Origin of the sequence: Blautia acetigignens, assembly GCF_025566865.1 — a bacterium.
Taxonomy (GTDB): domain Bacteria; phylum Bacillota; class Clostridia; order Lachnospirales; family Lachnospiraceae; genus Blautia_A; species Blautia_A acetigignens.
Map to the genome: position 1 here is coordinate 220,480 of NZ_JAOQJM010000003.1, position 57,671 is coordinate 278,150.

The window sequence follows — 57,671 nt, forward strand, 5'->3', positions numbered from 1 at the left end:
GCCGGTGGTGTGAGCATTACCTATCAGGCAAAAGACAGCGACCCAAGCAGTGAGGACATGAAGGATACTGTCTACAAGCTGCAGAAACGTGTTGAACAGTACAGCACAGAAGCACAGGTATACCAGGAAGGCTCCGACCGTATCAATGTTGAAATTCCGGGTGTAACAGATGCAAATGCCATTCTGGAAGAACTTGGCCAGCCAGGCTCCCTTTGCTTTATCACACAGCAGGATGAGGACGGAAACGCAAACTTCCAGACTGATGCTAACAGCGAGACCGGATACTCCCTGGCAAGAAGCCTGGATGAAATCCGTGAGGCAGGCTGTGTAGTACTGGAAGGTACTGACGTGGCAGATGCTACAGGCGGTGCGATCCAGCAGCAGAACTCCAGCAGCAGGGAATATGTAGTCGACCTGACTCTTACAGATGAAGGAAAGACCAAATTTGCAGAAGCTACCCAGAACAATGTAGGCAAACAGATCGCCATCATTTATGATAACGGCGTATTAAGCGCTCCAAGAGTAAATGAAGCCATCACAGGCGGTAAGGCACAGATCAGCGGTATGGAAAGCGTTGAGAGAGCGCAGGAGCTTGCTTCCTATATTCGTATCGGTTCTCTTAGCCTTGAGCTTACAGAGCTTCGTTCCAGTGTTGTAGCAGCACAGCTTGGTGAGGAAGCAATTTCCACCAGCCTTATTGCAGGTATGATCGGTCTGATCATCGTCATTTTGTTCATGATCATTGCTTACCGTGTACCTGGTGCGGTTGCAGGCTTATCCCTGATTTTCTATACAGCAACTATTCTGCTTACCTTAAATGCATTTGACATTACCCTTACGCTTCCGGGTATTGCAGGTATCATCCTGGGCATTGGTATGGCAGTAGATGCCAACGTTATTATTTATGCACGTATCCGTGAGGAAATCGGCGCAGGCTCTACCGTGCGCGCCGCAATCAAAGCCGGATTTTCCAAAGCATTTTCTGCAATCTTTGACGGAAACATCACAACTCTGATCGCAGCATTCGTGCTGATGTGGCTGGGTACCGGTTCTGTTAAGGGCTTTGCTTACACTCTGGCACTTGGTATTGTGGTTTCCATGTTCACAGCACTGGTATTCTCCAGACTTGTGATTAATGCATTATATGCAGTCGGAGTACGTGATGAGAAATTTTACGGAAAGACAGAAGAGAAGAAGGTTATCAACTTTGTCGGAAAGAGAAAATTCTGCTTTACTCTTTCTATTATCCTGATTCTTGCAGGACCGGCAGTCATGCTGATCCACAGTACAACAGGCGGAAAAGCCCTGAACTACAGCCTTGAGTTTTCAGGCGGTACTTCTACCAATGTTACCTTTAATGAGGATCTGGACATTAAGACCATTGATTCTGAGGTTACACCTGTTGTAGAAGAAGTAACAGGAGATAAGAATGTACAGCCTACCAAGGTTGTTGGAACCAAGCAGGTTATCATTAAGACCCGCGCATTGACTCTGGACGAGCGTGAAGCTCTGAACAAGGCACTTGTGGATAAGTTTGATGTAGATGAGTCCCTGATTCAGGCAGAGAGCATTTCCGCTACTGTCAGCAATGAGATGAGAAGAGATGCAGTAGTTGCCGTTATCGTTGCTACTATCTTCATGCTTCTTTACATCTGGTTCCGCTTCAAGGATATCCGCTTTGCAGGCAGTGCAGTACTTGCACTTCTCCATGACGTTCTGGTTGTCCTTACCTTCTATGCGATTTCCAGAATTTCCGTAGGAAATACCTTTATCGCATGTATGCTGACCATCGTTGGTTATTCTATCAATGCTACAATCGTTATCTTCGACCGTATCCGTGAGAACCTTCACGGAAGCAAACGTCTGGATGAGATTGAGGAAGTGGTCAACAGAAGTATTACACAGACACTTACCAGAAGTATTTATACTTCCCTTACTACCTTTATCATGGTAGCAGTTCTTTATATCATGGGTGTTTCTTCTATCCGTGAGTTTGCTGCACCATTGATGGTTGGTATTATCTGCGGTGCATATTCTTCTGTATGTATTACAGGTGCACTGTGGCTGGTAATGAAAAAGAAAATCGGCGCAGGACAGGATACTGTGAAAGCTGCAGCGGCTGCAGCACCTGCTAAGAAGACAGCACAGAGTGCAAATACACAGAGTGCTCCGGCTTCCAACGCACAGGCTCAGCCGAAGAAGAAAAACCGCAAGAGAGTTCAGGAGCGTCTTGCAGCACAGGAAGCTGCAAAGAATGCCGAGAACAGTTCTTCCGAAGAAAATAAATAAAAGAGATGTTAAGCCGGGACAGGCGTGAAAACCTGTCCCGGCTTGCTTTTTATCCGGATTCATATTAAAATTGCGTAAGACCATATGATACGAGGAGAAAAAGAATGGAAAAATGGGTAGTAACCGCGAAAAAGGCTGATTTCCAGGGAATTGGCAGGAAATATGGGATTGATCCGGTAATTGCAAGGATCATCCGCAACAGAGACATAACAGGTGATGAGGCTATAGAAGAATATCTGAATGGAACCCTGGCAGATATCCCCTCCTGGAAACTTCTGAAGGACATTGACAAGGCCGTGGAAATCATTTCCGGGAAAATAGATGCAGGAACCAAAATGCGGATTATCGGGGATTACGATATTGACGGAGTGACAGCTACCTACATTCTTTTGAAAGGCTTTAAGCGCCTTGGAGCAAATGTGGACACTTACATTCCAGATCGTGTGGCAGACGGCTATGGAATTCACGACCATCTGATCAAAAAAGCTATGGAGGACGGCATCGACACCATTGTGACTTGTGACAATGGCATTTCCGCATCAAGCCAGATCACCTATGCAAAAGAACTGGGGATGACTGTGGTGGTGACCGACCACCACGAGGTGCCTTTTACTGATACCGAAGAAGGAAGAACTTACATCCTTCCCCCGGCGGACGCCATCATCAATCCCAAGCAGGCAGACTGTACATACCCCAACAAAAATATCTGCGGGGCTGTGGTAGCCATGAAGCTGGTTTTTGCCCTTTATGAGAAATACAGGCTTCCGGAAGAAGAAAAAGAAGATTTCCTGGAGCCTGCGGCAATCGCTACAGTGGGGGATATTATGGACCTTCAGGGAGAAAACCGTATTCTGGTAAAGGAGGGACTTGCCCGTCTGCCTTTTACCAAAAACAAAGGCCTGAAAGCGCTGATCCGGGCCATCGGCCTGGAAGACCAGAAAATCACCTCTTACGACATTGGATTCCGTCTTGGCCCCTGCATCAATGCCAGCGGCAGACTGGATACCGCAATGCGCTCCCTGGCACTTTTGCAGTCGGAGGATGAGGAAGAGGCTGCAAAGCTTGCGGGAGATCTGAAAGCCCTGAACGACAGCCGCAAGGCCCTGACGGAAAAAGAAACGGAGGAAGCCTACAAGCTGATCGAGAGCAGCGACCTGAAAAACGACCGGGTAATGGTAGTATTTTTGCCGGAATGTCACGAAAGCCTTGCCGGAATTATAGCTGGAAGAATCCGTGAAAAGTACCATAAGCCCACCTTTGTCCTTACAAGAGGGGAAAAGTCCTTAAAAGGCAGTGGCAGATCCACGGAAAACTATTCCATGTACGAGGAACTGGTGAAATGTGACAGCCTTCTGGTACAGTATGGCGGCCATCCTATGGCAGCAGGCCTTTCCATTGAGGAAGAGAATGTGGAAAAATTCCGCCAGACCTTGAATGACAACTGCACCCTGACAGAAGAGGACATGATTCCCAAAATCGTAATCGATGTGCCTATGCCTATTTCCTATATTAACGAAGAACTGGTAGAGCAGCTCTCCATTCTGGAACCTTTTGGCAAGGGAAACACCAAGCCTCTTTTTGCCCAGAAAAATCTTCGTGTTTTAAAAGTGGGAATATATGGAAAGACTCAGAATACAGTGAAGCTGCAGCTGAGGGACCCGTCCGGTGCTGTGATGGACGGCCTTTACTGGGGCGAGGCGAAAGAATTCGCGGATTTTGCCAGGTCTCATGAGACCATTTCCGTGACCTATTACCCAAGGATCAATTCCTATATGGGAAGAGAATCTCTGCAAATTGTTATACAAAATTACTGCTGATCAGTGAATAATCATGTAAAACCACGAAAAATGCGGTATTTGCAGGGAGCGTGTCGGTTTGACATTGATTCTGTATGTAAAAAGTGGTATACTGAAAAATAATTATGATGCCGGGGGTGGCTGCTGCTTTCCCCACATCCCTATATCTGAGGAGGCTCTTTATGAAAAAAATAGAGGAATATGTAAGAAGCATACCGGATTTTCCGGAACCGGGAATTATTTTCAGAGATGTGACAAGTATCCTTCAGGATGCAGACGGACTGAAGCTTGCAATTGATTCCATGCAGGACTGCCTGAAGGACGTTGATGTAGATGTGATCGTAGGTACCGAATCCCGCGGATTTATTTTTGGAATGCCTATCGCATACAATCTTCACAAACCATTTGTTCCAGTCCGCAAGAAAGGCAAGCTTCCATGCGAGACCATTTCCGCAAGCTACGATCTGGAATACGGCAAGGCAGAGATCGAAATCCACAAGGATGCCATCAAGCCAGGCCAGAAGGTTGTAATTATCGACGACCTGATCGCTACAGGCGGTACTGTTGAGGCTGCTGCCAAGCTGATCGAGCAGCTTGGAGGAGAGGTTGTGAAAATCGTGTTCCTGATGGAGCTTGCAGGCCTTGAGGGACGTAAGAAACTGGAAAAATATGATGTGGCTTCCGTAATCCGCTACGAAGGCAAATAAATGGATGAGTCTGTTTCGCCAGATGCCTGTCATGGATCATGAGGGCAAATGCTGACGCAGATAGTATAGAAACAGGCAGGTGTAAATTATGGCTGATGTTATTACAGAAAGGGGCGGGACACCTGAAATGTCCAAGGAGGATATGGAGAAGCTGGAGTCTGTGAAGAAGGCAGATGCAGCTGTGAAATCCATGCACGACTTTACAAGCCCTGAAGTATTATATAATGAGCTGATCGCCAGCATTAAGAAATATCATCCTTCTACAGATATTACGCTGATCCAGAAGGCATATGAGACTGCGCGGGAGGCCCACAAGGACCAGAAAAGAAAGTCCGGGGAGCCTTATATCATTCATCCGTTATGCGTAGCAATTATTCTGGCAGATCTGGAACTGGATAAGGAGACCATCGTTGCAGGACTTCTCCATGACGCTGTGGAGGATACCTGGATGACCTGCGAGGAGATCACCAAGGAATTCGGGCCTGAGGTGGCTCTTCTGGTTGATGGCGTGACCAAGATCGGACAGCTGTCCTACTCCACAGATAAGGTGGAGATGCAGGCAGAGAGCCTTCGCAAGATGTTTCTTGCCATGGCCAAGGATATCCGTGTGATCCTGATCAAGCTTGCAGACCGTCTTCATAACATGCGTACCCTTCAGTATATGACTCCTGCGAAGCAGAAGGAGAAGGCAAGGGAGACCATGGACATCTATGCGCCCATTGCCCAGCGTCTTGGTATTTCCAAGATCAAGGTAGAGCTGGATGACCTTTCCCTGAAATACCTGAAGCCGGATGTGTACTACGATCTGGTTGAGAAGGTAGCCCTTCGCAAGAGCGTCCGAGAGGAATTTGTGGGCAATATTGTGAAGACTGTGAAGCAGCATATGGTGGAAGCAGGCATCAAAGCACAGGTAGACGGACGTGTGAAGCATTTCTTCAGCATCTACAAGAAGATGGTGAACCAGAACAAGACTATTGACCAGATCTACGATCTGTTTGCAGTGCGTATTCTGGTGGATACCGTGAAGGACTGTTATGCGGCTCTTGGCGTGATCCATGAGATGTATAAGCCCATTCCGGGACGCTTCAAGGATTACATTGCAATGCCTAAGCCAAACATGTATCAGTCCCTGCATACCACTTTGATCGGACCAAACGGACAGCCTTTTGAGATCCAGATCCGAACCTTTGAGATGCATAAGACTGCGGAATATGGTATTGCTGCACACTGGAAATATAAAGAAGCATCTGACGGCAAGGCCTCTTCCGGCAACCGTGAGGAAGAGAAATTAAACTGGCTGCGCCAGATCCTGGAGTGGCAGAGGGACATGTCTGACAATAAAGAGTTCATGAGCCTTCTTAAGAATGACCTGGATCTGTTTGCGGACAGTGTATACTGCTTTACCCCGCAGGGAGATGTAAAGACCCTTCCCAACGGTTCTACCCCTATTGACTTTGCGTACAGCGTACATAGTGCTGTAGGAAACAAGATGGTAGGCGCCCGTGTAAACGGCAAGCTGGTTCCCATTGAGTACCGGATCCAGAATGGTGACCGTATTGAAATCATCACTTCCCAGAACTCCCAGGGACCAAGCCGTGACTGGCTGAAGGTGGTAAAGAGTACCCAGGCGAAGAACAAGATCAATCAGTGGTTTAAGAAAGAGCTGAAGGAAGATAATATTCTGAAAGGCAAGGAAATGCTGGCTCAGTATGCCAAGAGCAAGGGCTTTAAATTTGCCAACTATGCCAAGCCTCAGTATATGGATGCGGTTCTTCACAAGTATGGCTTCCGTGATTGGGATTCCGTGCTGGCGGCCATTGGACATGGCGGCCTGAAGGAAGGCCAGGTATTTAATAAGCTGGTAGAGGCTTATGACAAGGAGAATAAGAAGAACCTTACAGATGAGGAAGTTCTGGAGGCAGCAGCTGCAGAGAATCAGGATAAGAAGCATCACATTAAGAGCAAGAGCGGCATTGTAGTGCGTGGAATCCATGATGTGGCAGTGCGTTTTTCCAAGTGCTGCAACCCGATCCCTGGAGACGAGATCGTGGGTTATGTCACAAGAGGCCGCGGGGTTACCATTCACAGAACAGACTGCGTCAATGTGATGAATATGTCTGAGATGGACAGAAGCCGTCTTCTGGAGGCAGAGTGGCAGCAGCCGGAGACCAAGCAGGATGAGCATTACATGGCAGAGATCAATGTGTATGCCAACAACCGTACCGGTCTTCTGGTGGATATCTCCAAGATCTTTACCGAGCGCAAGATCGATATCCGCAATATCAACTGCCGCACCAGTAAGCAGGAGAAGGCGACGATTTCCGTAAGCTTTAACGTCAGCTGCAAGGAGGAACTGAACTCTCTCATTGAGAAGATCCGCCAGCTGGAGAGCGTTTTAGATGTGGAGAGAACTACAGGCTGATGCCGTGAAAGGATAGAATATGGGCAAACTTGAATTACAGCAGTGCGTTCTTGGCCCTGTATATACCAATTGCTATATTGCAAAAAATAAAGAGACAGGTGAAGCGCTGATTATCGATCCGGCAGATTCACCTTCCAAGATAGAATTAAAAGTGAACGCTATGGGCGCAAGGCCTGTGGCAGTGCTTCTCACACACGGTCATTTCGATCATATTATGGGCGTGGAGGCAGTGCGGGAAAAGTATCAGATTCCTGTTTATGCCTGTCGTCAGGAAGAGGAAATGCTCCGGGAGCCTTCTGTGAATATGACAGACCAGATGGGGAAATCCTGCTCCATCCGCCCGGATGTATTTCTGGATGACCTGCAGGTATTTGAAGCGGCGGGATTTTCCATCCAGATGATCCATACGCCGGGACATACCAAGGGAAGCTGCTGCTATTATCTGAAAGAGGAAGGCGTTCTGTTCAGCGGAGATACTCTGTTCTGCGGCTCTGTAGGCAGGACAGATTTTCCGGGAGGAAGTGCCAGCCAGATCCGGGACAGCCTGCACAGACTGTTGGCCGCTCTGCCGGATGACACCAGTGTGTATCCGGGACATGATACTTCCACAACAATCGGCTACGAAAAGAGGTACAATCCATTTGTGTAAAATAGGAATCCTGCTGCTTGACAGGGATTTCGAGCATGATGTATATGAATTAATAAAAGCGTTTTATCCGGAAGGAGATATCCACAGCCTCTACGAAAAGGACGAAGAGGAGTACGATATCTTCTTTACTGTGGAGAGGGATGAGAAGGATTTCATCATCCGTTATGAGACAAAGGACAAAAAAGGTGCAGCGCGGGCGGCTGTGATCACAGGTGCAGATTTAAAGGAAGAAAGCAGTGAGGCCAAGAAGCCAGAGGACGGCGCACAGGAAAGTCCCAAAATCATGGATGCCCATGAGCTTCGCAAAGCCAACAAGGACGGCCTGAAATATGTTCTCTACAATGTGCTGGTGAAGCTTACCGGAAGAACCCTTCCATGGGGCAACCTTACCGGAATCCGCCCGGCCAAGCTTGCCATGGGGATGATCGAGAGCGGCATGAAGAATACTGAGATTGCTCAGGTAATGCGGGATCACTATCTGGTCAGTGCCAAGAAAACAGCGCTTGCCATCACCATAGCAAACCGGGAGCGGGCACTTCTCCAGGATATTGATTATGAGCACGGCTACAGCCTTTATGTAGGCATTCCCTTTTGCCCCAGTATCTGTCTGTACTGTTCCTTCAGTTCCTACCCGCTGAAGATCTGGCACAAGCGTGTGGATGAGTATCTGGATGCCCTGTGTCTTGAGATTCGGGAAACTGCTAAGATGATGAAGAACTACAAACTGGACACCATCTACATTGGCGGCGGTACGCCTACCACCCTGGAGTCGGATCAGCTAAGGCGGCTTCTGGATCAGCTGGGAGAATCCTTCGGATTTGACGGGCTGGTGGAGTTTACCATCGAGGCAGGCAGACCAGACAGCATTACAAGAGAGAAGCTGGAAGCCATCCGGGAATATCCTGTGACCAGAATTTCCGTGAACCCTCAGACTATGAACCAGAAAACTCTGGAAATCATCGGCAGACGCCATACAGTGGCGCAGACCATTGAGGCATTTCAGCTTGCCAGAGAATTAGATTATAACAATATTAACATGGATCTTATTGTGGGACTGCCTGGAGAGGATATTTCCATGGTCAGAAACACATTGGATAAGATCAAGGAACTTTCCCCGGACAGCCTGACCGTCCATTCCCTGGCTGTGAAGCGTGCAGCCCGCCTGAATATGTTCCGTGACAAATATCAGGAAATGACCTTTGAGAACAATCAGGAGATCATGGATCTGACCCAGCAGACAGCTTATTCCATGGAAATGGGCCCCTACTATCTGTACCGTCAGAAGAACATGAAGGGAAATTTTGAAAATGTAGGCTATGCAAAGGTTGACAAAGCCGGGATTTACAATATACTGATTATGGAAGAAAAACAGCCCATCATCGCTCTTGGAGCAGGCGGTTCTTCCAAGCTGGTGTTTGACCATGGAAAACGGATCGAGCGCGTGGAGAATGTAAAGGATGTAACCAGCTACATTGCCCGCATCGATGAGATGATCGAAAGAAAGCGTACAGGAATCGGAACCTGGTTATAGAGGGGAGGGAAAATTCTTGGAAGAGCTTTCGAAAACCCAGTCAGAAGGAACGGACAGACTTCTGGAATTTGACCTGTCTGCAGAGCTGAAGCATGGAATTGCAGTAAGCAATCTGGTCTATGCCCTTGCCACGGAGCTTGGCCTTCCCCATGAGCAGTGCTATGACCTTGCCATAGCCGGAATGCTTCACGACATTGGAAAGCTGAAGCTGAGAAGTTACATCAACGGACAGGAGAAGAACCCTCTTGTGATCGAGGAACTGAAATATGTCCGTATGCATTCCACTCTTGGCTACGAGGAACTAAAGGGCCAGGGCTATTCAGATTTTGTTCTTGAGAGTATTCTCTATCATCATGAAAATTACGATGGAAGCGGTTACCCGTCCAATCTGGCAGGGGAAGAGATTCCCATCGGCGCCAGGATCCTGCGGGTATGCGACGTGTTCTGTGCCCTGAGCCAGGACCGCTCCTACCGCAAGGCCTTTGACCGGCGCACCGTGATGGAACTGATGATAGATGAAATAAAAAACTTTGATTTGGAAGTATTTCTTGCATTTCAAAGAGTAGTACATACCAGGAAAACTGGTTGATGAAGGAGGAAACATGGCATTAAAGAAGAAGCCGGTTACCGGCATGAAAGATATTTTACCAAAGGAGATGGAAATCCGTAACTATGTTACCGGACTGATCCGCGAGACATACGGCTCCTTTGGATTTACTTCAATCGAGACTCCGAGCGTGGAGCACATTGAGAACCTTTGCAGCAAGCAGGGCGGAGACAATGAGAAGCTGATCTTCAAAATCCTCAAAAGAGGCGAGAAGCTGAAGCTTGACCAGGCAAAAGAGGAGGCAGATCTTGTAGATTCCGGTCTTCGCTATGACCTGACAGTACCCCTTTCCAGATATTACTCCAACAACGCCAATGAGCTGCCGGGACCGTTTAAGGCACTGCAGATGGGCTATGTATGGAGAGCTGACCGTCCTCAGAGAGGCCGTTTCCGTCAGTTTATGCAGTGTGACATTGATATTTTGGGTGAGCCCACTTATATGGCTGAGATCGAGCTGGTGCTTGCAACCACCACCCTTCTTGGCAAGCTTGACTTTCACAACTTTACCATCCGCATCAATGACCGCCGTATCCTGAAGGCTATGGCTGAGTACAGCGGATTCCCGAAGGAAAGCTTTGACACTGTATTTATCATCCTTGACAAGATGGACAAGATCGGTCTTGAGGGTGTAGCCAAAGAGCTTGAGGAAGAGGGCTTTGCAAAAGAGAGCATTGACACTTACCTTGCGATGTTCAAGGAGATCAGCTCTGACATCCAGGGTGTAAGATACTGCAAGGAGAAGCTCTCTGGTGTGCTGGATGAGCAGATCGCAGAAGATCTTGAGACCATTATTTCCACAGTAGAAGCTGTGAAAACTGCTGATTTCAAGATGGCATTTGATCCGACTCTGGTACGAGGCATGTCCTACTACACAGGTCCGATCTTCGAGATTTCTATGGATGAGTTCGGCGGCAGCGTTGGCGGCGGTGGACGTTATGATGAGATGATCGGTAAATTTACCGGAAACAATACAAGCGCATGCGGTTTCTCCATCGGATTTGAGCGTATTGTTATGCTCCTTCTGGAGAGAGGCTACCAGATCCCCACAGCGAAGACCAAGAAGGCATATCTCATTGAGAAAAATATGCCTGCTGACAAGCTGATCGAGATTTTCCGCCAGGCGGAAGAGGAGAGAAAGACTGGAATCCAGGTTAACATCTCCATTATGAAAAAGAACAAGAAATTCCAGAAAGACCAGATGGCTGCAGAAGGCTATACAGAATTTGTGGAATTCTTCAAGAGATAAAGGAGGCAGCAAAATGGCTGAGAGTATGCAGGGACTGCACAGAACCTGCCGATGTGCAGAAGTGACCACACAGATGGTTGGCAGTGAAGTAACCCTTATGGGATGGGTTCAGAAGGCTAGAGATAAAGGAGGAATCATTTTCGTAGACTTACGTGACCGCAGCGGTATCATGCAGCTGATCTTCGAGAATGGCTCCATTGATGAGGAAGGCTTTGCAAAAGCCGGCAAGCTCAGAAGCGAGTTTGTAATCGCAGTAACCGGTACTGTTGAGAAACGTGGCGGTGCTGTCAATGAGAACCTTGCAACAGGTGAGATCGAAGTAAGAGCAAAATCCCTTCGTGTTCTTTCCGAGGCAGAGGTTCCTCCGTTCCCGGTTGAGGAGAACAGCAAAACAAAAGAGGACGTTCGTCTGAAATACCGTTATCTTGACTTAAGACGTCCGGACCTTCAGAAAAACCTGATCTTGAAAAGCCGCGTAATGCAGCTTACCAGATCCTTCTTTACAAACGAGGGATTCCTGGAAATCGAGACTCCTATGCTTGGCAAGAGTACTCCAGAGGGAGCAAGAGATTACCTGGTACCGTCCCGTGTACATCCAGGCTGCTTCTATGGTCTTCCGCAGTCACCGCAGCTGTACAAACAGCTTCTGATGTGCTCTGGATATGACAGATACATCCAGATCGCAAGATGCTTCCGTGACGAGGACCTTCGTGCTGACCGTCAGCCGGAGTTCACACAGATCGATATGGAGCTTTCCTTCGTTGATGTTGATGATGTAATCGATGTAAACGAGAGATACCTTTCTTATCTGTTCAAAGAAGTTCTTGGCATCGATGTGAAGCTTCCAATCCAGAGAATCACCTGGCAGGAAGCTATGGACCGTTTCGGCTCCGACAAGCCGGATATGCGATTTGGCATGGAGCTTCATGATGTAAGCGGCATTGTGAAGAACTGTGGCTTCTCCGTATTTACAAGTGCCCTTGAGAACGGCGGAAGCGTTCGCGGTATCAACGCTGAGGGACAGGGAAGCATGCCTCGTAAGAAGATCGACAAGCTTGTAGAATTTGCAAAAGGCTACGGCGCAAAGGGTCTTGCATACATTGCAATCGCAGAAGACGGCACAAGAAAATCCTCCTTTGCCAAATTCATGACAGATGAGGAGATGGACGCACTGGTAGCTGCTATGGATGGTAAGGCAGGAGATCTGCTTCTGTTCGCAGCAGACAAGAAGAAATTGGTTTATGATGTTCTTGGCGCACTTCGTCTGGAGCTTGCAAAACAGATGGATCTTCTGGACAAGAACGAGTACCGTTTCGTATGGGTAACTGAGTTCCCGCTGCTTGAGTGGAGCGAGGAGGAGAACCGTTTCACAGCTATGCATCATCCATTTACCATGCCGATGGACGAGGATATCCCGCTTCTTGACACAGATCCGGGCGCAGTTCGTGCCAAGGCTTATGATATCGTACTGAACGGTAATGAGATCGGTGGAGGAAGCGTTCGTATCCATCAGGATGATATTCAGGAGAGAATGTTCAAGGAACTTGGATTTACACCGGAAGCTGCCCATGAGCAGTTCGGATTCCTTCTGGATGCATTCAAATACGGAGTTCCGCCTCACGCTGGACTGGCTTATGGCCTTGACCGTTTGGTTATGCTGATCGCCAAGGTTGACAGCATCCGTGACGTAATCGCATTCCCGAAGGTGAAAGATGCATCCTGTCTGATGACTCAGGCTCCCCAGCGCGTAAGCGAGGCACAGCTGAATGAGCTTGGACTGGAAGTGGAAAAAGAAGAGACAGAAGAATAAAAAAGACAGCAGAAATGTTATGATTGTTATAAAAAAATCCCGCTTTGACTGAATCGCCAGAGCGGGATTTTTTATGTGATCAGGAATCTTCTTCACTGTCTTCTACAGGGCTGGAGCTTAAGGTTCCGAACAGTGCCTGTCCGAATACAGAGCCTGCGTCCTCAAGCTTCCAGGAAGCTCCGTCGTTGATCAGGGTAAAGGTTGTGGTCACTGTTTTTTCTTCTTTGTTCTCCTTGATGGAGTCGATCAGAAGCTGGTAGGATTTGTTATAGCGCTTCTGGGCACCGTCGATGACCGCATCCGTAGAGGAAAGGTAATCATCTAACTGAGACTGATAGCTGTTTAAAATCGCCTCGCTGTCAAAGGTGGTGATATCCGCCTTTACAGAAGAGTGGTAGCCGGAAACAGAGGTTTCCCCGATGCTGTAGTTAAAAATGTTATGAACCTGTTCCACCAGGGCATTTGCAAGGCTGATCTTGTTGGGATCCTCTGTGCTTACAATAGAGTCGGCATTCAGGTAATTGGCCAGTTCCTCAGTGGACATATTTTTCAGCGTGTCCAGATACACAAGAAGGGTATCCTCAGGTGAGAGAATATCGGGATCCGACAGATAGTTCATAAGACCGCCTACCAGATCATTTTCCAGTGTGGTGGTACGCTTGATCTCCCATATGGTTTCCTCATTTTTTTCGGAGGCGGTAAGGGTGATGCTGCAGTTGCGTTCTACGGTCTGGTATTTGTTGGAGCTAAGAAGCTGGTTCAGAAGCATGTACCGGTCTTCCAGGGTGACGGTCTGGTCATCCTCTGTATCATCTGAAGCAGCCAGCGCAATTTCATGCTTCAGCAGCGCCTTGGAAAAATCCTCGGCAAGTGCCCGGGCATCCAAGGTAAACAGACGAAGGCTTACTTTGGCAATTGCTTTGTCCCGGTTCACGGAGGTATCCAGAATCTTGTAATCGAAATCCTGGAAAAACAGGGAGAAAACTTCCTCAACATCTGAGGACATTGCGGCGTCTTCCAGGTCGCCGGGGAAAATTTCCTGGTAGGAAATGTATTTCTGTGTGGTGTCGGAATCCAGATGCTTCAGAAGATCCAGTTCCCGCTTTACTACTTCGTCAATCTTTTTTTCTTCTTTACCTGTACAGCCGCAAAAAAGAACTGCACACAGAAGCAAAAGAGGAAGCAGAAATTTGACTGACTTCATACAGTTTTTTCCTTTCATTATAAGTAGGTGCATTATACCATTTTTCGGTATAAAAGTCAAAAATCCCTAAAACATATACGATATTTCTAAAAAAAGAGTGAAAAAATTGTGAAAATTGCATTGAAAAAGACCCTTGTTTGCCAGGAAAGCTTTTCTTTTGGGAAAGAATCTGTTATGATTAGTTAGGTAAATGCAGATGACAGGAGAATGTACCTATCTGTTATAATGCAAATGATATAAAGAATAATTCCAGTGTAACTGTGAAGGTACTGAACAGTTACATTCCAGTTATCGTACGGGAGGTAACTATGAAGAAAAAATTTTTTGTCATCGGAGGAATTATTATACTGGCTGGAGCGGCAGGCGCTGGCGGCTGGTATTATTATAAAGAGAATTATGCGAACTCATCCGCCGCATCCGGGCAGGTGGCTTATGTGACTAAGATCAGCACATTGCTTGGAGAGGATTCCGGTGTGGTGAATCGGTTTGCCGGAGTGGTAGAGCCTCAGGATACTGTGAAGGTAAATATTGAGAACGGCAGAACCGTTACCGAGGTAAAGGTGAAAACCGGTGACGAGGTCAAGAAAGGCCAGCTGCTTTTTGAATACGATTTAAGCAGCATCCAGGACAGCTTAAAGGAAGCACAGCTTGCACTTGACCGTCTGAAGAATGAGGCGCTCAGTTTGAATGAGCAGATTGCCACCCTTGAGAAAGAGAAGAAGAAAGCCAACAAGAGCAGCCAGCTTTCCTACACCATTGAGATTGAGACCAATAAGATGAATCTCAAGAAGAATGAATATGACCAGATCAGCAAGCAGGCAGAAATTGACAATCTGCAGGCAGCCACCACCAATACAGAGGTGCGCAGCGAGATCGATGGCGTCATCCAGAAAATTGATACCAGCAAGCTTGGCAGCTCAGATGGAGATACTCTTGACAACAGCATGGGCTCTGATTCCGGAAGCTCTGATTCCGATAATTCATTTATTACCATTTTGAGCACAGGTGCTTACAGAATCAAGGGATTGGTTAATGAGCAGAACCGTAATTCCGTTGTTCCGGGATCCGCTGTGATCGTGCGCTCCAGAGTAGACGAGAATCAGATCTGGCGCGGCACTATGGGAGCTGTAGATGAGCAGAGTGCATCCAGCAGCAACAATAGCAACAGCTATATGTGGGGAGGTTCCAGCGGCGATGACACCACAAGCTCCAGCAGCTATCCATTCTATGTAACTCTGGATTCCTCTGACGGGCTTATGCTTGGACAGCATGTATACATAGAGATGGACGAGGGTCAGGAAGACAAGAAAACCGGCGTGTGGATCGGAGATTATTACATTGTAGATGCAGACACAGAGAACCCTTATGTATGGGCTGTGGATTCCAAGGGACGGCTGGAGAAGCGTTCCGTAATCCTTGGACAGCATGATGATGAGCTTTCCGAATATGAGATTGCAGACGGTCTGACTGAGGATGACAGCATTGCATTCCCGTCAGACAGCCTTGAGGAAGGCATGAGCACCAAGGACATGGCGGATATGACAGATGAGGATTACGCCAATATGCTGGATATGGAGAGCAGTGCAGACGGAGATCTTTCTGATGAAATGTACCCTGATGAAGCATACTCCGATGGAGATACCATGGAGTCAATGGACGGAGAGGCTTCCGCTGATTTCATAGAAGGCGGTACAGATGACAGCATGGATGCCGCCATAGAGGATTCTTCTATGGATGGGGACTATACAGAAGAGGATATGGAAGGCTTCACGGATGAGAACATGGATGAACCACAGCAGTACGGTTCTGATGATATGGAGGCAGCAGGATGATTCTTGAACTGAAGGGGATTTATAAGGATTACCAGCAGGGAAAAATGACCGTTCCTGTTCTTAAGGATGTGAATTTTTCCATGGAGGAGGGGGAATATGTGGCAATTATGGGTCCCTCCGGTTCTGGCAAATCCACATTGATGAATATTATCGGCTGTCTGGATCAGGCAACCAAGGGAACCTTTTTCCTGGATGGAGAAGACATCAGCAAATGCTCTGAGAATGAGATGTCAGATATCCGTCTGAACAAGATTGGATTTGTATTTCAGAGCTTTCATCTTCTTCCAAGGCAGTCTGCCATTTCCAATGTGGAAATGCCGTTGAACTATGCACATGTGCCAAAGAAGGAGAGAAGGGAGCGGGCATTTGCAGCCCTTGACAGAGTGGGGCTTGCAGACCGTGTGGATTTCAGGCCGAATCAGCTGTCAGGAGGTCAGATGCAGCGAGTTGCCATTGCCAGGGCCATTGTGAACAACCCCAAGCTTCTGCTTGCAGATGAGCCGACGGGTGCTCTTGACAGTAAGTCCGGCAAGCAGGTGATGGAGCTGTTCCAGAAGCTGAATGACGAGGGCGTTTCAGTTCTGATGATCACACATGATCCGGAAATCGCAGCCCATGCCAAGCGGGTGGTTATGATCCGTGACGGTGAGCTGCAGGAAAAGAGGTGATCCCATGGGCAAAGTAAAAAAAGTAATCATAGGCGTGGTTGTCACAGCTCTTGTGGGAACCGGCATCGGCGGCGGACTTCTGTATGTGCGCAAGGGGAGCCAGAAGGAGGTTCTTGTGGCAAGCGTCAGTGATCTGGCAGGAGAGAACTACGGCTCCGACAATACTTTAAGCGGAAATGTTTATGCCAATGCCACCCAGAGAATCACGGTGGACAAGGACATGATCATTCAGGATATTTTTGTAAGCAAGGGAGACGAGGTGAAGCCGGGAGATAAGCTGATTTCCTTTGATATGACCCTTGTGGATATGGAGCTGAATATTGCCAAATTGAAGCTTCAGAAGCAGCAGCAGGATCTTGCAACAGCAAAGAAGCGTCTTACAAGCCTGCAGAATGGTGGTCCGATCCTGGATTCCGATGCCAATTCTGCGGACAGCCTGATTGATTCCGGTTCTGATTCGGGCTCTGGCTCCGATTCCGGAACTGGTTCTGGAAGTGATGGTGCAGATGATATGGCATCTGCCAATGTAACCGCATCCGATCATTATCTGGCAGTTGCCATGCAGCCTCTTTTGCTGGCTGCTGTTGCAGATGGCTTCGGGGACGGACAGGAAAGTGCTGAAGCTGCAGCTGAGGTGACAGATGCAGGAAGCGAAGATTTGGGAATGGCAGATTCCGATATGGCAGATGGCAGCGAAGACCTTGGTGAGGATCTAGGTGGGGATTCCACCTCTGCATCTGACTACTATGGAAAAACAGAGGATGACAGCGGATTCAGCAGCGATGCGTCTGCATCCGACCAGAATGGTTTTATTTCAGATGGAAATAACGTAGATCCTACTCAGGATGGAGACAATTCCCTGAATAAAAATGAAGGGTTTGTGGATGGAGACGAACCGTTCTATCAGACACTGGATTATGATACAGAACCCTTTATGGGAGAGGGAACCGAAGAGAATCCGTATCTGTATCTGTGTTCCAGCGCTAAGGGCAAGGTAACCGTGACAGGAGCCTTCCTCAATAAGATGGCAGGCTACAATGCAGACGGAACCATGCTCATTCATCCAGGCGGATACTGGTATCTTCTTGAGTTCCATCAGAACGATACCATTGCAGATTATGAGAACAGAAAGCAGTCCTGCACAGGCTATTACCTGATCGAGGGAAGCCTGCTCTCCAATCCGGTAGACCGTTTCGTGGAGCTGGATTTCACACTGGAGGATGCCCTTCATTATGATAACGGCAGCAGTGATGATCCGGAAATCCCGGACAACGGCGGCGGTGATAATACTGGAGGAGATACTTCCACCCTGACCCGTGCGGAAGCAATTAAGATCCAGAAGAACCGAATTGCCAGCCTGGAACTGGATGTCCAGGAGAGCGAGATCAGCATCAGCAAGCTTGAGAAGAAAGCAAGCAGACAGCTGATCACAAGTAAGCTTGACGGTATTGTGACTACAGTTGGAGATGCTGCCACAGGCACCAACTCGGAATCTGATTCTTTCCTGGCAGTAAAGAGCAAGGACGGCTATTATGTACAGGGAACTGTCAGTGAGCTTATGCTGGATCAGGTTCAGGAAGGCACTATGATCAGCTGCAGCTCCTACGGGGAATTTGGATATGCCATGTTTGAGGCGGAAGTGGTTCAGGTGTCTGACTATGCAGTGTCCGGAGATAACTATTATTATTACGGGGACACCAACCCCAATGTATCTTCCTATACCTTTACAGCCAAGATTACAGACGATACGGCGCAGGTAAGCGCAGGAGACTGGGTTGACATCCAGCTTGAGAAGCAGGAACAGGCTTCAGAGGGAATTGTGCTTTCCAAGGCCTTTGTCCGTACTGAGGACGGAGTCAGCTATGTATATAAGGACGTAAATGGCGTCCTCAAGAAACAGATCGTCAAGGTGACGCAGAATGTAAACGGCGGCATGTATGTGCTGATTAACGGCGGATTATCCATGGAAGACAAGATTGCTTTCCCATATTCCAAAACGGCACAGGAAGGCGTGAAGACAAAAGAAGGCTCTCTGGATACGTTTATGGGATATGATTCCACCTCGTATTCAGGCATCGGTTAAGGAGGGATTTCATGTTTGAAAATATACGTCTGGCATTCCAGGGAATCTGGTCACACAAGATGAGATCTTTCCTTACAATGCTGGGTATTATCATCGGTATTGCATCCATTATTGCAATTGTGTCCACCATCAAGGGAACCAGTGAGCAGATCAAGGAGGATCTGATCGGTTCCGGCAACAATACGGTGAATATCACTCTTTCCCAGGGCGACAGTGCCTACAGTGCGGACTATTACAGCGACAGCTCTGTCGTTACCCCGCTTCTCAGCCAGGAGCTGAAGAACGAGGTTCTGAAAGCTGACCATGTTGTGAATGCAACCTTTTTCTACAGCAGAACAGATTACAACAGCAATGTTTACTATGAAAACAGCAGCTTTTCCGGCGGAAAGGTGTATGGCGTAGACAAGAATTATCTGGATACCTGCGGCTATCAGGTGCGCTCGGGAAGAGGCTTTGTACAGCAGGATTACGATGATTTCCGCAAGGTTGCGCTGGTGGACAGCTATGCGGCAGATACTATCTTTCCAGGAGAGAATCCGGTGGGAAAAATTCTCGAGATCGGCTCTGAGCCCTTTACCGTTGTAGGGGTTATACGGCAGGCTTCCGACAGTCTTCCCAATATGGATTCTCCAAATGAATTTTACAATTACTATGAGAGCATTATGGGAACGGTGCTGATTCCAAATAAGTGCTGGGCAATCCCGTACAAATTTGATGAGCCTGAGAATGCCATTATCCGTGTGGACAGCACTGATAATATGAGTGCTGCTGGTTCCGCAGTTGCCAAGATCCTGAACAAATCCATCAGCAGTACAAACACGAACAGCAGCAGTAATCTGAAATACAAAGCGGATGATGTGATGCAGCGTGTACAGGATCTTCAGAAACTAAGTGAGAGCACCAACTCCCAGCTGATCTGGATCGCAAGTATTTCCCTTTTGGTTGGCGGTATCGGTGTTATGAACATTATGCTGGTATCTGTAACCGAGCGTACCAAGGAGATTGGTCTTAAGAAAGCCATTGGGGCAAGGAAGAAGACCATCCTGAACCAGTTCCTTACAGAGGCAGCTGTACTGACCAGTGTAGGCGGTATTATCGGCGTCATCCTTGGAATCGGACTTTCCAAGGTGGTATCCAAGGTGGCGGGCTCGCCTACCGCTATCAGCGTTCCTGCTATTGTAGGTTCTGTAGTGTTCTCTATGCTCATTGGTATTATCTTCGGTCTGCTTCCATCTGTGAAGGCAGCCAACTTAAATCCGATTGACGCGCTGAGAAGTGAATAAAAGATAAAATTGTTTTAAAAGAAGCAGTCAGAAATGTGAATGAGAGGATTCGTGTTCTGGCTGCTTCTTGTTTTGCATCGGAGGTTTTTCATATGCTGCGTTCTGCGGCCTGCTGTCTCGTTAAAGCTTTTGCAGAACAGGAATGGGCCATGTTATAATATTTAGAGATTGAATAGAGATTCCTTTGTTAAAGTGGGAAATATAGAAATCTGTGTGGTGCTTCAAACAAGCTCCAGGTGGATTCTTGACAGAAACCTTAACAATGGAAGGAGACTTTTTAATATGGGAAAATATAAGAAATGGAAGCGGCTTGTATCTGTATCCACAGCCGCGTGCATGGCAATTACAGCAGCCAGCCTGACAGGATGCAGTGGCGGTGACAGTGGAAGCAGTCAGTCAGGTAATGAAAATGCAGAAAAAAAGGACGCATCTGGTTCCGGGGAGTCAAAGGCAATGGGACGCTATCTGGAAGAAGAACTGGCAGTGCCAAAGGGCTGCATGGAAATTTCCAGTCTGCAGATTCTGGAAGACGGAAGCATGGAAATGATCGCACAAAATGGAGATGGCGTGCTGTGCCTGTATAAGTCAGCAGATCAGGGAGCAGACTGGGATGAAGGCGTGACGCTTGCAAGTATTTTCGGACTGGAGAGTTCCAATGGGGAGCTGTTTTATAAAACAGCCCTGGGAAAGGATGGAAGCATTCTGGGCGGCGTATATGTAGAAGCTGAGGATGAAAATGGCCTGGGAACCATGGATTACTATTACTGTCCGGCTGGCGGTGAAGGTAGAAAGCTGGTATTTGAAAATGCAGCAGATGGTTTGGCCTGGGGGATGAAGATCGGTGCAAACGGGAATCTGTTTTTGCAGTTTTCAGGAAACGGAATTCAGGAAATCAATCCAACGGATGGCAGCATCGTTCATGAATATGAAAAAGGAAGTTCTACAGATTATATGGGTGTCACTTCTGAGTATCTGATCATAGTTTCAGCCGGTGAGGTGTATTATTATGATGTGGCCACCGGTAAACCTGCCGAGGGTGGTGATGTTCTTACGGAACAGCTGAAAAAGACGCCCTCCAATCTGGAATTTGGAAATTCATCTGGTACCTCTTTGATGTTTATGGACGGAGATGAGGAAGGAACCGTATTTTATGTGGACAGCACCGGTCTGTATCGGTATGCTTTTGGGGGCAATGTGATCGAACAGGTGATTGATGGAAGTCTGAATACCATTAGCACTGCGAATAAGGCTTTTGAAGATATGGTATTAGGTCCTGACGGAAAAATTTATATAGCAGAAATCGATTACAATTCCAGTACAATGTCTGGAAAGCTGTATTCCTATACTTATTCAGCAGACACTCCAACTGTGCCGGATACAGAGCTTACCATTTATTCTCTGGAAGACAATTCCAGCATTCGTCAGGCTGTGGCCATGTTCCAGAAAAAATATCCGGATATTTATCTGACTCTGGAAACGGGAATGTCCGGGGATGATGGCGTGACCCGTACAGACGCGCTGAAAACCCTGAATACAGAGATTATGGCTGGAAAAGGACCGGATATTCTGATCCTGGATGGAATTTCTTCTGAGACATATGTGGAGCAGGGAATGCTGGAGGATTTAAGCGGTATTTTAAAAGCTGCGGGACTGCTTTCCAATATTGAAGAGGCGTATAAAAGTGAAGATGGAAGCATTTATGAGATGCCTGTGAAATTTGGAGTCCCTATGATCGAAGGAAAGAAAGAGGATGTGGATGCCGTGACGGATCTTACCTCTCTGGCAGATGTGACGGAAAAACATAAAGAGGAATACGGGCTTTCTACAGAAACATTTTATAAGCTTCCTCTTACATATTCCATGTATCCGAAAGCATTTCTGGAAGAACTTGCAGATGACAATTCAGCAGCCTGGGTGAAGGAAAACGGAACCTTGGATGAAGAAAAAGTGAAAGAGTTCCTTGAGCAGGCCGGAAGAATTTATCAGGCTGGAAAGGATGGCATCGAGGAATTAAAAGCTGCTTATCCGCAGGCCTTTGACGAGGGTCAGCAGGCAGAGTATGACAGGTCTTACGGCATCAAAGGGGAGACCATAACGCTGCTAAACGGGATCTGCAGCTTTGCTGTGGGCGGTGTCTATTCTCCTATGGATTTTGCATATGTGACTTCCATGGCAGACACCGATTCTTCCTTGTCCTATGGAATTTGGAATGGACAGGCTGCAAACTGCTTTATCCCGGTGAACAAAATCGGAATCAGCTCCAAGGCCTCCCAGAAGGAGGCAGCAGAGAAATTTGTACAGTATCTGTTTTCAGAAGAGGGACAAACAGTTTCGCAGAAGGACGGATTTCCTGTAGTGGAAAGCGTGTACGATGGAGAGGACTACTGGAATCAGGGCGAAGAAGGAAAGGTTCTTGGCAGCGGCTATAGCGGTCAGGGAGTGGAATATAAGATTGTGGTTCCGTCTGCTGATAAGGTAGACGCACTGAAGCAGCTTGGAAAAACACTGACTACTCCGATCTTGGATAATGCCATTATCACCAGTGCGGTCAGTGAGGCTGGCGTGCGCTATCTGAACGGAGAAATTAATCTGGATGAGGCTGCAAATGCGGTGATCCAGCAGGTGAATCTGTATCTGGCAGAGTAAATTTGATTGTAATTAACAGGAAGGGGTGCTGCAGCTGGGGAGAAAGTACCAGCTGCAGCGCAGTATGGAGAGTATAAATGTTTAAAAAGCTGCACAGGCAAATGACAATATTTTCGGCATTGATCACAAGCGAGATTCTGATTTTGATGGCAATTGCCAGTCTTGTGATTTTTGAGCGGGGACTTACCCGCAACAGCTATGAGAGGTTTTTAAATAATGGAAATTCCTGTGTAGCTTACCTGGAAACCCAGAGCGTGCTTTCCCACAAATGGATCCTGGAAGCCAAGCAGGAATATGGAGTGGAGCTTCGGATCCTGAATAATGGGAAAAGGCTGTTTTTTGACAAGCTGAATGAGGAAAGCAGCTCCAATGCTTCAGGGGAAAATGGCCGGAAAAGCTCTGTGGAAAATATGCTGGCGGAGGCTGCCAGAATCTCCAGGGAGGAGCAAGGGCTGGATGTAGAGTATACGGGAAGCATTTCCCTTCCCAAAGAAGTTTATTTTGAGACAGCAGATTTTTATGCATGTACGGCGCTGATTCCAAAGGGAAGCGGCGTGTTAAGCCTGGTGTTGGTGTATCCCCTTGACGGATTGAAGGGACAGATTTTTCACCAGAGGATTTTGTGGGGAGGATTGCTGCTGATCGCGGTGCTGGCACTGGTTGTGTTTTCCTGGTTTTTTACCGGGAAAATGCTGCGGCCGCTGGAAGAGAACCGGAAAAGGCAGACTCAGTTTATTGCTTCGGCCTCCCATGAGCTGCGGTCACCGCTGGCTGTGATCTTATCAAGCGTTCAGGCCATAGAGGCGGATCCGGGGGAGTGCAGGCGCTTCCTTTCCACTATTAAAAGTGAGGGAACCAGGATGTCCCGGTTGATCGGGGATATGCTGGCGCTGGCAAATGCGGACAATAAGTCCTGGAGTATTATGAAGTCGCCCTGTGAGCTGGATACTTTGCTTTTGGAGACGTATGAGAAGTATGAGCCGTTGCTTCGGGAAAAAGGAATTTCCATGAACGTGGAGCTTCCAGATGAGTCTCTTTCCCCGTGCAGATGCGATGGCGGACGGATCAGTCAGGTTCTGGGAATCCTTCTGGATAATGGTGCCAGCTATGTTCCTGCAGGTGGAAAAATCAGGATCGGTGTGGAAGAAAAGGAAAAATATTTTAGGATTTATGTGGAGGATAATGGACCGGGGATTTCGGATGAGAATAAGGAAGCAGTGTTCCAGAGATTTTACCGGGCAGATTCTTCCAGGAAGGATAAGCAGCATTTTGGACTTGGGCTTTGCATTGCAAAGGAGATCGTGACGCTGCATCATGGAAGCATCCGGATTGAGGATACAAAAGGAGGGGGTACTACTTTTGTGGTTCGGCTGCCGAAGTGACAGAGGCGTTTGGGATTGCGTTTATGCAGGTCTGGTGGGACTTAGTGAAGCAGTTGTTACCAGGACGTGAGTTCACAATGTATATTCATCGCAGGTCGTCGCAACACTTCGCCGAGCTAACTGTCAACTGCGACTAAACATCTCAGGAGAGCCTTCGATGTTAAGTCTTCGTAGACAGTGGATCTCGTCTCCGTTAAAAGCGCTCCTGGAATGACCTGCTCACGAATATACATTGCGAACTCACTGGTTACTGGCAAAGAGAATGTGCTAAAACGATACTTCTTCGCTGGCGCTGGGAGGGAATTCAGACAGATACACATACTCTAAGGCTCTGCTGTTTCCAGGTGCAAACCCGAAGCCTATTGACCGGCACTAAGGGAATTCCAGCGATGCACAGCCTCTGGGCACCTGTTACTCCTAGAGCGTGTTTGAAAAAGGCTTTCTGCAAAATATATCGCAAAGTGGGGCATGCAGATCGCGGGAATAGTTTTCAATAGCCAGCGTTCCCCTTGATTCACTAAATCCCCTTTCAGTGATACACCTCCATCTGATACCCAACTCCGCGGATGGTTTTTAACTGGAGACTGCTGTCTACGGCGTGCAGGCGGCGACGGAGGAAGTGGATGTAGTTGTCCAGGTTGCCGTCTTCTACATCAGATTCCAGGCCCCAGACGCGGGAGAGAAGAAGGGTTCTGGGGAGTACCTGGCCTGGATTTCGGAGAAACACCTCCATCAGGGTACTTTCCCGCTTGGACAGGGTGCATTCCTTCGCCCCTTTAGAGAGCCGTCCGCACTCCGGATCAAAGGACACATCCCCAAGCTTCAAAAGCCCCAGATCGCCCCATTTGCCAGGACGGCGCATAATGCTGCGGATTCGCGCCAGCAGCTCCTCAAAGGCGAAAGGCTTCACCATATAATCATCTGCACCGCAGTCAAGCCCCGTAATCTTGTCCTCAAGTTCTCCAAGTGCCGTCAGAAAAATCACAGGTGTGGATACATTCGCTTTCCGCGCCTCCTTTAAAACCTGGGTGCCGTCCATAGAAGGAAGCATGCGGTCCAGGATCACAAGGTCATACATGTTTTCCTGCATATAATAAAGCCCCTCCGCGCCGTCCAGGCACACATCCACTGTGAAATTGTCTTTCTCCAGGCGAAGCTTCGTAATCTCCGCCAGTTCTTTATCATCCTCTATCATTAAAATACGCATTGCAAAAACCTTTCTGATCTATTTTCAATTTTGGCATTTTTCTCATTGTACCACAGAAATCTAAAAAATATCTCTAAAAAAATTTCTAAAAAAATCAATTACTCATTTAGAGAAAAATCACTCATTTAGAGAAAAAATAGAGATTCCACTGTTATCTTTACTTCATCAGGAAACATCATTTCCTCCAGACAATGAGTGATGAAAAGAGGATTTATCTTTGAAAAGAAAACGTGCCTTCAAAGGCATTTTATTTATTCTGCCAAGCTTTGCAGGCGTCTGCCTGTTCTGGCTCCTTCCTTATATGGATGTGATCCGCCGCTCCTTTTTCAGTGCAGTGGGAGGGACGTTTACAGGACTGAAAAATTATGAGACCGTTTTTGCTAATCAGGCATTTCTGCTGGCTGGAGAAAATACCATTCGTTTTTTCGGAACCTGTATTCCCTTGCTGGTGCTTCTGTCATTAATAACAGCTGTACTGATAAATGGACTAAAGGAAATGCACAGACAGCTTTTGAAAACAGCCTTTTTACTTCCCATGGCAATCCCGGTTGCCTCGGTTGTACTTTTATGGAGAGCTCTGTTTAATGGACAGGGAATTTTAAACCATTTACTGTTCATGCTGTCCCTGAAAAACGTGGACTGGATGAATACAGGCGCCTCCTTTGGCGTGCTTGTGATCAGCTATATCTGGAGAAACCTGGGGTATGACATTGTTCTCTGGCTGGCGGGGCTGTCTGCCATTCCGGAGTCCCTTTATGAGGCTGCCCATGTGGACGGGGCAGGAACCTGGAAATGCTTTACCTGTATCACCATGCCAAACCTTCTCCCCTCCCTTTTTACCATTGTGGTACTGTCTCTGCTAAATGGCTTTAAGGTGTACCGCGAGGCCTATCTGGCAGCAGGAGACTATCCACAGGAAAAAATGTATCTTCTTCAGCATCTGTTCAATAACTGGTACAGAGACCTTGCCATAGACAAAATGTCCGCGGCAGCTGTGATCACGGGACTTGTGATCATGGCACTGATCCTGCTTTTGCAGAGGGCCTGGGAAGGGGATGCATAAGGATGAAAAAGATAACCGCATTTTTGCTTACCCTTTTGGCCCTTGTTTTCGTATTCCCGGTTCTGTTCCTTGCAGTGGGCTCCCTGATGGGAAAAAACGAGCTTACGGATCTGCTTCTTCCTGTTTTAAAAACAGGAAGCACAGGCTATGCCTCCTGGAAGCTGTTCCCGGAGTATCCTACTTTAAGATCCTACGTGGAGGTGCTATTAGATTCCCCGGAATTTTTCGTCATGTTCTGGAATTCCGTGAAGATCACATTAGGAGCACTTGCAGGCGAGCTTCTTGTAGGAATGCCTGCGGCCTGGGGATTTGCCAAGTTTGATTTTCCAGGAAAAAAAGGATTGTTTACTTTGTATATCGCACTGATGATGATGCCATTTCAGGTTATGCTCCTTGGCAATTATCTGGTGCTGGATGATTTACGGCTTTTGGACTCGCTTTTGGGAATTATTCTCCCGGCGGTTTTCTCCACATTCCCCGTATTTATTATGTACCGCTTTTTTGAGGGAATCCCTCTGGCGCTTCTGGAAGCGGCAAGACTTGACGGCGCAGGTGAACTTCGGCTGTTTTTTATGATTGCCATCCCCTTAGGTTCACCTGGCGTCATTTCTGCCATGGTTCTTGGGTTCCTGGAATACTGGAACCTGATTGAGCAGCCTATGGTATTTCTGAAGACAAAGGAGTTGTGGCCCCTGTCTTTGTATCTGCCCAATATTGACATGGATCATGCAGGCACCGCTTTTGCGGCGTCTATGGTTGCCCTGATTCCGGCTGTACTGGTGTTTTTTGCCGGGCAGGATTACCTGGAGCAGGGAATTGTCTCTACAGCTGTGAAGGAATAAAAATGGAAAAGGAAGATTGGAGATTGACATGAAGAAAAAATTGATTGGTGCGGCGGGGATGTATTTTGCCGTGATGCTGATTTTTGCTATATTATCAAGAGCGGCGGATTCTGTGAATGTGATACAGATCCAGGTAAAAAATCCCCAGAATCAGATGGTGACCCATGAGGTGACAGGCACCGGAAAAGTGGAGGGCAGCCAGGAGATGGCTGTATTTGTCCAGGAAAACCTGCAGGTGGAGCAGGTTTTGGTCCATGCCGGGGAAACGGTGAAAAAAGGGGATGCTCTTATGAAGCTTTCAGGCGAGAGCATTTCATCTGCCGCAAAGGAACTGGAAAATAAGATCAAAACCCTGGAAGGCCAGGTGAAGGATCTGGAAAGCCAGAAAAGTGTGGATAACCAGAAAAGAGCGTCTGAGCAGTCCTGGGCGGAGAATTCTTATGCGCTTGCTGCGCAGAGCGGAAATGTTTCTGTGGATAATGCAAGGGCAGAGGTGAATGTTGCCAGACAGCGCCTGGAGGAATTTTATCAGGAGAGAGAAGCAGCTGCGCAGGAAAAAAATGAAATGGCAGGCTTTACCTCCGGCGATACCGGGGAGGCAGAGGACGGGGCTAGAGAGTCAGAAGCTTCTGTAAATAGCTTTGAGAGCGGAGGCGAGACGGAGACCGCTCGGGAAGAAGCACAGCAAGATAATACCGATTATAGCATCGCGACGCAATCTGGCAATGAGACTTTAGATGGCAGTTCACAGCTATCGGATAACGGCGAGTTAGAGGAAAGCTCCGGGACAAGTTCAAGCTCCGACGCTGCTTCCACCCAGGATGATTCCGCCACAGAAAAAGCCCTCCAGGACGACCTTCGCGGGAAACAGGAGGCTTTAAACGAGGTAATCGCAGGAAGAAACCAGACTCTTGCCAGTGCCGGCAAAAATATAACCGATGCCAACGCACCCCAGGCCTCTGACAGTACTCTGGAAAATACAAAGCGGGAGCTGGAAAACACAAAGGAAGATCTGGAAAAAGTGACCCTGCTTCAAGATACGGGAGGAATCATAACATCACCCTCCGACAGTGTCCTGAAAAGCCTGTCCGTACAGACGGGAGACATTACCGGGCAGGGCGCTGCTGCAGTCCTCTATCTTCTTGACGATGATTTCCGAATGACCGGAAGCATTTCCAAAGAAAACCTGAAATACATTGATACCGGCATGGATGTTCAGATTAAAGATAATAACAATAATGATATATCCGGCGCAACTGTAGAGGGTATCACAGAAGATGAGAACGATCCTGACATACGAAATCTTTCCATCTTGCTTCCAAAGGGCAGCCTTTCCATCGGACAGACCGCCCAGTTTTCCATATCAAAGGACGCTGGTCCTTATGACTGCTGTGTTCCGCTGACAACGCTTTATGAGGAAAACGGCCAGAATTATGTGTATGTGACGGACACAGAAAATACAGTGCTTGGAACCGTGCTGGTGGCCCGTCAGGTTTTTGTGACAGTCAAGGACAAAAACCAGACAACGGCAGCCCTGGAAAGCGGAAGCATATCCTCCGGGCAGCAGGTGATCGTTTCGGCGAACCGGGAACTGAAGGATGGCAGCCGGGTAAGGCTGACAGAAGATTAGGGGAAAAGCAATGAATCTTAAAAAATACTGGAAAAATATCTGCTTGTGGATCATCGCAGCCCTGCTTTTTTATTCGGGAATTCAGAATTATGCATCTATGGAAGAAAGCAATGCAGCTGTGATTGAACTCTATGGCACATACCCCGATCAGAAACGGGCAGAAGAAATCCTTTTGTCCGGTGCTAAAGCAGAGGAGTTCACAGATCTTTGTTTTGTATGGAATGGCGGAATGACAGATCTGCAAAATCCCGAATACGTTCGCCAGACACAGGTGGCAGTTACTGGTGTTCTTGGAAAGGCATCTCTGTACGACCGGGAGGGCATGGCCCTGGATGAGAACGACCAGGAAGGCTGCATTATAGATGAAAAAACAGCAGTGGAGTTATTTGGAAGCAGAAACTGTGTTGGCGGAGCAGTGGTTTTGAACGACAAAACCTATCTGGTTCGCCAGGCGGCATCCTGGAATATGCATCGGATTCTCATTCACCCCGATGCAAAGGACACCATTTACACCCAGGTGCTGGTCCGTCCGGCAAAAGGACAAAGTAAGGAAAATGCAGCTTCCGGATTCCTCATGAGCAACGGCTATTTTGGAACACTGGTGGATGACGGCTGGCTTGAAAATCTGACTCCATGGTTTCCCGCCGCGTTTGTTCTGCTTGCAGCCTTTTGTATTCAGGGAATCCTTGGCAGGCTGGTAAAAGGCAGCCGCTATTTAAGATGGATCCTGACAGCTTTTTTGTGGGGAGGATGCCTGTTCTTTCTCTCAGGCTGGATTACCTTTCCCTACGACTGGCTGCCGGATAAATGGTCCGACTTCTCTTTCTGGCCGGAAAAAATCCAAAAAGAAATGGAACTTTTCCGGTGGTATGTGATGCTTCCCAAAACAGCTGCCCAGGCAGAGCGTCTGTGCGCAGGCATGGGATGCATGCTAAAATGTGCGGCAGCAACTGTGATCATGCTGATTGCGGGCGTCTGGTAGGGCATACACAAAATGCTGTACCAGACGTCCTTTTCCTGTTTTGTCAAAAGAATTTTCCTGGAAAAGGAATATTTTGGTACATTTTTTCGTGAGAGATTTCTCTAAAGTATTTGCCAGAAGGGACCAGAGGTATTATAATGGAGTGTAAGACCCTGGATCCCTTTTCAAACAGGCTTCAGCAGGGATGAGGATTTACAGTTGCTGTTTTATCTGGAAAATCAGAGCCGAAAGGGCAGAACAGTGACGATTTTTTATAAGAGATAAGGAGAGATTGAATGAGTAAGATTGCCATTGTAACGGACAGTAACAGCGGCATTACGCAGGAGGAAGGACGCAGACTTGGAGTATCTGTGATCCCTATGCCTTTTTTTATTAATGAGAAAATGTATCTGGAAGGAATCACCTTAAGCCAGGAGGAATTTTATCAGTGGCTGAAGAGCGACGCTTTGATTTCTACCTCCCAGCCAAGCCCGGGAGAGACCATGGGACTTTGGGATACCCTTCTGAAGGAATATGATGAGATCGTACAGATCCCTATGTCCAGCGGACTTAGTGCTACCTGCGCCACTGCAATGGGACTTGCCCAGGAATATGAGGGCAGAGTGCATGTGGTAGATAATCAGCGAATTTCCGTAACCCAGCGCCAGTCTGTGGAGGACGCCATTGCCCTTCGTGAGGCAGGCAGAAGCGGTGCAGAGATTAAGAAGATCCTGGAGGAGGAGAAATTCAATTCCAGTATTTATATTACCCTTGAGACTTTGAAATATCTGAAGAAGGGCGGAAGAATCACCCCGGCGGCAGCCGCAATCGGTACGGTTCTGAACCTGAAGCCGGTACTGCAGCTCCAGGGAGAGAAGCTAGATGCTTTTGCCAAGGTAAGAGGCAAGAAGCAGGCCAGACGTACTATGCTGAAGGCCATGAAGGCAGACTTCGAGGGACGTTTTGCCCAGTTTGTCCAGAATGGAGAGATGTGTCTTCAGGCTGCTTACACCGGCAACCCGGAAGAGGCACAGGAGTGGAAGCAGGAGATGCAGGAGGCATTCCCGGGAATGGAGATTCACATGGATCCGCTGTCCCTTAGCGTGGCATGTCACATTGGACATGGTTCCCTGGCAATTGCATGTTCACGTAAAGTGACCGTGTAATATACAGACAGGAGTTACAGAGTCAGAAATAGTTCTGTGAATGAACTTTTTTGAACTGCCGGGTGACAGAAATTGCAGAAATGATAACAGAAATAACATCCCCTCGGGGAATTTAGGAGGATTTATGAAAAAACTTACAGACTATATGGCGGAAGAGCTTTCTTCTGCATTCGAGAAAGCAGGATATGATCCGTCCTACGGAAAAGTAGGCGTATCCAACCGTCCGGATCTTTGCGAATACCAGTGCAACGGTGCCATGGCAGGAGCCAAGGCTTACAAGAAGGCACCGTTTATGATCGCTGACGACGTAGTAGCCAACCTGGCAGACTCCAAAGTCTTTTCCATGAAAGAAATGGTAAAGCCTGGATTTATTAATCTGAAGGTCAGCGAGGAGTTCCTTGCAGATTATCTGAAGGAGATGGAGAAGGACGAGAAGCTTGGTGCAGACACAGCCAAAGAGCCGAAGACCATCGTGATCGACTACGGCGGACCAAACGTTGCCAAGCCGCTCCATGTAGGACATCTTCGTTCTGCCATCATTGGCGAGAGCATTAAGAGAATCGGCCGTTTCGTGGGACACAAGGTGATCGGTGACGTTCATCTTGGGGACTGGGGACTTCAGATGGGACTGATCATCACCGAGCTGAAGCACAGACAGCCGGAGCTTGTATATTTTGATGACAGCTTTACAGGAGAATATCCAACAGAAGCGCCATTTACCATCAGCGAGCTGGAAGAAATCTATCCATGTGCAAGCGGCAAATCCAAAGAGGATGAGGCATACCGCCAGGAGGCACTTGAGGCCACTCACCTTCTTCAGCAGGGCAAGCCAGGATACATGGCTCTGTGGAACCACATTATGAATGTTTCTGTTACAGACCTTAAGAGAAACTATGCCAACTTAAACGTATCCTTTGACCTCTGGAAAAAGGAATCCGATGCCCAGCCATACATCCCGGATATGGTAGAGATGATGAAGGAAAAAGGCTTCGCATACCAGGATCAGGGCGCACTTGTTGTAGATGTAAAGGAAGATACCGATACCAAGGAAATTCCGCCTTGCATGCTTCTGAAATCTGACGGAGCTTCTCTTTATACAACTACAGACCTTGCTACCATTGTAGAGCGTATGAAGCTGTTCCACCCGGATGAGATTCTTTACGTTGTAGATAAGCGTCAGGAGCTGCACTTCATCCAGGTATTCCGCTGTGCAAGAAAGACCGGACTGGTAGAGGATGACACCAAGCTTTCCTTCCTTGGATTTGGTACCATGAACGGTAAGGACGGCAAGCCGTTTAAGACAAGAGAAGGCGGCGTTATGCGTCTTGAGAACCTGATCGCAGACATTGACGAGGAAATGTTTAATAAGATCGTGGAGAACAGAAGCGTCCGCGATAAGGATGCCAAAGATACTGCCAAGATCGTAGGTCTGGCTGCAATCAAATACGGTGATCTTTCCAACCAGGCAACCAAGGATTATATTTTTGATGTAGACCGTTTCACTTCCTTCGAGGGAAATACAGGTCCGTACATCCTTTACACCATTGTTCGTATCAAATCCATCCTGAACCGCTATGTGGAAGCAGGCGGAAACCTTGAGGCTGGAGAGCTTCTGAAGGCTTCCAATGGAAGCGAGAAGAACCTGATGCTTCAGCTTTCCGGATTTGGCAGCATGATTGAGAGTGCATTTGAGGAGAAGGCACCTCACAAGATCTGCGCTTATATTTACGAAGTATCCAATGCATTCAACAGCTTCTATCACGAGACCAAGATTCTCAGCGAGGAGAACCAGGCACAGAAGGAATCCTATATCCGCCTGCTTTTGCTGACCAAGAGAGTGCTTGAGACAAGCATTGATCTTCTGGGATTTGAAGCACCGGATAAGATGTGATGGGATTTGTAAGGAAAATTTCCTGAGATTATTTCGCATAAAGAAAACGTATTTTACAGGGCTGTGTATCTGCCAAGTTATTTCGGCAGGGCACAGCCCTTTTTCAAACAGGCTCTAGTTCTTGACAGAATAATTTAGTTGTACTATCATCTAACTGGTTGAACATACAACTAATTAATTTGAAATAAGTAATCGGGAAAGGAGAAAACCATGGACAGCACGCAGCGTAAAATGACAAAAATTGCCCGTGAGATCAGCAAATTCACCGTACAGATGATGAAGGAAGACGGCATCGGGACAGCGGAATTTGATGTGATACATTTTATCCGGCACAATCCAGGAGTGACCCAGACTGTGATGAGAGAGTCCCTGAAAATTGACAAAGGGGCAGCAGCCAAGCGGGTGGCAAGCCTGGAAAACAAAGGCTACCTGATCCGAAAGCACAATCCGGAAGACGGAAGAAGCCAGCTTTTATACGCTACACCCAAGGCAGAAGAACTGAAAAATTCCAAAGCACAGATCGAGACCATTTTTTATGAATGGCTTTTATCAGAGCTTCCAGAAGAGGAAAAAGAAGCGTTTTGCAAAACTTTAGATACCCTTTACTGGAAATCAAAGCGGCAGCGCCAGGCTGGATTCCCGGATGTGACACAAAAGGTAATGGAACACAAAGATGAGGGAGCAGAAGATGGAGAAAAGTGACAAAACCTTTCAGCCGGACAGAGTGCTTTCCTATTTCAAAAAAGAATGGAAGGTTCTTCTGATCGTGACCATTTCCGGCCTGATCTATAACCTGGGACTTCTGGCAGGCCCCTGGTTTGAGGGAAAAATGACCGGCTGTCTGGTTGAAATTCTGAGAGGGCTGGGACAGTTTTCCGACATGCTGGTTCTGGTGCTTGGATATGTGACAGCCATTGCGGTTGTCCAGATTGCCAGATACATCAAACGATTTTATGTGCGGCGTTTTGCCAACAATGTAAACCGCCGGATGAAAGAAATCCTGTATGCAGGCCTGGTAAGGAAAAGCCGCGCAAGCCTTCGGAAAGAGGGCGAGGGAAGCATTATGACCAAGGCAATCCTGGACGTAGATGACTGCGTGGAAGGAATGCGTAAGTTTACCACGGAGATTTTTGATACAGGAGTGGCCCTGGCTGCTTATGCGGGAATGCTTTTGTGGTATGATTTCCGGCTGGCACTGCTTTGCATGATTTTCCCGCCAATTTCCTATATGACGGCGGAAAAGATGAAAAAGATGATTCAGAGGACAGGGGCTGCATACAAAGAGCAGTCCGGATATCTGAGCAATGCCACTTTGGACAGGGCAGAAAATGCCATTACATACCGTGTTTTTGGATGTGAACAGGAGCGGCAGCTTGCTTACGAAGAGAACCTCACTTCTTATGAAAAATCAGCAGTAAAGGCCAATATCTGGAATTCCGTAATGCCGCCGGTGTATCGGATTATTTCCATGGTCGGAGTTTTGTTTATCCTGTATTTCGGCCAGAAAAATGTTCTTGGAACAGGCTGGAGCACCTGGACCATTGCGTCCTTTACGACTTTCCTGGCATGTTTTGTGAAGATGTCCGTAAAGTCCTCCAGTGCGGCGAAGCTGTTTAATGCAGTGCATAAGGCACAGGTTTCCTGGAAAAGAATCAAGCCGCTTTTGACAAAGCAGGAAGAAGAGAACGGGGCCAAGGCAAGGGAAAATTCTGAAAGACAGGATACAGAAGGAAAAGAAGCTGGTTTAGAAAATGTAACTCAATTACAGATCGGCCATTTGAAGTTTGCTTACCCGGATGGTAAACAGATTTTGAACGATATTTCCTTTCAGATCAAAAAAGGCCAGATGATCGGAATCACCGGTCCGGTGGCCTGCGGAAAATCTACTTTGGGAAAAGCTTTTTTGTGCGAATATCCCTATGAGGGACAGATCCTGGTGGATGGCGAAGAACTTCAAAAGATGACACCATCAAAGCGTACGGGTATCATAGGCTATCTTGGTCATGATCCAGAGTTGTTTAATGACAGCGTGGAAAATAACGTTCTTATGGGAACAAAGAAAAATGCAGAAGATTTCCTTAAAATGGTTTGCATGGATGAGGAAGTAAAGGAAATGGACAACGGCATACAGACTTTGGTTGGAAATGGCGGGGTACGTCTTTCCGGCGGTCAGGGAAAACGTCTTGCCCTTGCCAGAACCCTTTGCTATCAGAAGCCTGTGCTGATTCTGGACGATCCTTTTTCTGCCCTGGATAAAAGCACGGAGAAGCAGATTTTTGCAAATCTGAAAGAGCAGTCTAGGGAGAATATGGTTCTGTTGATTTCCCACCGTCTGTATCTGTTCCCACAGATGGATCAGATCATCTGGATGGAGGATGGAAAAACAGTGACAGGCACCCATGAGGAACTTCTGAGAAAGGTGCCGGAATATGAAAAATTGTTTATGGAGGAAGGAGGCGCAGGCAATGAAGAAAAATAAGGAAGCTATGGGAGCCCCAAAAAGACAGGTAAAAACCGTCATCTGGCAGACTGTGAAAAAGCAGAAATGGCTGTCCCTTGGAATTGTTCTGGCCGTTGTCGGCGCTGTTGTGACTGCGCTTATCCCGCCTCTGATCCTGGCCCGGATCGTGGATACCATCACAGGCGGAAATAAGGCAGCCGTTTATATCCTGGTCCTTTATTTTGCAATGCTTGCACTTACCGGGTTTATGGAATCTGCAAGGGAAGGGCTTCTGACTGTATTCGGACAGAAGATTACCCATGCTCTTCGAAGCAGTCTTATGGAAAAATTCGTAAGCCTTACCTCTGATAACCTGACCAGGCAGGAGCCCGGCACCCTGGTTTCCCGTTTTGTAGGGGACGTTGATACGGTAGAGAATCTTTTTACATCAGGAATCATTAGTATGTTTGCAGATGCCTGCAAGATTATCAGTATCCTGGTGGTAATCTGGTTTGAAAATAAGGGACTTACAGTGGTGCTTCTTGTAATGCTGCCCTTCCTGTTTGGGTTCACCAGACATGTGCAGAAAAACATGCTGACCGCTCAGATTGAAAACCGAAAAGCAGTGGGAAGAGCTTCCGGCCATGTTCCTGAGACCCTGCACAACATCCGCACCATCCACTGTCTTGCCAGGGAAAAATATATGGAAGAGCGTTATGACACCTATATTGGTGAGAGCTATCAGGCAATGGAGCGGACCAATTTCTATGATGCGGTGTATTCTCCGGTAATTCTGATCTTGAATGCGATTGTGGTTGCGGTTGTGATGCTGCTTTCTGCGTCCGGAAATCAGTCTGTACTGACCTTCTTTGGAATGTCCGCGGGAACTGCTGTGGCTGTGATCAATTACATTTCCCAGATTTTTACTCCGGTAGAAAGCCTTGGAATGGAGATTCAGACCATTCAGTCGGCTGTGGCTGGTATTCACAGGATCAATGAATTTCTGGCATTGGAAGAGAAGAGCCAGGTTGTGGCTGAAGGAAATATGGAAGTGCTGAAGGATGAGAAATTTGCAGAGCATGCAGGAGATAGGGAAAACCTGTCAGATTTTTCAAAGAAGTCTGTTTCTAAGAGTGGAGTTCCATTCGTAGAATTCAAAGATGTGACCTTTGGCTATGATGAGCATGTGGTGCTGGAACACCTGAATTTTAAAGTTATGGACACCGACCAGGTTACGCTTCTTGGCCGTACCGGTGCAGGAAAAAGTACCATATTAAAGCTGCTGCTTGGACTTTACCAGCCGGATCAGGGAGAGGTGCTGATCCACGGTATGCCGACAGCTGCAGTGCGGGCAGAGGAAAGACGAAAGCTTTTTGGCTATGTGGAGCAGTCCTTCCACATGGTTCCAGGAACGGTTCGGGATCAGATCACTCTGTATGATAACCGGATTTCTGACCGTCAGGTGAAAGCAGTTGCAGAGCTTACCGGATTAAAGGAGGCAATTGAAAGACTGGAAAATGGGTATGACACGATCTGTACACCGGAGATTTTTTCCAAGGGCCAGTGGCAGCTGCTGTCCATTGCCAGGGCAGCTGCGGCCGAACCTAAAATGCTGCTTCTGGATGAGATCACCGCAAACCTGGATGCCGAGACGGAGAAAAGTGTGCTGGCGGCACTGAAGCGTGTGGCAAAGGATCGCACGGTGATTTCCATTTCCCACAGAACATCGGCGGAGTTGGGAAGAACTATCAGTATTTAAGAGAAAGCTATAACTGCTGTATGAAAACAGAAGTTAAGGAAGAGCTTATTCTGTGATCATATAGCAGTTTTTTATGGAAAAATAGTTGGAAAGGAATGCATAAATGGTCGGTTGCTGAGATTTTATGCAGTTCTGAAATTTTTATAAAGTACTTTTCAGATGAGGATTCTGGTGTTATAATTTCGATTACATTCTTAAATGCCCAGATGGAAAACGCGGGCATTTCATAATCTCTAATTTTATCTGATTTATCATTGGTTTTATTCACTTAATTTTTATTTCCAGACAGTTTTTTACATAAAAAAGAGGTGGTCATGATCAGTCTTACAGGCATGATTTTAAAAATGCGTTACTGCGTTGTGGAGGAAATCGGCTCCGGGGGAGAGGGACATCTGTACCTTGCCAGGGATATGGAGCTTGGAAATTACTGGGCAGTGAAGGAACTTCCCATCTCCAAAAAACGGGAAGCAAAGCTTTTGCGTCTGCTGGAACATCCTTTTGTTCCAAGGATGGTGGACTATATTGAGACAGAAGAAGCCTGCTATCTTGTGATGGAATTTATCCGGGGAAAGTCCCTGGGACAGCTGCAAAGAGTGGGGCATGTATTTACAGCAGAGGAAATCCTGAGTTATTCAGATACGGTGCTTCAGGTGCTGGAATATCTACATAATCAGAAGCCGCCCATTTATTATGGGGATTTGAAGCCGGATAACCTGATGCTGTCGGAGACTGGCAGGCTGTATCTGGTGGATTTTGGAAGTGCAGTACTGGGATTTGGAAATGAGCCCAGAATCTGTATGGGAACGGAGGGCTTCGCCGCGCCGGAGCAGTATCAGGGAAAAGTCAGTGAAAGAAGTGATCTTTTTGCTCTTGGAAAAACCATCCGCTCTTTGGCCGGGCAAAACTGGGGGAGAATTTTGTGGAAGATTCCGGGGCTGTGGCTGTTTGTGCATCGCTGTGTGCAGCCGCAGGAAGAAAAACGTCTGCAAAGTGCGGCACAGGCAAAGAAAATGCTTCTTAACATAGGGAAAAGAAGAGGGCGGACCAGAAAGAATATGGCAGTAGTGCTGGGAACGGCCGCAGTTCTGCTTGCTGGCGGCATGTTTTTTGCAGTGCGGGAGAGAAAGCCTTCCTTTAAGGAAGCGCTGACAGAAGTAACGACGCTTTATTATGACACTTTGGCAGAAAAAAACACTGATGAAAATGCGCAGGTAGGCAAATCCTGGGAAAATTTGTGCCAAAGGGCTGAGACAGAATTGCAGAAAATACAAAAAGAATATAAAGAAGACAGAGAGCAGAGGCGTATTTTACTTTTGCTGGCGGCGAATGCAGAACTGCAGAAAGAGTGGGAACGGGCAGCGGTATATTATGAACAGCTGCTTTTATACGCACCGGAATATGCAGAAGGCTATGGAAAATATGGCCTGTTTCTTCTGCGAAGAGGCCAGCGAAGCTCCAGCAGAAAGCTTCTGGCTTTATACAAAACAAGCGGGGCAGACGGAACGGACTGTCAAAGCGTGAAAATATGGGAAACGCAGCTGGAAATTGGTTGAAGCGTGAAGCTATGGAAAAATAACTGGAAGGCAGTTGAAGTGTGAAGATATGAGAAAAACGGTTGAAAAGAAAGTGAAACGGTGGAGAACTGGAGCGATTGTGATTATTATGGCTGGTATCATATGCGGCGGTATTCACAGCCAAATCTATGCAGGAGAGTTCGGCGGATTCGATATTGACATTGGAGGGGATGGGGGTACATTTGATGACTGGACAGAAGAACCGGAAGCGCCCCAGGAACCAGCGAAGCCAGAGCAGAGTCCAAATGGAGGCAGCAGCGCAAGCAGCCCTGAAACAAATAATAACAATAGCACAAGCAGTCCTGGAACAAATAATAATAGCAACGCAAGTGGTTCTGGAGCAAATAATAATAGTAGCGTAAACAATCCCGAAGCGAGTAATAACAGCAGTGAAGGCAGCCAAGGGGAGAATACCAGCAGCAATGAAGGCGGCTCCTGGGGGAATCCTAATGGTAATGAAAACAGCTATGGGGGAAATAATGGCAGTGGTGAAAGCAGTTATGGGAATCATAACAACAATAGTCATACAGAAAACTATGAGCAAAATGCGGGTGCCAGTGAAGGATACTGCGCCAGCAACGACAACAGCAGCGGGGCGGGAAATAATGAGAATACCAACCCCAGCTACGCTCTAAATAGTCAATCGAAAAAAAGCAGTGATGGTACAGGAAATAAAGCTTCCAAAGAAAAAAAGTCAGCTTCAACTACAGATGAAAAAGCAAAAGAGAAGCCAGAGGAAAATCCAAAAGAAGATTCAAAAGAAGATTCAAAAGAAGATTCCAAGGAAATCAGTCCCACAGCCGCTCCCTCTGTGCATAAGATCACAGCACTTGGCACGGTTTTTTCAGCAGTTGGCATGGCAAAAAACTCACCGGAACTTAAATTATATAACAGTAATCATGAAAATAAAGAAGAAACACAAAATACGGATGAAAATTATAACAAAACCATATATTTTCATCACGCAAAAACTGTCCCTATCAATGAATATCCCGAAATAAAGCTTGTAAAAACAGAAGAGAATCAGGATGTCACAATTTTGTCCTTACGCTTAAACGGGGAAGAAGCTTCCTGGCACCAGGAGGGGGATGCTCTTATCCTGGATGAGCCAATTACGAAGAAAACCAATTTCATAGAACTGCTGGCTGTCTTAGATGGAAAGAAGATCGTGAAAATGCCAGTCTGGACGATAGAATAAAATGATGATATAATAAACAACCATATAAGAAAAAGCGTAACCGTCTGGTACATTGGCAGTCATACGCTTCAAAATACTTGATAAACAGGAGGCTGACATATAGATGTATAAAGCAATTTTCTTTGACTTAGATGGAACCCTTACAGATTCCGGTGAGGGAATCACCAAATCTGTACAGTACGCACTAGAGAAAATCGGCAAGCCGGAACCGGATCTTCAGAAGCTGCGTATTTTCGTAGGACCGCCCCTTCTGGAGCAGTTTGAAGAATATGCAGGAATCGATGAGGAAACTGCAAGAAAGGCAGTGGAGATTTACCGGGAGAGATACGCTCCCATTGGTATTTTCGAAAACGAGCTGTACCCTGGAATCGAAGAAATGCTGTCCGGGCTGAAAAACAGGGGATATAAACTGGCCATTGCCTCCTCAAAGCCAGAGGTTTTTGTGAAAATCGTAGCAGAGCATTTTCACATTGATTCTTATTTTGATGAGATGGTAGGAAGTGAGCCGGAGGGCGGCAGAACCAATAAGACGGAAGTGATTGAGGAAGCACTTAAACGGCTGGGGCTTTCTGAACATAGGGATCAGGTAATGATGGTTGGCGACAAAGAGCATGACGTGTTTGGCGCAAGACGTGCAGGGCTTGAGTGCATTGCGGTTTCCTACGGCTATGGCACCGAAGAAGAACTGGAAAACGCTCATCCCTATAAGATTGTAAATTCCGCAGAAGAGATCCTGGATTTTTTCGCCTAAGCCCCAGAAGAAAGCAAAAACCTCCTGTGCTGGCATGGAAATGCCTGTACCCAATAGGAATCCATTTTGCTATTTCCCAGGTTTTGTCCTATCTGGGAATGTATCTTCTGGTGTGGCGGACAGGAGCTGATATTACGGCTTATTACCAACAGGCACTTCTGCTCACCGGGCTCACTGGAATCCTGGCATCTGTGCCCTGCATCTGGCTATACCGGGGGGATTACAGGAGAAGAAGCCTGACTGGAATTTTGGGAAGACTGGGAAAAGAACTGACGCCTGCCAGCATTTCAGATGGCAGAATACAGGACTTTGGTGCTGGAAGCGGAAAGAATGTATCTTGCTCCAGCCTCATAGGCGGACATCTTCACATTCCGGAAATGATCATGTTCCTTGTGATCGGTGCATTCCTGGGACAGTACGGAAATATTCTCATCGGACTTTTCCAGCAGTATTTAAACCCGGAAGTCTACCAGGAAACTCAGTCCCTGATCTCTGATGGAAAAAGCATCTGGAGCTTAATTTTCTGGATGGGTATTATCGCGCCTCTTGCGGAGGAAATTATTTTCCGATGGCTGGTATTTCTTCGCATGCGTGACAACATGCGCGTGGTAACCGCCGCGCTTTTGTCCGGCCTTTGCTTTGGAATCTACCACATGAATCTGCTCCAGGGCGTTTACGCCACGATATTGGGAGCACTTTTCGCGCTGCTTCTGGAATGGAGCGGGAAGCTGTTCACCAGTGTGCTTCTTCACATGGGCGCAAACATCTGGAGCCTGATCGTAAGTGATGTGATGCTGTACATGCTGGATCACACAGGAACTATGTCCGTTATGGTACTGAATGTGTTCCTGGTTCTGGCGGGAACTTACGGAATCTGGTATTGTTACAGGAAGTACCAGAAGAGAGGTTGTACTAGAAAAATATAAAAATCATACAGAAACTCAGAAAAACTTTCCTGCCGTTTCGCAGCCATCGCAGCTGCGTTCCGCCAGAAAGCTTTTTCTGAGTTTTTGTGTTTATAAATATTTAATAACTGTACCTATTGAACAGTACCAGCAAATATGTTATCTTAAGTGTACTAAACGTATTAATACACATAAGCACACCGAGACTTTATTAAAAAGAGAAAAAGGAGGCAGCCTGTCTATGATCGTTTTGGATTATCAGGACAGAAGACCGCTGTACGAACAGATCGTGGAGAAATTCCGGCATCTGATCCTGAACGGGGCGCTAAAGCCTGGGGAGAAGATGCCCTCTGTCCGGCAGCTGGCGATGGATTTATCCATCAACCCCAACACCATACAGCGGGCTTATATGCAGCTGGAGCAGGAAGGCCTGATCTACCCGGTGAAAGGGAAGGGGAATTTTATTGCAGACAGCCAGGAAGTGCGAAAGGCCAGCGTAAATGCTTACAAAAGAGAACTGAAATCCCTGATCCAGAAAGGAAAAGTAATGGGAATGGAAGAAGAGGAGCTGATCTACATTATCAGGGAATGTTACAAGGAGGGAATGTCATGATAGAAGTCAGGGAATGCAGCAAGGCCTTTGGTCAGACAAAGGCTGTGAATCAAGCAACTCTTGACATTGGAGACCGGGAAGTATTCGGTCTTGTAGGGAGCAACGGCGCCGGGAAAAGCACTCTGCTTCGGATGATGGCAGGGATTATCCGACCGGATCAGGGAGAAATTCTTATCGACGATCTGCCTGTGTACGAGAATGAGGAAGCCAAGAAGCTGTTTTTCTATATCTCAGATGACAGCTATTTTCCACCGAACTATACAGCGGTGGATATGGTACGGTTCTACCGGAACTTTTACCCGGAGTTTCGCATCAAGCTTTTCCATGAACTGATGGATCAGTTCCATCTGGAAAAGAAGCAGCGGATTTCCTCATTTTCCAAGGGAATGAAGAAGCAGCTTCTTGTGATCATCGGCGTTTGTGCCGGCACCAAATATCTTCTTTGCGATGAGACCTTCGACGGTCTTGATCCGGTGATGCGCCAGGCAGTGAAAAGCCTTTTTGCATCAGAGATCATGAACCGGGAATTTACTCCTGTGATCGCATCCCACAATCTGCGGGAGCTGGAGGATATCTGTGACCATGTGGGGCTTTTGCACAAGGGAGGAATCCTTCTTTCCAAAGACCTGGAGGATATGAAATTCCATATCCACAAGATCCAGTGCGTTCTTGGAGGCAGGCAGCAGGAGAAGGAACTGGAAAAAGAACTTCAGGTGCTGAAGGTACAGCATCAGGGCTCCCTTCTTATGATCACGGCAAGGGGAACCAGATCAGAAATCGTGGAGAAAGTCCAGGCGAAAAATCCTCTTTTCATGGAGGTGCTTCCTCTGACTCTGGAGGAAATTTTTATCAGCGAAACGGAGGTGGCTGGCTATGAAATCAAAAATTTATTCTAGCCGTTATATGAAAATTTCATCGAAAGGAATGATCTGGATTCCGGCATTTGTCACCATCGGCTTTTTGCTGGCGTTTCCGGTGACGGAGCTGATTATGCTGGGAAATTGGTTCGGAATGGAGTACACCGCCGAGCAGATCAGCCTCCTCTATGAAAATTTATGGCGGAATGGCTTTATGGTGAGTGGTCTTGCGGTGGCTGCTCTTGCGGCGCTGTTTAACGGGATCAGCCAGTTCTGGTATCTGTATTCCCCTAGGAAAATTGATTTTTACCACAGTCTTCCGGTGAAGCGCTCCAGAATGTTCTGGTACAAAAGCCTGCAGTCCCTTTTGTACTTTCTGCTCCCTTATCTGGTGATGGAATTTTTCAGCGTGTGTATCGGGGCAATGCGGGGATTTTTCAGTTTGCATCTGATGAAAATGGCATTTGTTATGCTGGTATTTCATCTGCTTCTGTATCTGCTGCTGTATTTTTCTGTTGTGCTGGTGATCTGCATTACAGGACATCTGCTTATGGGAGCGTTGCTTCTGGTGGCTGCGGCAGCTTATGGGCCAGTGTTTTCTGTGCTGCTGGATCTTTATGAAAGGGCATTTTATTATACCCGCAGTGAGAGTTCCTATTGCCTTGTGAAGGTGCTGAAAGAACTGATTTCACCAGTTGCCCTTGCCTATACTTTTGTGAAAAAATATGCAGAAGGAAATTATGGCGGGATGCTGATCGCGGTGCTTCTGGTGACAGCTGTGCTTGGCGGCCTTGGATACTGCGCTTTTGTACACAGAAAATCAGAAAGAACGGGGATGGCATTTGTTTTTCCCTGGGCAGGCACTGCTGTAAAATTCCTGGTGGTGGTTTCAGGCGGTCTTGGAATTGGCTTTGTTTTCTATATGCTGTCAAATGACAGTTCCAGAACGATCTGGTGGATTTTTGGATTGATTCTTGGAACGATTCTTTCTGGCGGTATTATGGAAATTATTTATTACAGGGATTTCCGGAAATTCTTTTCCCATAAGCTTCAGTTTGCAGTGAATGGAGCTTGTGTAGCCCTTGTGGCATGTGTGTTCTTTTTTGATCTGGCTGGATATGACGAATATATTCCTTCCTATGATAAGATTGAAAATATAGCGATCGGATCTGCAGATAACAGTTGGGAAATTGCTTATAACGTGAAAGTAAATGAGGACGGCACTGTCACCATGCTGGATTCAGGGGATTCTGTGGGAAATGATCTGGGTGTTGACCAGAATATTTATGAAATCATGAAAAAACTTGCAAAAGAGAGCAAGGCAGCCTACAAAGAAATTTTGCAGGACAGCCATTCCATGTGGTCCAGTAATCTGTGGGATCCTTCTGGAAATACATTAGGAATCAAGGTGCGGTATGATCTGAAATCCGGAAGTGTTGTTTATCGTAAATATATGGTGGGCCTGGATGATATCAAGAATTTGTGGAAAGAGGGCATGACTGAGGGAACCCTGAAGTCAGAGTACTATTCCATTTTGGAACTGGATGACAAATATGTGGATGAGGTGAAATGTGATTTTATTACGGGACAGTCGATTTCCCTTTTCCAGGATAATAAGGCAAAGAAGCAGCTGCTGGTGGATGCTTTGAGACAGGATATCAAAGAAGCGGATTCAGAGGTGCTGACAGGGGAACCTTGTGCAGGCCTGAGTATTGGCTATTCTGGTGTGCCGTTTGTGGAAAGTGTGAACGCTATGGGAACGGGGCAGACAGGAAATTATTATTTTTCCCCATGTTTCTATGTATTTCCGCAGTTCAAAAGGACAATTGAAATTTTGAAGGAAACAGGGTATCCTATCTCTATGGATGATGTGGATCTGAGTTCTGTGGAAGTACAATATTATATGGATGAATACCACAATGAAGTTTCATCCCCAATCGTTTACGATCAGCCAGAGCAGCTGAAGGAACTGAAAAAAGTTCTGAGATGTTATCAGCTGGTACCATTCTGGGAAAAAAGAGAAGAGGAAAGTTGGGACAGCCTGAAGGTTGTGATTGGTGGTGTGGAATCGGAGGCATCCTGGGCAATTCTGGAAAAGGATGTTCCGGAATTTATGAAAGAAGATTCACAGAGGGCATTGTCTTTTGAAGTTTTAGAAGAGGAATAAAGGATAGAAGGTAAGGGATAATAAATGGGAAAAGCAGTGAGACTGGACAAATTTCTGGCGGATTCAGGAGCCGGCACGAGAACAGATGTGAAGAAGCTGATCCAGAAGGGAATGGTTCAGGTAAATGGTGAGAAGGTGAAAAAGCCGGAACTGAAGGTGGACCCGGAGAACGATGTGGTGGAGTTGGGCGGAGAGCGCCTTGGGGCACGGGCAGAGTTTATGTACTATCTTTTGCATAAGCCAGCCGGGTATGTGAGCGCCACAGAGGATACCAGGGAGAAGACGGTTCTGGAGCTGGTTCCAAAGGATAGCAGGCGGAATCTTTTTCCAGTAGGGCGCCTTGATAAGGATACGGAAGGATTGCTTCTTATTACAGATGACGGCCAGCTGGCCCACCAGCTGCTTTCCCCGAAAAAGCATGTGGACAAGACTTATTTCGCTGTGACGGAAGGTAAAGTGGTGCCGGAGGATATAGAGAAGATCCGGGAAGGCGTGGATATCGGAGACGAGGAGCTAACCCTTCCGGGAAAGCTGGAAATCCTGAAAACCTGGGAAGTACAGATGCCTTCTGCATCGGTGAAAAGCACAGAATCAGAAGCTAAGTGGCGTTCCGAGATTCTTCTTACCATCCACGAAGGCCGTTTTCACCAGGTGAAGCGCATGATGGAAGCGCTTGGCAAAACGGTGATCTATTTGAAGCGAATGTCCATGGGGCCGCTGGTGCTTCCGGAAGATTTCCCGAAAGGTCAGTGCCGGGAATTGACAAAAGAGGAACTGGCAGCTCTGAAAGAAGGCAGATAGTCTGCCCGGCAGAATATTTGCATAAAAGGAAAAAAGCCTGAAAATAGCGGAAAATTTTGCAAAAACCCTCTTTACACGGAGGGTTTTGTCATGTTATAATGCAAAAGTTGTAAACCATCAAACACGCATAGAGATTCCCATGGATGGTGCCCTGACGGTGTGAGGTTGGGTCCGATAGGAAAGAGATCTGTGCGGAAGAATTTAACCAAAAGGAGAAAAAGACATGAGCGTTATTTCAATGAAACAGCTTTTAGAGGCAGGTGTTCATTTCGGACATCAGACAAGAAGATGGAACCCTAAAATGGCTCCATACATCTACACAGAGAGAAATGGTATCTACATCATCGACTTACAGCAGTCTGTAGGAATGGTTGACGATGCTTACAATGCAATCGCTGATATCGTAGCTAACGGAGGAAACATCCTTTTCGTTGGTACTAAGAAACAGGCTCAGGATGCTATCAAGACAGAGGCTGAGCGCTGCGGACAGTTCTATGTAAACGAGAGATGGTTAGGCGGTATGCTTACCAACTTCAAGACTATCCAGAGCCGTATTGCAAAGCTGAAAGAGATCGAGACCATGGAGTCTGATGGAACATTCGATGTTCTGCCTAAGAAAGAAGTAATCGCTTTAAGAAAAGAATTAGACAAGCTGCAGAAGAACCTTGGCGGTATCAAAGAGATGAAGAGACTTCCAGATGCTATCTTCGTAGTAGATCCTAAGAAAGAAAAGATCTGCGTACAGGAAGCTCATACACTTGGAATCCCGCTTATCGGAATCTGCGATACAAACTGTGATCCAGAAGAACTGGATTACGTAATCCCGGGTAACGATGATGCTATCCGTGCTGTAAAACTGATCGTTTCCAAGATGGCTGACGCAGTTATCGAAGCAAACCAGGGACAGACAGACGCTGAGGGCGAGATCCAGGCTGAGTCTGAAGAGTTCGCTACAGAGGAATAATTTAAGAAACTCCCGGATGACAGCCATGAGTGATTTATGGCTGCCTGCCGGATTCTTACCACACATTATCAATCAGGAGGAAATGTAAAATGGCTATTACAGCAGCACAGGTAAAAGAGTTAAGAGAGATGACCGGCGCTGGTATGATGGACTGTAAGAAAGCTCTTACAGCTACAGAAGGCGATATGGATAAAGCAGTAGAGTTCCTTCGTGAGAAAGGTCTTGCTACCGCTCAGAAGAAAGCAAACCGTGTTGCAGCAGAGGGTCTTTGCAAGACACTTGTTGCTGAGGACTCAAAGAGCGCAGTTGTTGTTGAGGTTAACTCCGAGACAGACTTCGTTGCTAAGAACGAGAAATTCCAGCAGTATGTTGCAGATGTTGCAGCTCAGGCTCTGACAACTACAGCAGCTGATATCGAGGGATTCCTTGCAGAGGCATGGACACTTGATACCACTAAGACTGTTAAAGAAGCTCTTGCAGCTCAGATCGCAGTTATCGGCGAGAACATGAACATCCGTAGATTTGCTCAGATGAAAGAGGAGAATGGTTTCGTTGCTTCTTACACACATATGGGCGGAAAGATCGGCGTTCTTGTTGACGTTGAGACAGACGTTGTAAACGACGCTGTGAAAGAGATGGCTAAGAACGTTGCAATGCAGGTTGCAGCTCTGAAACCTCTTTACACAAGCGACAGCGAAGTAAGCGCTGAGTATATCGAGCATGAGAAAGAAATCCTTATGGCTCAGATTCAGAACGATCCTAAGGAATCCCAGAAACCGGAGAAGGTTATCCAGGGAATGATCCAGGGACGTATCAAGAAAGAGCTCAAAGAGATCTGCCTTCTTGACCAGGTTTACGTTAAAGCAGAAGACGGAAAACAGTCCGTTGGAAACTACGTAGCACAGGTTGCTAAAGAGAACGGCGCTAAGATCACTATCAAAGGATTCGTTCGTTACGAGACCGGCGACGGAATCGAGAAGAAGGAAGAGAACTTCGCTGAGGAAGTTGCAAAGCAGATGGCACAGTAATCTGATTTTTGCAGAACTTTAAAAAGAGTCTTAAAACCCTTGAAAATCCAGTATTTTCAAGGGTTTTTCTTATATACACCACTTCATGTATTGCATTATAAATTCATGTAACTTTTTAAGCGGATTTTCGTAAAATGTTCGTCATGGTTTTCGTAAAACCTGCGTACGAACTTCTTAACGCAAACTTCGCATGATTTTTAAGAAAAATGTGGCGATTTCGGTAGTTAACTATAAAGCGATTTATAATGCAACTTTTCATTTTCGTATTTTCGTAAAAACTATCGTATAAATTTTCGTACAAATCTTCGTAAGAAATTTTTGTTATTTTTCTTTTAGATCCGGAAAGGAAAAATGATGACAAGAATTATTTCTATTGTTAATCAAAAAGGTGGAACAGGTAAATCTGCATGTGCAGCAAACCTGGGAGCAGGACTTGCACGCAAGAATAAAAAAGTGTTAATCGTGGATGCAGATCCACAGTCCGACGTATCAGCCAGTTTTGGATATCGTGATTGTGATGATAGTGATCAGACATTGACAGCATTGATGGAAATGTCTCTGAGAGATCAGAATATTCCGGAGGACTGTTTCATCCGTCACCAGCAGGAAGGAATAGACATCATCTGTTCTAATATCGAACTTGCAGGAATAGAGGTTCAGCTGGTTAATGCGATGAGCAGAGAATTTATCTTAAAACAGATAATCAATACAGTTAAAGATCGCTATGATTATATTCTGATTGATTGTATGCCTTCGTTGGGAATGATTACAATCAATGCTCTTGCGGCTTCAGATGAAGTTTTGATCCCTGTGGAAGCTTCTTATCTTCCAATTAAAGGGTTGCAGCAGTTATTGAAAACAATCGGAAAAGTAAGAAGACAGATCAACCCAACACTTCAGATATCAGGAATTCTTTTCAGCCTGGTAAATGCCAGAACAAAAGACGCCAGAGACAATATGGATTTACTTCATAATGTTTATGGCAGTCAGCTCCGCATATTTGAGAGCTATATCCCTTTTTCGGTCAGAATGAAAGAGGCAGTTCGAGAGGGAGAAAGTATCTATAAATATGAACCAGGAGGGAATGTTGCATTGGCTTTTGAAAAACTGACGGAGGAGGTTCTTGCTGATGTCAAGTAAAAAGAATACAACACCTATTTCACTGCAACCGTTAGATGAATTATTTGGAACGACCGGAGATGGTGCAAATGGGATTTGCGAAGTATCTGTCAGTAGTTTGCACTCCTTTCCAAATCATCCATTTAAGGTGAAAAATGATAAGAAAATGGAAGAATTGGTGAAGAGTGTAACCGAATATGGAGTCTTAGTTCCGGGAATTGTGAGAATGAGATCTGCCGGCGGATATGAACTGGTTGCCGGGCATCGCCGTAGAAGAGCTTGTGAGATCGCAGGGATACAGAAAATGCCTGTGATCATCAAAGATCTTACGGATGATGAAGCTACGGTAATCATGGTTGACTCAAATATCCAGAGGGAAGAACTATTATTCAGCGAAAAAGCCTTTGCTTATAAGATGAAGTATGATGCTTTGAAACGACAAGGGAAACGAACTGATTTAACTTCTTGTCGAGTTGGCAAAAAGTCAGCAGCTGAAGAAGTCAGTCAAAATACGGAAGATAGTGCCAGACAGGTTTTAAGATATATTCATCTGACAGAATTGATTACTGAGTTGTTGTATCTGACGGATATCAAGAAACTTCCATTTAATACGGCAGTTGAGTTGTCTTACTTAAAGAAAGACGAACAGCAGCTACTGATTCAATATATGAACACCCATAACATGGTACCTTCAATGAAACAGGCAGAACAATTAAAGAAAATATCCAAACAGGAAGCTCTTACTTATCTTACGATAGACAAGATTTGTATGAGAGAAGAACAGGAGAAAGAAGTTCAGGTACAAATTCCTGAAACAAAGTTGAAAAAGTATTTTCCGGTTGATTATTCAAAGGAACAAATGGAAGAAGTGATTTTCAAGCTCTTGGAAACATGGGCAGAGGGGAGAGAGAAGAGTGGAGAATCAAATTGACAGTATACATCAGAAAGCGTTGATACGGTATTTGATGTATGTAGAAAAAACAAACAATCTGGTTATGGATAACAAGAGGTGGCAGAAGAAGGTAGAAAGAAGGAATAGGAAAATGACAATCGAGGATGTGATCAAGAAGACGTTTTTACCATTAAGCTTCATGGTATTCTGGTTCTGGATGATAGAAATAATTATGAAAGTCAGTGGACAAACAGATTGGTTCTGGTGGATATTTCTTGCCGGACTTCCGTTTGGAATACATAAAATGCGGCTGATTTTAATTCCGAAAGGGATGGATACCACAGCAATATTAGGTATGGCTGCATTAAGTGTCATCATTGGAGCATTGATTGGAAGTATCATGATTCCGGTGTATGTGATTCGGGCAATATATGTTCTTATACGATATATTGTTCAGAAATAAAGTGATTATTTGATAAGAGGCAGGCTTGCGAAGTAAAAATCGTAAGTCTGCCTCTTTTTTTGTGCTCAAAAGCAGGCAATACAAGGGAAAATCCTTTTTGCAATAGAAATTAGGAGGAATTTACATGAGAGAACGAATTGAGAACAAGCATGTTACAAAGGAAATTAAAGGACAGATGCCGGTTATTCCGACAGATATGTTGAAGGAACGGGGATGTACATTCTGCCCATATTATCTGGGAAGCTATGAGAAACAGCCACGTTGTATGATGAAAACCTGTGCCTGGGATGATGAAGAGGAACATTTTCATCCGCTTCTTAGAAGATTGATTCCATTTTACAGGGAAAAGATGGAAAAGGCAGAAGAAAAATATCTGGCTGTAAAAAAGGTATATACTACCTTGCTTGACATGTTTGCTGGTGAAATGAAGCAGGAAGAACTGGAAAAAGATGAATGCTACGGCTGTGCTTATGGCAAATGCGGTCCCTGCATTGGAATCTGTTATAAAACAATGAAAGCGTAGGAAGGAGAGAAGCCAATGAATACAATAATTATTTCGGGAAGATTGGTAAGAAATCCCGGATACAACGAAGTCGAAAATGAGAAAGGACTTCATAAGATTGCCAAATTTGTTATGGCGGTGAGAAGAAATTATTCCGATGATGTCAGTTTTATTCCTGTCAAAGCTTTTGCGAAAAAAGCGGAATTTACCAGGGACTATCTGGTTCAGGGAACAAAAGTAATGGTCGAAGGTGAGATTGTTACTGGAAACTATGAAGATAAAGAAACTGGCAAAAAGGTTTATACCACGGAAATCTATGCCAACCGGATTGAATTTGCCGGTGCAAAGATGTCAGACAGACCACCACTTCCGGCAGATGCTGAGGGATTTTTAGAGATCCCGGAGGGTATGGAAGAGGAAATGCCGTTTAGATAGGAGGAGAGGAAAGATGGTTTCAGTAGATCAGGCGTATATGATCGGTCATATGAGAAATGCCGATGGGAGTATCAATAATAAGAATGTTGTGTTATCTGCAGCGTGCGAAGCCGCAGAATTGTTTCAGTGTATGATGCAGGTCAGCCAGAAACTGGATGACTGGCAAAGATTTTTAGTAACTCTGGATCAGCATTTGCGATCTGTAGATTGCGAAAAAATCCATGATATCTGTCAGGCTGTGTATGCTATGAAACAGTGTTCCAGAGAACTGGAAGAGCAGAAGCTGATCGAGAGAGGAGTGCCGGAGAAGGAAATAGCCTTTATTCATGATGCGAATACAGAAGCAAAGAAAACGGAGTTGTTTGGAAAAGTAAAATCCGGGCAGGTTCGTTTTTTAATTGGTTCCACTGCTAAGATGGGTGCCGGTACCAATGTGCGTGCGACTTGTTGTCGTACAAACTCTAATGTGGGATAAATCCTGTATTAGAACTAAAATCGACGGCTGAATCTATTCAGCTAACTGATATTCCGAGGAGTGGAATGATGGGGTAACGCCCTGAAACGCTCCCCTTGATACTACGACGTGCAAAGGCGGTGTAAAACGCTGTATGTGCGAAGCTCGTTGAAGTCGGCAGAGAGGCACCGAAACATTAAGTTGTCGAAAGCTGTCCAGAGGTGGATGGTGTGTCCTATATGCCGGAGGTCTATAAACTGCCTATGGTGAGGATAGCTGGTAAAACAGCAGACGAACAGCCGAGTGTACGAGTCTAAAGCGTGATATGGCAGAAATGTCATAACCGTAAATCTACGGGGTATGTGAGGTAAAGTAAAAATGGACGTTATGAAATACCTTACAGTGTTACAGGCACTGGCAAGCATACAGGCTTATAGGCTACACCTAAGGGCGGCATGAACAGATAGGAATATCGGAACAAGGGAAGGTCAGAACACGGAGTGTTTACACGCAATGAAGTGTTAGCAGGGAAAGCGATTGACATTAGTATAACCTGCTTTTATCTGACTGAAAGTGGAGCCACAGTACCAATGAAGCGGTGATAATAAGCCGTGGAGGGATAGGCTCCAGTCAATCAGTAAGAATCGAAATTTAATTCGTAATGAATCAAAGGTTCGAGTAAGACTAAGAAAGGCGGACAGCCGACTTTGGCAGTGCCGAAGAAAGTGCTGAAACGTCAGACTCTAAGAAACATTGAGTATTATGGATTGCAGGAGATATTTGACGAACTATACCAGAAAAGTTTAGAAAACAGGAAATTTAGAAACCTGATGGAATTGATTTTGATGGAAGAAAATATCAAACTCGCCTATCGAAACATGAAAAAAAATGATGGAAGTACCACGCCGGGGGTTGACGGAAAAACGATAGAGCATTTAGCAAAAATGACTGAAAAAGAGGTCATCGAACTTGTCCGTAACAAACTGGAATGGTACACGCCGAAAGCCATCAGACGAGTGGAGATTGACAAAGGTAATGGAAAGAAAAGGCCACTTGGGATTGCCTCGATTGAAGACAGGCTGATACAGCAATGTATTCTGCAAGTGTTAGAGCCGATATGTGAAGCAAAATTTCACGATAGAAGCAATGGATTCCGCCCAAATAGAGGTGTGGAAAATGCACTTGCACAGGCAGAGAAACTTATACAGAGCAACAAACTGTATATCGTGGTGGATATTGACATTAAAGGATTTTTCGATAATGTCAGCCACGGAAAACTATTAAAACAGTTGTGGACGATAGGAATACAGGATAAAAAGCTCATTAGTATTATTTCAGCCATGTTAAAAGGAGAAATTGCAGAAATCGGTTTTCCAGAGAAAGGCACAGCTCAAGGGTCGATTATCTCACCATTGTTATCGAATGTGGTGTTGAATGAACTTGACTGGTGGATTGCCAGCCAGTGGGAATTTATGCCTACAAGACACGTCTATAAAGAAGCAATAAAGGCGAATGGAACTCAATCGAAATCAAAGAAGTACAGGGCTTTGCGGAACAGCACATTAAAAGAGTGCTTCATCGTAAGGTACGCTGATGATTTTAAAATCTTTTGCAGGAAACACAAAGATGCGGTTGTAATGTTTGAAGCCACAAAACAATGGCTCAAAACAAGGCTAGGACTGGATATTAGTCCAGAAAAATCAAAAATTGTCAATCTAAAACACAGTTATTCGGAATTTTTAGGATTTAGGATAAAAGTGCATAAGAAAGGCAAGGACACAAAATGTAAACCGCCAGTCGATAAGTATGTAGTAAAATCACATATCTCAGAAAAGGCTTTGAAGAAAATAAAAACCAACGCAAAAGAGAGAATCATAGCAATACAGAAAACGAATGGAAGCAGAGCCGGTGAGTATGCAATTCGGGATTATAATAGCTTTGTCATGGGAATGCAGAATTATTACAGCATGGCAACGTGCGTAAATCCAGATATACAGACTTTAGCCTATGAAATCAAGACAAGCATAAAAATCAGATTAAATACAAGAGTGAAACGCAGAACTAACGAAGCATTAACACCATATCTTTCAGAAAGATATGGAAAAAGTAAAGAACTGCGATTTATAAACGGTGTGCCATTAGTCCCAATAGGATATGTGCAACATCGTGTTCCGCTCCACAAAAAGGCTGTAGTAAATAAATATACAGCTGAGGGAAGAAAAGAAATACACAAACAATTAGAAACTGTAGATATAGAGAGGGTGCATGAACTTATGAGAAACCCTATCAGTAATGAAACTGTAGAATTTAATGATAACTGCGTTTCGCTGTTTGTGGCACAAAGAGGAAAATGTGCAATTTGCAAGCTGCCTCTAACTTTGGAAAATATGCGGTGTGTCCGTAAAATACCAAAATCTTGTGGCGGTGATGATAAATATAATAATCTGATTATTGTGCATAAAGAGATGGAAAGGCTGATAAAAAGTCAGGACAACAAAGAAATCAAGCGTATTCTAAACAAATACAAACTGGAAAGTAATCAAAGACGGAAAGTAAATACCATAAGAAAAAATGCAGGATTAGAGGAAATAGACGTAAAAGCACTTGATAAGGAACTGTAAGTTACGATGTTAAAAAGTAGAAGTTACTGATGATGGAACGCCGGATGAGGGGAAACTCTCACGTCCGGTGTGAAGTGGGGGAAAATCTGGAGATAACATCAAAGGATTACCTATCACTATAGGATCGTCTGATCGCCCTGCATCATCTGGATATTGGCTGGAAACCGTCAGATGTAGGACGGATTTTGCGGACATTCAAAATAAAAAAGAATGTGGAGGTAACAGACAATGGCAAAGACAATTTTTGAGGAAATGGGCGGCAAATACGAAAGGCAAGGCGATTATTTAATACCGTGCTTAACTGTACCCGCCGAAGAAGAACAGCCGATAGGCATCTGGGGACAGCGGCATTTGGATTATCTGAAGCATCACTGCAAAGTTACATACACCAATCTTCTTACAAGCGGCAGACTTAACGCTTACCTTGCCGACATTGACAGACAGGCACAGGAACGCTTTGAAAGGCTCATAGAGGGTATGAAACAGGCACAGGGCATAACGGAACAGCTAAAGGCAGAAAACGCCTTAGAATGGACAGGATGCCTCAATAACATAAGGGCTTGTGCGAGGGAGATTGTGGAAAAGGAAATTATTTTTGCATAAACAGATGATTAGTGGCAGGGGGAAATCCTGCCGCTTTTTCTGCTTTAGTTTGTCAGCTTGACAAATAAAGGGTTAAGGAATATAATTAGATTCAGTATTATACAAGGAGTTAATAAATATGCGGCAAGGTATTCTTAAATAAACTGTCAATTTGATAGTGGGAACAAAAAGTAGCAGTCCCGTTTCACTTTTAATATGGGGCTTAGTTTTTTGTACCCAGTTTAAGAATACTTTTATCATGTAATTTTATATGCCCGAAAACATATAAGTGTTTTGGGGCTATTGGAGTTATTTACCCAGTGATAGGAGTATTTATCACTGGGTATTTTTATGCCCTTTTTTGGGTGTTGATAGGAGGAAAATCACATGAAAATAATTAACTTAGGCATTCTGGCTCACGTTGACGCAGGAAAGACAACATTAACGGAGAGTTTATTGTATACCAGTGGTGCAATTGCAGAACCAGGGAGCGTAGATAAAGGCACAACAAGGACAGATACAATGAATTTGGAGCGTCAAAGGGGAATCACTATCCAGACAGCAGTGACATCTTTTCAGTGGGAGGATGTAAAAGTCAACATTATAGATACGCCAGGCCATATGGATTTTTTGGCGGAAGTATACCGTTCTTTATCCGTATTAGACGGAGCAGTATTATTAGTTTCTGCAAAGGATGGCATACAGGCACAGACCCGTATACTGTTTCATGCACTACAGACAATGAAGATTCCGACAATTTTTTTCATCAATAAAATTGACCAAGAGGGGATTGATTTGCCAATGGTATATCAAGAAATGAAAGCAAAGCTTTCTTCGGAAATTATAGTGAAGCAAAAGGTTGGGCAGCATCCCCATATAAATGTAACGGACAATGACGATATGGAACAGTGGGATGCGGTAATTATGGGAAACGATGAACTATTAGAGAAATATATGTCAGGGAAACCGTTTAAAATGTCAGAACTGGAACAGGAAGAAAACAGGAGATTCCAAAACGGAACGTTATTTCCCGTTTATCACGGAAGTGCTAAAAACAATCTGGGGATTCGGCAGCTTATAGAAGTGATTGCCAGTAAGTTTTATTCATCAACGCCTGAAGGTCAATCTGAACTATGCGGGCAGGTTTTTAAGATTGAATATTCAGAGAAAAGGCGGCGTTTTGTTTATGTGCGTATATATAGCGGAACATTGCATTTGAGGGATGTTATTAAAATATCTGAAAAAGAGAAAATAAAAATCACAGAGATGTGTGTTCCGACAAACGGTGAATTATATTCATCCGATACAGCCTGCTCTGGTGATATTGTAATTTTACCAAATGATGTTTTGCAGCTAAACAGTATTTTGGGGAACGAAATGCTGTTGCCGCAGAGAAAATTTATTGAAAATCCTCTCCCTATGCTCCAAACAACGATTGCAGTAAAGAAATCTGAACAGCGGGAAATATTGCTTGGGGCACTTACAGAAATTTCAGATGGCGACCCTCTTTTAAAATATTATGTGGATACTACAACGCATGAGATTATACTTTCTTTTTTGGGGAATGTGCAGATGGAAGTCATTTGTGCCATCCTTGAGGAAAAATACCATGTGGAGGCAGAAATAAAAGAGCCTACTGTTATATATATGGAAAGACCGCTTAGAAAAGCAGAATATACCATCCACATAGAAGTCCCGCCAAATCCTTTCTGGGCTTCTGTCGGGTTGTCCATAGAGCCGCTCCCTATTGGAAGCGGAGTGCAGTATGAAAGCAGAGTTTCACTTGGATATTTAAACCAATCGTTCCAAAATGCGGTTATGGAGGGGGTTCTTTATGGCTGCGAGCAGGGGCTGTATGGATGGAAAGTGACAGACTGTAAAATCTGTTTTGAATATGGATTGTATTATAGTCCTGTAAGTACCCCCGCAGACTTTCGGCTGCTTTCCCCTATCGTATTGGAGCAGGCTTTAAAAAAAGCAGGGACAGAACTATTAGAGCCATATCTCCACTTTGAAATTTATGCACCGCAGGAATATCTCTCACGGGCGTATCATGATGCCCCAAGGTATTGTGCAGATATTGTAAGTACTCAGGTAAAGAATGACGAGGTCATTCTGAAAGGAGAAATCCCTGCCAGATGTATTCAAGAATACAGGAACGATTTAACTTATTTCACAAATGGGCAGGGAGTCTGCTTGACAGAGTTAAAAGGATACCAGCCAGCTATTGGTAAATTTATTTGCCAACCCCGCCGCCCGAATAGCCGTATAGATAAGGTTCGGCATATGTTCCACAAGTTAGCTTAACAGCTTGCAAAAGTCATATAAAATGAGATTTGAAAGGATTAGAGACTAATTATGATGAAATGCGAATGGATATTGTGTCCTGTTTGTGGGAGCAAAACCCGTAATAAAATTAGGAAGGACACTGTTTTGGAGAATTATCCCCTTTATTGTCCAAAATGCAGACAAGAAAGCTTGATTAAAGTTGACAACTTGAAGATAACTGTCATCAAAGAGCCAGACGCTTAAGACGCAGAGCCGATGAAATTGTGGAACAATTCACGAATCATCGGCTCTTTTTGTTTCGTATTTGAAAGAACAAACTCACCAAATAAAAAAAACGATATT

General features: G+C 45.8%; 46 protein-coding genes and 1 pseudogene (1 of these 47 running past the window's edge). 45 read left to right on the forward strand and 2 right to left on the reverse strand.

What is annotated here, in order from left to right; genetic code table 11:
* The 9 genes from secD to aspS form a co-directional block, all read left to right on the forward strand.
* On the forward strand, positions 1–2,289 hold the 3' portion of the coding sequence (gene secD / locus OCV70_RS06245) for a protein translocase subunit SecD (RefSeq protein WP_173765572.1). The gene continues 135 nt to the left of window position 1, outside the view; the window shows 2,289 of its 2,424 coding nt (coding positions 136–2,424); the start codon falls outside the window, past its left edge; it ends in the stop codon at positions 2,287–2,289.
* Positions 2,290–2,393: 104 nt separating this feature from the next.
* Positions 2,394–4,106, forward strand: a complete 1,713-nt coding sequence (gene recJ, locus OCV70_RS06250) for a single-stranded-DNA-specific exonuclease RecJ (RefSeq protein WP_173765570.1) — start codon at positions 2,394–2,396, stop codon at positions 4,104–4,106.
* 161 nt (positions 4,107–4,267) lie between these two features.
* Positions 4,268–4,792 (forward strand): adenine phosphoribosyltransferase, encoded by a 525-nt coding sequence (locus tag OCV70_RS06255; protein ID WP_021926843.1) that lies wholly within the window; start codon positions 4,268–4,270, stop codon positions 4,790–4,792.
* 88 nt (positions 4,793–4,880) lie between these two features.
* Entirely contained in the window at positions 4,881–7,214 is a 2,334-nt protein-coding gene (locus tag OCV70_RS06260) for a RelA/SpoT family protein (RefSeq protein WP_243000355.1), read from the forward strand.
* A 19-nt stretch (positions 7,215–7,233) separates the two neighbouring features.
* Positions 7,234–7,863, forward strand: a complete 630-nt coding sequence (locus tag OCV70_RS06265) for an MBL fold metallo-hydrolase (RefSeq protein WP_021926845.1) — start codon at positions 7,234–7,236, stop codon at positions 7,861–7,863.
* Positions 7,811–9,394 (forward strand): coproporphyrinogen dehydrogenase HemZ, encoded by a 1,584-nt coding sequence (gene hemZ / locus OCV70_RS06270; RefSeq protein WP_173765615.1) that lies wholly within the window; start codon positions 7,811–7,813, stop codon positions 9,392–9,394. Before OCV70_RS06265 ends, hemZ begins: the two co-directional genes overlap by 53 nt.
* A 16-nt stretch (positions 9,395–9,410) precedes the next feature.
* Entirely contained in the window at positions 9,411–9,983 is a 573-nt protein-coding gene (locus tag OCV70_RS06275) for an HD-GYP domain-containing protein (protein ID WP_021926847.1), read from the forward strand.
* A 13-nt stretch (positions 9,984–9,996) separates the two neighbouring features.
* Positions 9,997–11,247, forward strand: a complete 1,251-nt coding sequence (gene hisS / locus OCV70_RS06280) for a histidine--tRNA ligase (RefSeq protein WP_021926848.1) — start codon at positions 9,997–9,999, stop codon at positions 11,245–11,247.
* 13 nt (positions 11,248–11,260) lie between these two features.
* A complete protein-coding gene (gene aspS, locus OCV70_RS06285; RefSeq protein ID WP_021926849.1) occupies positions 11,261–13,057 on the forward strand; it encodes an aspartate--tRNA ligase in 1,797 nt (598 codons plus the stop codon).
* 79 nt (positions 13,058–13,136) lie between these two features.
* On the opposite strand, the gene OCV70_RS06290 is transcribed toward aspS, so the two are convergent.
* Complete coding sequence (locus tag OCV70_RS06290) at positions 13,137–14,261, reverse strand: hypothetical protein (RefSeq protein WP_173765568.1); 1,125 nt, start codon at positions 14,259–14,261, stop codon at positions 13,137–13,139.
* 308 nt (positions 14,262–14,569) lie between these two features.
* Between OCV70_RS06290 and OCV70_RS06295 the strand changes: the two genes are divergently transcribed.
* The 7 genes and pseudogenes from OCV70_RS06295 to OCV70_RS20125 form a co-directional block, all read left to right on the forward strand.
* Positions 14,570–16,093: an efflux RND transporter periplasmic adaptor subunit gene (locus OCV70_RS06295; RefSeq protein ID WP_117854392.1), complete on the forward strand. Its 1,524-nt coding sequence runs from the start codon at positions 14,570–14,572 to the stop codon at positions 16,091–16,093.
* Positions 16,090–16,761, forward strand: coding sequence for an ABC transporter ATP-binding protein (locus OCV70_RS06300; RefSeq protein ID WP_021926852.1), 672 nt, complete (start codon positions 16,090–16,092; stop codon positions 16,759–16,761). Before OCV70_RS06295 ends, OCV70_RS06300 begins: the two co-directional genes overlap by 4 nt.
* A 4-nt stretch (positions 16,762–16,765) precedes the next feature.
* Positions 16,766–18,844 (forward strand): HlyD family secretion protein, encoded by a 2,079-nt coding sequence (locus tag OCV70_RS06305; RefSeq protein ID WP_262579433.1) that lies wholly within the window; start codon positions 16,766–16,768, stop codon positions 18,842–18,844.
* A gap of 11 nt (positions 18,845–18,855) precedes the next feature.
* Complete coding sequence (locus OCV70_RS06310) at positions 18,856–20,127, forward strand: ABC transporter permease (protein WP_186901586.1); 1,272 nt, start codon at positions 18,856–18,858, stop codon at positions 20,125–20,127.
* Positions 20,128–20,409: 282 nt separating this feature from the next.
* Positions 20,410–22,773, forward strand: coding sequence for an extracellular solute-binding protein (locus tag OCV70_RS06315; RefSeq protein ID WP_262579436.1), 2,364 nt, complete (start codon positions 20,410–20,412; stop codon positions 22,771–22,773).
* A 77-nt stretch (positions 22,774–22,850) separates the two neighbouring features.
* Positions 22,851–24,155 (forward strand): sensor histidine kinase, encoded by a 1,305-nt coding sequence (locus OCV70_RS06320; protein WP_195588243.1) that lies wholly within the window; start codon positions 22,851–22,853, stop codon positions 24,153–24,155.
* A gap of 441 nt (positions 24,156–24,596) precedes the next feature.
* Positions 24,597–24,668, forward strand: a pseudogene (locus tag OCV70_RS20125) (hypothetical protein); the annotation flags it as partial.
* 16 nt (positions 24,669–24,684) lie between these two features.
* On the opposite strand, the gene OCV70_RS06325 reads toward OCV70_RS20125, so the two are convergent.
* The gene (locus OCV70_RS06325; RefSeq protein WP_117854388.1) at positions 24,685–25,362 is read right to left on the reverse strand and encodes a response regulator transcription factor; all 678 of its coding nucleotides are present in this window, start codon (positions 25,360–25,362) and stop codon (positions 24,685–24,687) included.
* A 217-nt stretch (positions 25,363–25,579) separates the two neighbouring features.
* Between OCV70_RS06325 and OCV70_RS06330 the strand changes: the two genes are divergently transcribed.
* From OCV70_RS06330 to OCV70_RS06470, 29 genes are all read left to right on the forward strand, one after another.
* Positions 25,580–26,425, forward strand: a complete 846-nt coding sequence (locus tag OCV70_RS06330; protein WP_243000353.1) for a carbohydrate ABC transporter permease — start codon at positions 25,580–25,582, stop codon at positions 26,423–26,425.
* Between the two features lie 2 nt (positions 26,426–26,427).
* On the forward strand, positions 26,428–27,267 hold the full coding sequence (locus tag OCV70_RS06335) for a carbohydrate ABC transporter permease (RefSeq protein WP_117854387.1): 840 nt from the start codon (positions 26,428–26,430) through the stop codon (positions 27,265–27,267).
* A 28-nt stretch (positions 27,268–27,295) separates the two neighbouring features.
* On the forward strand, positions 27,296–28,897 hold the full coding sequence (locus tag OCV70_RS06340) for an HlyD family efflux transporter periplasmic adaptor subunit (protein ID WP_262579437.1): 1,602 nt from the start codon (positions 27,296–27,298) through the stop codon (positions 28,895–28,897).
* Between the two features lie 10 nt (positions 28,898–28,907).
* Positions 28,908–29,879: a hypothetical protein gene (locus tag OCV70_RS06345; protein ID WP_173765559.1), complete on the forward strand. Its 972-nt coding sequence runs from the start codon at positions 28,908–28,910 to the stop codon at positions 29,877–29,879.
* Positions 29,880–30,154: 275 nt separating this feature from the next.
* On the forward strand, positions 30,155–31,024 hold the full coding sequence (locus tag OCV70_RS06350) for a DegV family protein (RefSeq protein ID WP_117854384.1): 870 nt from the start codon (positions 30,155–30,157) through the stop codon (positions 31,022–31,024).
* A gap of 124 nt (positions 31,025–31,148) precedes the next feature.
* Positions 31,149–32,915 (forward strand): arginine--tRNA ligase, encoded by a 1,767-nt coding sequence (argS, locus tag OCV70_RS06355; RefSeq protein WP_117854383.1) that lies wholly within the window; start codon positions 31,149–31,151, stop codon positions 32,913–32,915.
* Positions 32,916–33,125: 210 nt separating this feature from the next.
* Positions 33,126–33,617 carry a MarR family winged helix-turn-helix transcriptional regulator gene (locus OCV70_RS06360; RefSeq protein WP_117854382.1) on the forward strand — a complete coding sequence of 164 codons (492 nt, stop codon included), beginning with the start codon at positions 33,126–33,128 and terminating at the stop codon, positions 33,615–33,617.
* Complete coding sequence (locus OCV70_RS06365) at positions 33,604–35,394, forward strand: ABC transporter ATP-binding protein (protein ID WP_173765558.1); 1,791 nt, start codon at positions 33,604–33,606, stop codon at positions 35,392–35,394. The genes OCV70_RS06360 and OCV70_RS06365 overlap by 14 nt, the downstream gene beginning before the upstream one ends.
* On the forward strand, positions 35,381–37,114 hold the full coding sequence (locus OCV70_RS06370; RefSeq protein ID WP_262579439.1) for an ABC transporter ATP-binding protein: 1,734 nt from the start codon (positions 35,381–35,383) through the stop codon (positions 37,112–37,114). The genes OCV70_RS06365 and OCV70_RS06370 overlap by 14 nt, the downstream gene beginning before the upstream one ends.
* Before the next feature lie 314 nt (positions 37,115–37,428).
* The gene (locus OCV70_RS06375) at positions 37,429–38,667 is read left to right on the forward strand and encodes a serine/threonine protein kinase (protein ID WP_186901595.1); all 1,239 of its coding nucleotides are present in this window, start codon (positions 37,429–37,431) and stop codon (positions 38,665–38,667) included.
* A 100-nt stretch (positions 38,668–38,767) separates the two neighbouring features.
* Complete coding sequence (locus tag OCV70_RS06380) at positions 38,768–39,886, forward strand: hypothetical protein (RefSeq protein WP_262579440.1); 1,119 nt, start codon at positions 38,768–38,770, stop codon at positions 39,884–39,886.
* A gap of 103 nt (positions 39,887–39,989) precedes the next feature.
* The gene (locus OCV70_RS06385; RefSeq protein ID WP_021926613.1) at positions 39,990–40,637 is read left to right on the forward strand and encodes an HAD-IA family hydrolase; all 648 of its coding nucleotides are present in this window, start codon (positions 39,990–39,992) and stop codon (positions 40,635–40,637) included.
* Between the two features lie 26 nt (positions 40,638–40,663).
* The gene (locus tag OCV70_RS06390; protein WP_021926612.1) at positions 40,664–41,563 is read left to right on the forward strand and encodes a CPBP family intramembrane glutamic endopeptidase; all 900 of its coding nucleotides are present in this window, start codon (positions 40,664–40,666) and stop codon (positions 41,561–41,563) included.
* A 220-nt stretch (positions 41,564–41,783) separates the two neighbouring features.
* Positions 41,784–42,155: a GntR family transcriptional regulator gene (locus OCV70_RS06395; protein ID WP_173765550.1), complete on the forward strand. Its 372-nt coding sequence runs from the start codon at positions 41,784–41,786 to the stop codon at positions 42,153–42,155.
* The gene (locus OCV70_RS06400; protein WP_021926610.1) at positions 42,152–43,051 is read left to right on the forward strand and encodes an ABC transporter ATP-binding protein; all 900 of its coding nucleotides are present in this window, start codon (positions 42,152–42,154) and stop codon (positions 43,049–43,051) included. Before OCV70_RS06395 ends, OCV70_RS06400 begins: the two co-directional genes overlap by 4 nt.
* On the forward strand, positions 43,029–45,179 hold the full coding sequence (locus OCV70_RS06405) for a DUF6449 domain-containing protein (RefSeq protein WP_262579441.1): 2,151 nt from the start codon (positions 43,029–43,031) through the stop codon (positions 45,177–45,179). The genes OCV70_RS06400 and OCV70_RS06405 overlap by 23 nt, the downstream gene beginning before the upstream one ends.
* Before the next feature lie 24 nt (positions 45,180–45,203).
* Complete coding sequence (locus OCV70_RS06410; protein WP_117854374.1) at positions 45,204–45,980, forward strand: pseudouridine synthase; 777 nt, start codon at positions 45,204–45,206, stop codon at positions 45,978–45,980.
* A 223-nt stretch (positions 45,981–46,203) separates the two neighbouring features.
* A complete protein-coding gene (rpsB, locus tag OCV70_RS06415; RefSeq protein ID WP_117854373.1) occupies positions 46,204–46,944 on the forward strand; it encodes a 30S ribosomal protein S2 in 741 nt (246 codons plus the stop codon).
* 89 nt (positions 46,945–47,033) lie between these two features.
* On the forward strand, positions 47,034–47,972 hold the full coding sequence (gene tsf / locus OCV70_RS06420) for a translation elongation factor Ts (protein WP_262579443.1): 939 nt from the start codon (positions 47,034–47,036) through the stop codon (positions 47,970–47,972).
* 354 nt (positions 47,973–48,326) lie between these two features.
* Complete coding sequence (locus tag OCV70_RS06425) at positions 48,327–49,112, forward strand: ParA family protein (RefSeq protein WP_117854371.1); 786 nt, start codon at positions 48,327–48,329, stop codon at positions 49,110–49,112.
* On the forward strand, positions 49,102–50,022 hold the full coding sequence (locus tag OCV70_RS06430) for a ParB/RepB/Spo0J family partition protein (protein WP_117854370.1): 921 nt from the start codon (positions 49,102–49,104) through the stop codon (positions 50,020–50,022). The genes OCV70_RS06425 and OCV70_RS06430 overlap by 11 nt, the downstream gene beginning before the upstream one ends.
* Positions 50,006–50,446 carry a DUF6050 family protein gene (locus OCV70_RS06435; protein ID WP_243000350.1) on the forward strand — a complete coding sequence of 147 codons (441 nt, stop codon included), beginning with the start codon at positions 50,006–50,008 and terminating at the stop codon, positions 50,444–50,446. Before OCV70_RS06430 ends, OCV70_RS06435 begins: the two co-directional genes overlap by 17 nt.
* Before the next feature lie 124 nt (positions 50,447–50,570).
* Positions 50,571–50,969, forward strand: a complete 399-nt coding sequence (locus OCV70_RS06440; RefSeq protein ID WP_117854369.1) for a hypothetical protein — start codon at positions 50,571–50,573, stop codon at positions 50,967–50,969.
* A 15-nt stretch (positions 50,970–50,984) separates the two neighbouring features.
* Positions 50,985–51,383 (forward strand): single-stranded DNA-binding protein, encoded by a 399-nt coding sequence (locus tag OCV70_RS06445; RefSeq protein ID WP_117854368.1) that lies wholly within the window; start codon positions 50,985–50,987, stop codon positions 51,381–51,383.
* 13 nt (positions 51,384–51,396) lie between these two features.
* Positions 51,397–51,858, forward strand: coding sequence for a hypothetical protein (locus OCV70_RS06450; RefSeq protein WP_262579444.1), 462 nt, complete (start codon positions 51,397–51,399; stop codon positions 51,856–51,858).
* A gap of 686 nt (positions 51,859–52,544) precedes the next feature.
* Positions 52,545–54,458, forward strand: coding sequence for a group II intron reverse transcriptase/maturase (gene ltrA, locus OCV70_RS06455; RefSeq protein WP_017144707.1), 1,914 nt, complete (start codon positions 52,545–52,547; stop codon positions 54,456–54,458).
* A gap of 228 nt (positions 54,459–54,686) precedes the next feature.
* Positions 54,687–55,061, forward strand: coding sequence for a TnpV protein (locus OCV70_RS06460; RefSeq protein WP_001140406.1), 375 nt, complete (start codon positions 54,687–54,689; stop codon positions 55,059–55,061).
* Positions 55,062–55,427: 366 nt separating this feature from the next.
* Complete coding sequence (gene tet(O) / locus OCV70_RS06465; protein WP_000691759.1) at positions 55,428–57,347, forward strand: tetracycline resistance ribosomal protection protein Tet(O); 1,920 nt, start codon at positions 55,428–55,430, stop codon at positions 57,345–57,347.
* 54 nt (positions 57,348–57,401) lie between these two features.
* On the forward strand, positions 57,402–57,572 hold the full coding sequence (locus OCV70_RS06470) for a cysteine-rich KTR domain-containing protein (protein WP_223213393.1): 171 nt from the start codon (positions 57,402–57,404) through the stop codon (positions 57,570–57,572).
* The last annotated feature ends 99 nt before the right edge of the window (positions 57,573–57,671 follow it).

Bases quoted from the DNA above. Each gene is read 5' to 3' on its own strand.
- OCV70_RS06460 (WP_001140406.1), top strand. From the start codon at position 54,687: ATGGCAAAGACAATTTTTGAGGAAATGGGCGGCAAATACGAAAGGCAA.
- aspS (WP_021926849.1), top strand. From the start codon at position 11,261: ATGGCTGAGAGTATGCAGGGACTGCACAGAACCTGCCGATGTGCAGAA.
- OCV70_RS06440 (WP_117854369.1), top strand. From the start codon at position 50,571: ATGAGAGAACGAATTGAGAACAAGCATGTTACAAAGGAAATTAAAGGA.
- OCV70_RS06445 (WP_117854368.1), top strand. From the start codon at position 50,985: ATGAATACAATAATTATTTCGGGAAGATTGGTAAGAAATCCCGGATAC.
- hisS (WP_021926848.1), top strand. From the start codon at position 9,997: ATGGCATTAAAGAAGAAGCCGGTTACCGGCATGAAAGATATTTTACCA.
- OCV70_RS06295 (WP_117854392.1), top strand. From the start codon at position 14,570: ATGAAGAAAAAATTTTTTGTCATCGGAGGAATTATTATACTGGCTGGA.
- OCV70_RS06300 (WP_021926852.1), top strand. From the start codon at position 16,090: ATGATTCTTGAACTGAAGGGGATTTATAAGGATTACCAGCAGGGAAAA.
- OCV70_RS06385 (WP_021926613.1), top strand. From the start codon at position 39,990: ATGTATAAAGCAATTTTCTTTGACTTAGATGGAACCCTTACAGATTCC.
- tsf (WP_262579443.1), top strand. From the start codon at position 47,034: ATGGCTATTACAGCAGCACAGGTAAAAGAGTTAAGAGAGATGACCGGC.
- OCV70_RS06425 (WP_117854371.1), top strand. From the start codon at position 48,327: ATGACAAGAATTATTTCTATTGTTAATCAAAAAGGTGGAACAGGTAAA.
- OCV70_RS06405 (WP_262579441.1), top strand. From the start codon at position 43,029: ATGAAATCAAAAATTTATTCTAGCCGTTATATGAAAATTTCATCGAAA.
- OCV70_RS06255 (WP_021926843.1), top strand. From the start codon at position 4,268: ATGAAAAAAATAGAGGAATATGTAAGAAGCATACCGGATTTTCCGGAA.
- OCV70_RS06370 (WP_262579439.1), top strand. From the start codon at position 35,381: ATGAAGAAAAATAAGGAAGCTATGGGAGCCCCAAAAAGACAGGTAAAA.
- OCV70_RS06310 (WP_186901586.1), top strand. From the start codon at position 18,856: ATGTTTGAAAATATACGTCTGGCATTCCAGGGAATCTGGTCACACAAG.
- OCV70_RS06315 (WP_262579436.1), top strand. From the start codon at position 20,410: ATGGGAAAATATAAGAAATGGAAGCGGCTTGTATCTGTATCCACAGCC.
- OCV70_RS06395 (WP_173765550.1), top strand. From the start codon at position 41,784: ATGATCGTTTTGGATTATCAGGACAGAAGACCGCTGTACGAACAGATC.
- recJ (WP_173765570.1), top strand. From the start codon at position 2,394: ATGGAAAAATGGGTAGTAACCGCGAAAAAGGCTGATTTCCAGGGAATT.
- OCV70_RS06345 (WP_173765559.1), top strand. From the start codon at position 28,908: ATGAATCTTAAAAAATACTGGAAAAATATCTGCTTGTGGATCATCGCA.
- OCV70_RS06320 (WP_195588243.1), top strand. From the start codon at position 22,851: ATGTTTAAAAAGCTGCACAGGCAAATGACAATATTTTCGGCATTGATC.
- OCV70_RS06260 (WP_243000355.1), top strand. From the start codon at position 4,881: ATGGCTGATGTTATTACAGAAAGGGGCGGGACACCTGAAATGTCCAAG.
- OCV70_RS06400 (WP_021926610.1), top strand. From the start codon at position 42,152: ATGATAGAAGTCAGGGAATGCAGCAAGGCCTTTGGTCAGACAAAGGCT.
- OCV70_RS06470 (WP_223213393.1), top strand. From the start codon at position 57,402: ATGAAATGCGAATGGATATTGTGTCCTGTTTGTGGGAGCAAAACCCGT.
- hemZ (WP_173765615.1), top strand. From the start codon at position 7,811: ATGATACTTCCACAACAATCGGCTACGAAAAGAGGTACAATCCATTTG.
- OCV70_RS06290 (WP_173765568.1), bottom strand. From the start codon at position 14,261: ATGAAGTCAGTCAAATTTCTGCTTCCTCTTTTGCTTCTGTGTGCAGTT.
- OCV70_RS06450 (WP_262579444.1), top strand. From the start codon at position 51,397: ATGGTTTCAGTAGATCAGGCGTATATGATCGGTCATATGAGAAATGCC.
- OCV70_RS06340 (WP_262579437.1), top strand. From the start codon at position 27,296: ATGAAGAAAAAATTGATTGGTGCGGCGGGGATGTATTTTGCCGTGATG.
- rpsB (WP_117854373.1), top strand. From the start codon at position 46,204: ATGAGCGTTATTTCAATGAAACAGCTTTTAGAGGCAGGTGTTCATTTC.
- OCV70_RS06265 (WP_021926845.1), top strand. From the start codon at position 7,234: ATGGGCAAACTTGAATTACAGCAGTGCGTTCTTGGCCCTGTATATACC.
- OCV70_RS06335 (WP_117854387.1), top strand. From the start codon at position 26,428: ATGAAAAAGATAACCGCATTTTTGCTTACCCTTTTGGCCCTTGTTTTC.
- OCV70_RS06365 (WP_173765558.1), top strand. From the start codon at position 33,604: ATGGAGAAAAGTGACAAAACCTTTCAGCCGGACAGAGTGCTTTCCTAT.
- OCV70_RS06375 (WP_186901595.1), top strand. From the start codon at position 37,429: ATGATCAGTCTTACAGGCATGATTTTAAAAATGCGTTACTGCGTTGTG.
- argS (WP_117854383.1), top strand. From the start codon at position 31,149: ATGAAAAAACTTACAGACTATATGGCGGAAGAGCTTTCTTCTGCATTC.
- OCV70_RS06305 (WP_262579433.1), top strand. From the start codon at position 16,766: ATGGGCAAAGTAAAAAAAGTAATCATAGGCGTGGTTGTCACAGCTCTT.
- OCV70_RS06350 (WP_117854384.1), top strand. From the start codon at position 30,155: ATGAGTAAGATTGCCATTGTAACGGACAGTAACAGCGGCATTACGCAG.
- OCV70_RS06325 (WP_117854388.1), bottom strand. From the start codon at position 25,362: ATGCGTATTTTAATGATAGAGGATGATAAAGAACTGGCGGAGATTACG.
- OCV70_RS06430 (WP_117854370.1), top strand. From the start codon at position 49,102: ATGTCAAGTAAAAAGAATACAACACCTATTTCACTGCAACCGTTAGAT.
- OCV70_RS06360 (WP_117854382.1), top strand. From the start codon at position 33,126: ATGGACAGCACGCAGCGTAAAATGACAAAAATTGCCCGTGAGATCAGC.
- OCV70_RS06410 (WP_117854374.1), top strand. From the start codon at position 45,204: ATGGGAAAAGCAGTGAGACTGGACAAATTTCTGGCGGATTCAGGAGCC.